Raw genomic sequence first — 57,671 nt, forward strand, 5'->3', positions numbered from 1 at the left:
GCGTTCGGCTTGGGTCAGTTTGATTCGGTGGATTTTGGCAGGCACCTCGCCGAGTGTACAAAACCCGGGAAAAGTACAATTTCAAAAACGCCGGTGTGTGTCATATTAAATTTTATGGACTACTAGGTCCTGATTTTGTTGATGATCGTTCTCATCAGAAGCGAGCGCGGTTCAGCCCGTGACCTTCAGAAGACCCCCCAAAACATGGCTCCGGTTCGTTCGTTTCCCCCCACGACGGAAGAACCGGAGCCTGGAGGGAGAAACTCGTAGCACGTGCCTCGACCTCTGGGTACCTGTTCTCCGCTCGGAGAAGGTTCCGTCCCTCGCGAATGCGTGCCCCCGAAAGGCGTGTGCTGCATGGCGTAATTGCACTCCGGCCGAGTTTGTTGAGGATCGGTTTCGCCACTGAACGCTGGGTGTGTGGGCAACAGTGGCCCGGAGATCCCCGTCCGGATCTCGGTTCCCTTCCATTCGCCCTCAAGGGTGGGTGGGGACCGGGAAACCTCCACTGGTACGCCAGAAGGGGTGCCCTACTTCCCCCAGAAGCTTGGGCACCCCTCGCGGATTCTAAGAACGGCGCCGCTTACGGCACCCTAAGCAATGGGATCACCCCCCCAGGTAATTCCCACAGCAGGCTCCTCGAATCCACGACCTTGGAACGGCGAGCGAACCCGCCGTTTCCTCGATAATTTACCAATCGGAGATTTCAACTGGAGTTTCACGACTTCGCCCTGCGGATTCTACGCAGCAAGAGATTACACCCTCCAATTGCAGGGGTTGCGGAGTTGCAGAACAGCGACAATCACACGCCGAGCACGAGAAGCTCACGCCTGAAACCGTCGTCCCGCGCCGGTGAAAGTGTAGGCTGGGTCTCTGTGAGCTTGATGTTCCCCCGATACGGCCTCGGTCCTCTTTCCTCAATTGAGAGCGCCGAGGCCCTCTTTCGTTTCAGCGAAGACCCAGCCGTCTCTCGTTGTAGAGGAAGGCAACCCTCGATTTGTAGCCGAGAGACTCCGCCGCAGTGGTCAGCTCCTTGAGGAGCGGCTTGAGAGCGCCGCCGATTTCTGGAGTCCATTCCTCTGTGGCGTGGAGGGAGCAGAACTGCCGCAGCGCGAGGCTGGCTTCGACTGCCCGATCAAGTGCGGCCTGCTGTTCAGCAAAGGCCTCATCAATGGTCTTCACGATGGCGGATGCTGGCTGGTTCAAATCCACAAGGCAAACAGAACTGAAGGGAGAGCGGCTCGTTGTCTCGCAATCGGACGACATCGGAGGGGCTTTGCTGCTGGTAAGGGGAAGGTTCTGTGCGGCAATTCGAGGAGGTTGGGAAAGGTTTACTTGCCGTCAGGACGGGTCTCTGAGTGAAGCCGAAGGATGGCCGATAGGCCAAGTGAGGCCAGCCAACTGGAAACGGCGAATCCGCTACAGATCACGAGGGCGGCGCAGATCCAGTCATGAGCTTCCCCCTGAGTGCCCTCGCGCCAAATGGTGACGGCGGAAACGATCGTTCCGCCCGTTGCTCCCACCGCGAGGCAGTCGAAGAACTTCACGATCCGACTTCGGATCGGTATCGTTAGGGTTCGCATTCGGCGGTTCCGATCAGCGCTGTCGTCGGATTGGCGGATCATGACAATCGGCTTCAATCGCGACCGTCGAATGGGCAATTTCGAGAAGTTGAGAAAGCTCGGGAAAAGCCGTATGAGGGTGCCGCGATGGTGCCCGTCGTCTCGGTTTGAGAAATTCGCCAGAAATGGGTAAGGACCGGGCCATCTACAGGAACTGTCGGGTGCCCCGTGATTGGGCCTCTGTTTTGGGTGACGCCATCAGCGGCCGTGACCCAAGTATTTCACCACGGCTTCAGTACGGGTTCTGACGTGAAGTTTCTGATAAATGTTGTGCAGGTGGGTCCGGACCGTCTCGATGGTGATCGATAGTTCCCAAGCGATCTCCTTGTAGAGGAATCCTTTGACCAGGAGATTGAGAATCTCCGTTTCGCGGGGAGTCAGTGTGATTGGCTCCTGATTCTCGGCGGGCTCTTTCTGAAAGTGCTGGACCACCTTGCGGGCGATGGCCCCGGACATCGGGGACCCTCCAGCTGCGAGATCATCGAGAGCAGGGAGCAACTTGGTGGGGATGTCGCGTTTCAACAGGTATCCCGATGCGCCGGCAGCGAGCGCCTCGAAAATGCGGTCGTTGTTGTCGTAGACCGTCACCATCATGACCTGGACCTGAGGATGCAGTGCGATTAGTTTCCCGACGCACTCAATGCCGGACATCCCAGGCAGCTGAATATCCATGAGCACGACCGAAGGTGGCGAGGTTCCCAGAACTTCCAAGGCCGTCGTGGCATCGGAAAAGGCGGCGACCAAATTCCAGCGCTGGGAGCACTCGATGATATCGACGAGGCTTTCCCTGAGGGTTTCATCGTCCTCCACGATGGCTACGGTTTGCGGATTTGGCGGGATCTCGGTCATGGGGCGACGGTGATTCAAGGAAGCGGGCAGCGAATATGGATGGTGGTTCCGCCGGCAGGGTAGGATTCGATCTCGGTGACGCCGCCGAGCTCCCGCAGGCGCGACTCGATGTTGTGAAGTCCGTTGCCGCGGCTTGTGGAGGGATGCTCAAAGCCCCGACCGTCGTCGCGGATTTCGATGAGGAGCTGGTTGTTCTCGGTCGAAACCCTCATCGTCGCCTGGCAGCGGCCCGCGTGTTTGAGGATGTTGTGGAATGCCTCCCTCACGGCCATGGAGATGTGGTGACGAAGGTCGGAGTTGAGGGTTCGACGGGGAAGGGACGAGGGGATGTCCAAGCGGTAGCGGACCTCACTTTCGTGGAAGACGTCCTGGGCATGCCGGGTGAGCTGGAGGGCGAGGCCGTCCAGGTCGTCGTGAGCTGGATCGACGGCCCACACCAGCTCGTCCATGGCAACGACGAGTTCACGGGCGGCGGTGGCCATCTTTTCGAGCTGGTGGCGGGCTTTGGTGGCGTCCTTGTCGAGATACTGGTTGGCCAGCGAGGCGGTGACGTTGAGGACCGAGATGCGCGTGCCGAGGTCGTCGTGCATGTCCCGTGCGATCCGGGTCCGATCACGCTCGACGGCGGTTTGAAGGGCGAACTCGCGGAGTCGCCGGCGGTTTCTACGAGCCCGATGACGGATGATGGCGATGGCGACCAGCGAGACCCCGAGGGCGGTGGCCACTGGGACGAACCAAGCTCGTTGCCAGAAGTGGGGCTCGACGAAGAGGGGCATCGAGAGGCTGGCTGATGCGGGGATGTCATCGTCGGTGATGCCGACGGCGCGGAATTGATAGCTTCCGGCGGGGACATTGAGAAACGTGGCCCTCTGCTGATTGCCGGGGATGATGTTGTAGGCCTCCCGCCAGGAGACGACCAAGGCTCGTCCTCCGACGAAATCCGGGTCGAGGCTCTGGATCGCGGTCCATTTTCCGGAACGGGACTGGTCCCCGTCGAGGAGGCAAAGAAGCATTGACGGGTTGCCTTTCGCGACGAGCGCGATGGCAGGTTCCTCGCCGCCCCGCTGCCACCCGGTGGGTGCTCGCATCGGGGCGAGGACGTTGACCCCTTCTTCGAAGCCGCCGTTTGTCCACAAGGGCTTGTCGGGTTGATCCGGGCGTACCAGATGGAGGTCGTCTAGCGCGAGGCTGCCGCTGGTGTCCGGTGCACCGGAGCTGAGTGTGACCTTCAGAAAGCGGGTCTTTTCCGGTGCAAAAAGAGGCGCCTGGCGGTCGGTGAGGTTGGAGTCGCTAATACCGGTTCCCCAGCCGAGGCTGTTTCCGGTCATGTTGAACTGTGCCTGGGAAATCGCCTTGCGCTGCTCGTCGAGAAACTCAAAGCCCAGGCTCATCCCCAGGGTGCTTTCCTGCCAGTGCTCGTCAAATCCCTCAAGTTGGCAGCGAAGCTGAGCCTGGCGGTGTCGGGCCCCTGAAATCACACCAATGTCGAAGTCGAGGCGGTGGAGGCCGGGCTTCAATCTGAGAAGGGCTCCGTCCCGTCCATCCCGATCGATGGCTTCTCCGTCGACATTGACCCCTGTGAGCTGAAGCTTGAATCGATCCGGCTCGGTCGAGTTCCCCCCTTCCGCAAAGGACGCTTCGGGGGGCCTGCGGTCCCGTTCGGGCACGAAAAGGAAATCGGTCGGATGACGGGCAACGGAACTGAGACGAACCTCATCAATCAGCCCCGGGAAGGGTTCGGCCTCGGCATTGCAGGGGGTGGAGTTGCGGGCTTCATTGCCGATGGCGAAGTCGGCGAGCGTGGGCGGAAGGTTGCGGGTCAGCATCCCCGAGCCGATCTGCTGAGCGGAATTGGCGCCGCTGCCGATGCGCGTCCAGAACAACTGGAGGGCCCCCGGTATGCCGGGTCTTCCGGTGTAGCGGACAGCCACATGGAACCAGTCGCGGGTATTGATTGCGTGAGGCCCCTGAGTGGGAATCGAGGCCAGGGCTCCTCCCGCGGAGCCGCTCTCTGGGAGAGGAACGAACGAGAGGAAACCCTCGCGCTCGACCCGGAAGCTGAAGACCCGGTCATCGGACTCACCGTCCATGGTGAGGATGTCGAGGGCGATCGCCGGCGACTCGGCGGGAAGCAGATCGAACTTGAGCAGCGCCTCATAGGTGAAGGCACCGGTGTCACCCTGAAAGCGGAAGCCGGCCGGCGCGTTGTCGGACTTATCACCCGCGAGGGTAGGGGCAGCAGTGAGGACGGCTCCGGCGAGTGAAGACTGTCCGGGTGTTCCTGAGACATGATGATGAAAGGAAACGGAGTGCCCAAGTCCCAGGCAGGCCGCCTGGCTTGGCCTGGCACCATTGTGAAGTCCCAATAGCGGAGTTCCGCCCGCCGCCACATCCCGAAACGGGGGCTTGGCTTCATCGAGGTGCCATAGGTGGAGCGTGTGGGCGTCCGGCTGATACGGAGTGAGTAGGCTTTCCGCCATCGCGATCCCTTGGATCAGGAAAAGCAAGAAGCAGAGGGGGAGTGACATCGGGGAGAGGGAAGCAGGTTTTCAGGCCGGCGACGACCCCAAGACTTTCGGACCGACAGAGGAACGGGACACCCGGCAATCCAGGTGTCCCGCCCTCACTGAAAGGCGTGAAGAATCTCTCGTCAGTGGCGAGAGCGGCGGAAGATAGCGAGCAGGCCGAAGCTACCGAGCAGGATCATCGAGGGTTCCGGAACGACGCTGATGGTGAGGTTGTCGACAAGGTTCGGGTTGCCGCCCCTGCCCTCGAATTCGAGGTGGACTTGCGAGCCGTCGTCGAAGTCCCAAGCGAAGGTGGAAACCGGGCTCGAGAGGGTCTCCGCACCTCCAACCATGACGGACTGCAGTGTCAGGGTCCCTCCATTGTCGAGACTGGCGTAGGCGACGGAGATGGAAATGGGGATGCTCCCGGTGGCACTGTGGGCGGCCGTCAGCGTGGTGGCGACGCCGTTGTCAAAATACTCCACGTCTCCATTGAGCTTCACCAACACGCCCAGATCGGTGGTGGAGTGATTGACCCGCACGTCGGGTTCGAGGCTGGTGTCATCGTCGGTTCCGAAGCTGAAGCTGGTCCAATCGCCAGGATCGGCGGCGGACGCGTTCCAATCCCAGGTGACCGTCATCAAGCCGGAGCTGCCGAAGGCTGCGAGAGCGGAGCTGAAATCGTAGCGGCTGCCTGCGTTGGCTTCGTCGTGGAAGCGGGCGCGTGAGTTCGACGGGAGGCCAAGCTGTCCGCTGATGATATCAAGGGTCTGCTTGGACGAGCGAAGTTCGATGTTAGTGGCGAGCAGGCCGCCTTGCGTGCTGTTCTGGGATCCAGCGTCATCAATGTTGGTGGTGTCGCTCCGGTCGAAGGTATCGGAGAAGAGCACCACGGCGCCTGCCGTCTGGGAGAGGGCCGACAGGGCGACGAGGGAACTCAGGAATAGGTGGTTTTTTTTCATGGTAGCGGATTTTCGGGAGGAAGGCAGGGCCCGGTCTTCGGGACTGCCATGATCGGGAATCATCCTGCCATGCGTGCCCGCCGGTCAAGGTCGCGTGGTCCATCTCACACCTAAAGGGGATGCACCCGGGGCCCGCAGTTCATGGGAGTTCCACGCTGGCACGGTAGAAGGCGCGGGGTGAGGCCGGCGAACTGTCGATGAGAATCAAGCCACCGTTCCTCGCCGGAACCGGTGGCGAATCCACCGGGAACCAGGACAAGTCGAGGAGGTCGGTGGATCGCTCCAGCGTGTATCGGCGGCCCTCCTTGGCGGCAATGCGCACCACAAATGAACCGTGGGGACCGAACCATTCGAAGCTGCCCATTGCGAAGCGATCGCTTCCGTCGAGCGGGTCGGTGTTGGCGATGAATTCCTCTTCATTGGAGGCTCCATCGTGGTCGGGATCGAGGAGGGCATCGGAGACTGAAGGAGTTTGTGCCGCATTGCCAAACATCGCGTCCTTCCAATTTTCCCGTAGCAGGCTTTCCTCAGGGCTCGCCGTTTCGCTCAACCAAATGGCGTGCCTTCCCGGTGCCACATTCTCGAGGACGAGCCAGCCGTCCTTGATGGGTGCCTGGGTGACAATGCCATCGACCAGCAGGATGGGTTCGGCGAGGCCTTTCGTGGGAATCATCACGGTGGCCGTCATGTTTCCCGGAAGGGTCGTCATGAGGCGGAACTCGTGTGACGCGTTCTCCACGGAGATCTCCACCGATCCGCGGATCGTGGGGACCGTCCCCGAGACGCGGGTGAGTCCGAGGGTTCCATCGCCCGTGCCCAGCTGTGGCTTGATCAAGGCAGTGCCGAATCCGGGGGAAAGGGGGGTCAGGCCGAGGATGTAGCGGGGAATGATGTTCGCCGGCGCAGCACCCCAGGCGTGGTTCCAGTCCTGGTTCGACTTGTAGTTGTTGCCCCATGCTTCCATGGCGATCGTCGACCCCTTCTCCAGCATGTTCCACCAATGCCGGTCGTAGGTGGAGGAATGGTCCTTCAGGAGGCCGATGGCGTGGTCCGAGGCCCCTGATTGAAAAAGAGCTTCGAGGAGATACTGACTGGCGTAGACGCTGCATGGCATCCGCTTCGACTTGAGGAAATCCACTACAGCCTGGCGGTCGGGCGGCTCTATCCCTAGCGCGAGGGGGAAAAAATTCGCGTGAGCGGAGGTATGCGAGGTTGCGATGCCGTCCTTGAAAATCGGACCACTTTGAAACGCCCCGAAACTGCTCTCGAGCTGGTCTGCCCGGGCACTGAAGGTGGCTTGGTCGGCCGCCTTGCCGAGCGCCGCGGCGATATCAGCGAGGATTCTCCAGGATTTGTAGTAGAACGCGTTGACGACCGTGTTTTCCGGAGTGAAGACGTAACCGTCGCGTTCCGTGTTCGGCCAGTCGACGATGTTGTCCCTTGAGTGGGACAGAATACCGTCGGCGCGGGTTTGCGGGAGGTACTGCGAGACCTGATCGACGAGCGCGTCGTAGTTGGCGGCGAGCGCTTCGAGATTTCCGGTGTATTGGTAGTCCGCCCATGCCATCAGTGGGAAATGCAACTTCCACTCGGTCGGCCAGGTCGAATGGTCGAGGAGCCACTCGTAGGAATAGCGTGCGGTGGCGAACTCACGGTCCACGGCGTAGTGCCCGAGTTGGTTGATGTAGGCATCCGCCTCGTAAGGAAGGCGCTCGCGGTCTCCATCGACGTAGATTCCCGCGAAGCTGGTCGCCTTCATCGAGTAGCGGCACATTTCCCAGACCGCATCCAGGGTGGCATCGGACGACGAGAAGCTCGCCGCATCCTCGTCGAAGGGGACATGCATCAGATGCTGCCGGACATCTTCCGCCGTGATGCCGGTGGGGCAGCCGGACAGCTCGACATATCGAAACGGAACCACGACCCCGCCGGCCCAAACGTCGACCCGGATTCCGTCGCCGCTGACGTCCGGGCTTCGGATGTCATAGGTCACGTCTCCGTTCTGCAGCGTCAGAGTTTCTCGGGCCTCGTCGGGATTCGTGGTGCTGCCGCCGGCGCTGACGACTGTGTTGCCGACCGCATGTTCGCTGAACCTTGCGGTGACCGGAACTCCGGCGAAGTTACCGTTGAAGCGAACGCTTAGATAGCCGAACCCGGCACGACCGAAGTCGATGAAGAACCGGCCTCCTCCATGGTCGATCACCAACTTCGGAACCACTGTGGTCTCGAAGGCAGGCTGGTATCGTCCGGCCCAGTTGTAGCCGGTGGAGTCGTTCGCCGACGCCCTGTAGAGGGTTCGGGAACCGGTTTGGGGAGGCGACGATTCGATCGTGAAGTTCTGGATCGGTGACCAGGCACCCGCGACGTCATCAGTGCCCCACGTCCGGACGCGCCACGAATAACGGGCTCCACGGGACAGGGCGAGCCCGTCGTAGGCGACGTTCACGGATTCCTCCCCGAGAACCTTGCCGCTGTCCCAAACGTCTCCGTTCCGCAAGCCCGCCATCACCGGGGTCGAGGAAACGAGGATCTGATAGGCGGTCTGGAACTCACCGCGATGAGCTGGATGGAAGATCCACGTGAACTCCGGCCGGAGGTCGGGAATCGTCGTCCGGTGGGGAAGGGCAAGGAGATCGACCATCTGACCGCTCGGCCGGAGGGGATCCACGGCCCCGCCCGGAGCGTCGGCAGGGTCGTTGGGATCGGAGCCCGCCGCCTGTTCGGTAGCATTGTCGAAGCCGTCGCCATCCGGATCGGCGTCCGCCATCGAGCCGGCTTCGCCGAAGTGACGTCGCTCCCAGTCGTCGGACAGGCCGTCGGAATCCATGTCTAGCGGCACCGAACTCGCGCTGTCCGGATAGCTGCCGGCAGAGTACTCGGCGGCGTTGCTGAATCCGTCCTCATCGAAGTCGCCCGTGCCGTCCTGCTCCAGGTCGCCGAAATGCCGGGCTTCCCAGGCATCCGCCAAGCCGTCCGCGTCGGCATCGAGCGGATCGTTGTAAGTGGTCGGGTCGGTGCCGAGTTCGTACTCGTGGAGGTTGCTGAAGCCGTCGTGATCGGGATCGCCGTCGGGCCCCTCCTGGAAGATGCTTTCAAAATAGGTGGTTTCCCAGGCATCGGGGAGCCGGTCCTCGTCGAGATCGGAAGGGTCGTTGGCCGAGGTGGGGTCGGTGCCGATCCGGAACTCCTGAAGATTGCTCAGGGTGTCACCGTCGAAGTCGTCGTCGGGCATCACATCGAGGATCGTCACCAACGCGTCATCGGGATCGGCGTCGATGATCTGCTGCTCCAGATCGTCGGGGAGGCCGTCATGGTCGTCGTCGTTGGGTAGCCCGAAATGGAAATCGGTCGCCGATTTAGGCCCTTCGCTGATGATGACCTCATCGATCCTGCCGGAGAGACCTTCCGACGATCCGCCGGTGGCGCGCAGTTCGTTTCCGATCGCGAAGTCACCGCCTCCGTTCGTGAGATCGGCCGTCATCGAGAAGCTGCCGATCAGGTTGGCTTCGATCGCCTCGACGTCGAGGCGCGTCCAGTAGATGCGCAGGTTGTCCGTCTTATTCTCATCGCCTGAGTAGCTGACGGCCACGTGATACCAGGCGCCCGCCACGAAGGAGTGGGAACCACTCACCGGGAGGTCGGCATTGTGTTCGCCCCCTCCGCCGCTGATCGCATGGAAGCGGAGTCTCGTGCCGTTTTCGGAGAGGACGAACTGGAAGGGTCGGTCGTTGTCCTCGTCGTCCATGCTGACGATCTCCCGCTGGGCTCCGGTGACCGAGTCGAAGTTTACCAAGGCCTCGATGGTCCAGCCCTGCGTTCCGTGGTTCGGGCCGAGCAGGTTTGCCACGGGCATGTCTTCCGGTCCTCCGGAGAGCCCGTCATTCGACCCGGGAAGAGAGACGCAGGTGCCGAAGCCCGGAGGGCCGGTGGTTCCGCCAGAAGGGCTTCCGATGGGCGAGAGGGGAAGCGGGGAGCCGGTTCCCGAGTCGGCGTAGGGCGGTGTAATCTCGTCGAAATGCCACTGGTGCAGTGTGCTGCCGGCAGCGTAGGAGGCCACCGCCGCTATCAGCGGGAGCGCGAGGATGGTGTGGACGAGATGAGTGGGTTGATGCATGGACGGACTCGAAAGATTGTCGGTGCCTATGCACGCGGGGGCCGGGAATCGCGATGGGTTTCGATGATCTGGCACGAAAAGGGGGGCATGGAAAACCCCGACGGTGCTCCCGTCGGGGTGGAGTCACGGTGGGTTTGAGGGTTTCAGCGAGTGACCTTGAGACGCCAGAATGCCTTTCCGGAGTCTTCGATGGCGGGTGTGATCAGGTAAGTGCGCACTTCAGTGGTCCCGTGGTTGACCGGCGTGCCGACGGGCGTCGCGGAGGCATCGCCAGCGAATCCCAGGTCAAGCGTGGCTTCCAGTTCGACGGTCAGCCCCTTCAGGTCGGCGGGAATCTCGACCTCGACGACTCGGTAGGATTTCGCGGAGTCGAGCGATAGCTCGTAGCTCGCATTGAGGGAAGCTCCGGACTGGACGCTGCCGTGGGAAACAGGGGTGGGCGTCACGCCGCCGCTGCCGGGAGAGGTATCGAAGAGGAATTCCACCAGGTTCGGATAGCCATCGTGGTCAGGATCGTCGGCTTCTCCCCGCTGGTCGGCGGGTAGAGACGCGACGAAGTCGGCGAAGGGGTCGCCCGAACCGACAAAGAAGAAGCCATCCGCACCGCGATCGATGCCGCTGATCCGGACTTCATCGATGATGCCGGCAAAGCCGTCGCTGGTGCCGCCCAGATCACGGCCTTCGTTCCCGATCACGAAATCCGGTGTGAGGGCGGGATCGATGTCTTCCCCGAGCTGTCCGGTGCCGAGAACGCTGGCTTCGGTGCGGGAGGGATCGAGGAGGGTCCAGTAAAGCGTGACATTGTCGGCGGCGCCCTCGGCACCATTGTAGGCGACGGCCACATGATACCAGCTTCCCTGGACCGCCGCATCCGGGGCACCTGCACCGGGAAGCGGTGATTTGACTCGATAGACATCGGTGCCCACGCCATTGAGGCTGAGGGAGATGAACTCGAGCTCGGCCATGTCTCCACCGCCGTGCTCGCCGTTTCCAACGGGGAGAATGCGGAACTGGAAGGTTCGATCGGTGGCGTTGGTTTCGCCGTCGCCGGAGATGATCTGCATGGGAGCCACGCTATCCGGAGTGGCGGCCGGATCGAAATCGAGCCGGACGATTGCTTCGAAGGTGAAGGCTCCTTCCGCCCCGGTAAGGATCATGGGGGTGTTGTCGGCGGCCCCATTGGCGAGGGGTAGCGCGGAGAGGCGACCAGCGTTGCCGTTTTCGAAGGTGCGATTCGCATGGAAACCGGTGCCAAAACCGGCTAGAGAGGGTGCCCAGAGGTAGCCGCCTCCATCAAGGGAAGTCATGGCGACCGGATCGCTGCCGACATCGGCGGCCGGTGGGGTAAGCTCGTCGAGGTGCCAGAGGTGGAGGGTGTCGGCGTCGACAGTGTAGGGTTGGATGGGCTCGTTCTGGTCCGGTGTCCCGTTGCCGTCGATATCTCCTGGAACCGAATTGCCATCGGTTGGGTCGGAGCCGGCGTTCTGCTCTGCCAGATGGTCGAAGGCATCGCCATCGGTGTTGCCGCCGGCGTCTTCATCGAGGTCGCCGAAATAAAAGTTCTCGAAAGTATCGAAGAGGCCGTCGTTGTCGGTGTCGAAATGATTCAACGTGGGATCCGAGCCAGCGGTCTCTTCCTGCTCGTTGGTCAGGCCGTCGTTGTCGGGATCTCCCGTGCCGTCTTGAAGCGCCAACTCGGCGGGGGTCGCCCTCCCGTCACCGTCTCCGAAATAGAGGTCTTCCCAGATGTCGGAAAGGGCGTCCAGGTCGTCGTCTTTTTCGAGAGTCAGAACGAGCTGCTGCACGGTGGTCTCGCTGTCCTTGGTGGCTTCAACCCTGACGTAGTAGGGAGTGCCGTCAAAAGGGTCGAGACCGGCAGCCGTGAAGTCGGCGTTCACCAGCAGTTCGTTGCCGGAGATGGCGAACAGTTCGTTGTCGAAATCGCCTTCGCCCGCCACGAGCGAATAGGCCGCGTTGGTCGGCGTGCCGGAAAGCTCCGAGGAAAAAGTCCCGATCGGGGATCCTGACGGTGTCCCCGATTGAAAGGTGGTCGTATCGAGGGAGAAGAACAGTTGGGGAATGTCGGTGACTCGAAAGGCATCGATGGAGCCCAGATATCCGACGTCCCGCACGTCGGCGAAAATGCCAACATAGGTGGCAGCATTGGGAGCTGCGGGCGTGCGCGTTGCGAGCACCGTCCTTGCACCGTCCACGTAGTAGCCGCACTCGAAGGTGTTCGAATCGGTGCGGGCGACGAAGAGCGTCTCATACGAGGTGCCGGTCCCGGTCGCGGCCACCGGATACTCGGTCGTCCCGTCGAATCCGCGGCTCGAGATGACGCCGGTGTTCCGGGCATAGACCGTGACGTAGTCACGTCGGATACCGGTACTGGGAGCCGTGCCGCCGACGTAGACGCCCAGATCTTGTGAGGCCCCCGAATGCGAGAGATCGATTTGGGCTTCCTGTCCGATGGCGAGCCCCAGGCCGTCACGAATGAAGGCCCACTGCTCGATGCCGTCGTAGGAACTCGTGTTCAGTTCGAGGGCTTCGCCGAAGATCTCCCAATTGCTGGTATTACTGCTGCCACCGTTGGCATCAAGTATGACCGTGCCGGTGTAGGGAGCCAGGTCACCGGAGAAGTCGTCGAGAAGGGTTGTTTCCGCCCGCAGGCTCCCGATGACAGAGAGTACGGTGAGCGAAGCTATGGTGCTCGATTTCATGGGTTTCAAGATTTGAGCCTTCATCTCAAACGTCATCACCAAGCCGAGGCAACCCTCCTTGCAGTCCCTCCCCCAAAAAGGGGAAGCTGTCACACCTGTGCCGTAGCCGGGCAATCCGGAAACGACGGAGGGAGGTCGTCGTTATTGGGTCGCCTCGCTCTAGGACAGGCGCGGATTTCCTTCGCCCGACCGCGAAGGCCCGGCACGGTCGGCCCGCCATGGAAAAGAATGGTGACTTCATCCGGATCCTCAAGTCAGCAGGGGAAAGTGGCGGCCTGCCGTCCGTCCGAGGACCTGCTGACCTTGGTCTATGACGAGCTTCGCCGCCTCGCTACGGCGAGGTTGAGGGGCGAGGCGGGTGGGGCCACGTGCAGGTCACTGCGCTCCAAAAGACTGGGCTCCGAATCTCGGGCAAGGGGGCGACCGGACGTGGAAAGATCCGGCGCGCTTTTTCGGGTCGCCGAGCTGGAGATGAGGCGGGTATGGGTCGAGAACTCGCCCAGGAATTTCCGGGTTGAAGTGCGGGGCCAATCCGAAGCGGGTCGACCTGAAGAATCAATGAACTGGCTGAAGCAGAGTCCGACGACCGGATCATGCTTCTGAAAACTACCAGTCCAGAATCAGAAAACATACATCGCCTCAATCTGGGCGGAGCAGTAAAAACTATCCCCAAACCTCTTTCATGAGGAGCAGGGCACAAGTCGGGCTTCCCAAAGCATTGAAACATCACAGTCGATTTCTCCCAGCGGATGCACAGGCGCCGGTAGTTCTGGAGCCAGCCGATGGTGCGCTCCACCGTCCAGCGGCGCTTGTAGAGTCGCAGCTTGCGGCCGTCCTGGGTCTTGTTCTCGGGTTGGCGGAAGGAGCGGTGCGGGGAGATCATGTCGATGCCGAGTTCGTCCATCCGGGGCCGGAGCCGAACGAAGCGTGGGGAAGTGGTGAAGCCGACGTGCCGCCCAGTTTAAATGAGTAGAAGCCATTATTCGTGGAATTGCCGTTCGTCGCTGGCGGTAAGTGGACGGTAGGCGCCGTTGCGGTCGATCCACAGGGAGCGGATCAGCATCGAGAGGAAACTCTCGACCTGCTTCTCCTTGCCCTCGGCCATGGGAAGCAGCTCGGCGGAGCGTCCGTTAAGCGCCACGGTCACGCATTCGAGACCCTAGACGGAGGCTTCCCGCCGGCGGAAGGCGCTCGGGCAGCATCCGGTTGCTTTCTTGAAGGCCTTCGAAAAATGAAAGGGATCGAAGTAGCCGAGCGAGGTTGCGATGGCTTCGAGCGAAAGGTCGGTGCGCAGGAGGAGCATCTTCGCCTGCGAGACACGCATGCGGCTGCGGTAACGGACGGGAGATTCCCCGGTCGCGGATTTGAAGGCCTTCCTGAAGGTCTCATATCCCAATCCGGACATGCGTGCGGTTTCCTCGAGAGAAGGTGCCGCCGCGCCTGCAGCAAGCGCCTGGCAGGCCGATTCCAACCACGGAGGAGCATCGGAGCGGAGAGACTTCGCCGCGAGCGCGTCGGCAATGAGATGATGGATCTTCGCAGCGATGCCGCAGGCATCCGCCTTGCTGGTCGCTGGCGTGAGAAGCTCAAAGAAGCGTGGGGACCATTCGGACAAGGGTTCGAGCGCCCAGACGGGCTGGGCGGGGCTAAGCCCATGCGCCGCCCAGCCCTCGAAGGCCGCTCCTTCAAAGGCGATGAACACCTCATTCCAGTCGTCTCCCGCCTCCGGACCGTATTGATGAGGAACGTCCGGAAAGACCGCGATCAGATCGCCGGCCTGGACCCGCCGGTCAGTTCCCAGTTTGTCCCTGAACCGTCCCCGTGAAGATCCCAGGAGAAGGACCAAAGCGTACATTCCATAGACCCGGAAGCGGGTGAACCCCGTGCCGCCGATACCATGGAGATGCCCCCCGTAGATTCGCGAGCCAATGGGCGACTTGGCATCACAGAAGGAAAGGATGCCGGGGATGCCGAGGTGAATATCCATGAACCATTTCATACATGAGAAATACCGGGGCGTCCATTCCCAAGCCGTCCCGCTTCCGGCATCGTCGCCGAGTCTATGGAGGCCATCCGAGGATTAGATTTTCATGGCAGGGATCGTGTGTCGGGGCCCGGATTATTCCACCGGCCGCGGTCGCTGGCTTTTCCGATTGCAGGTGTCTTGGCATTGGCATGCGGAGCCGCTTTGGCGGAGGTGGCCCTCATCGATCTGCGTTGCGAAAACCGGATCGATCCACTGGGAGTGGATGTCGCGATTCCCCGCTTCTCCTGGAAGATGACTTCGGAAGCCCGCAATGAGGGGCAGACCGCCTATCAGATCGTAGTCGATGGAGTTTGGGATTCCGGAAAAGTCGATTCGAGCCGGTCGGTTCTGGTGGAATACGGCGGTCCGGCCTTGATCCCCACGACGGACTACCGCTGGAAAGTAAGGGTGTGGGACGCGGCGGGAAATCCCTCCGAATACAGCGAAACCGCCGGATTCTCCACCGGCATCGAGTCGTGGAGTGCAGACTGGATCGGCCTCGATGAGCCCGCCGCCACCGAGTACTTCGGAGCCGCGCGCTGGATCTGGTATTCGGAAGGAAACCCCTCCTCCAGCGCGCCGGTCGGGACGCGTTTCTTCGAAAGGGCATTCGAGCTCGATGGAGCGCCCGAAGGGGCGACCTTGCTGGTCGCCGCCGACGATGCTTACGAGGTGTTTATCAATGGCGAGCTCGCGGGTTCGGGAGACAAGTTCAGCGATCCCGGCCGGTTCGATGTCGCTTCCCTGCTTCATCCGGGAACCAACCTCATTCGGGTGAACGCTGCTAATGTGGGGGCGGCGCCAAATCCAGCGGGCTTGATCGTCCGGCTCTCCGCCGTGGTGTCGGGATCTGCCGTGGAGCTCGTCACGGATGCCTCCTGGAAGGCGAGTCAAAACGGGACCGAATGGGCGGCGGCCCACGTGATGGGTGCCTATGGATCCGCTCCATGGGGCACCATGGACACGCGCGAGGTTCCCGCCCGCTACCTGCGGAAAGAGTTCGGGACGGAGCCGGAGAAGGAGGTCGTCCGCGCCACGGCGTATGTCTGCGGACTGGGTTTCTTCGATTTCTTCCTGAACGGGGAGAAAGTCTCCAATCATGTCATGGATCCCGCCCTGTCGGACTATCGGAAGGCCGCTTACTACGTGACCTTTGACGTGACGGAGAAGATCCACTCCGGCGCGAACGCCATCGGTGTGATCCTCGGCAACGGGCGTTTCATGGCGCCCCGCACCAGAACGCCCGCGGCCACCCAGACCTTCGGTTTTCCCAAATTGCTGGCTCAAGTCGAGATCGAGTACTCCGATGGATCGAAGCAGACCGTCGTCAGCGACGCCAGTTGGAAGATCACCGACAACGGCCCGATCCGCTCGAACAACGAGTACGATGGCGAGCACTACGACGCCCGCATGGAAATGCCGGGCTGGAACGAGACGGGCTTCGACGCATCCGGATGGAAGGACGTCGAAATGGTCGCCGCACCGGGAGGAGAGCTTGTCTCGCAGCTTATCGAGCCGATGAGGGTCACCCGGGTTGTCGAGCCGGTTTCGATTTCGAGCCCGTCTCCCGGAACTTACATTGTCGATATGGGCGAGGCGTTCTACGGGACAGTCAGGTTGAAGGCGAGTGCGCCGGCGGGAACAACGGTGAAGATGACGAGCGCTTACAGTCTGCTTCCGGACGGGAACCTGAAGACGGCCGACAACCGGGACGCGAAGTGCACCGACCAGTACATCTTCAAGGGCAGCGGCCTGGAAGTCTGGAATCCACGTTTCAAGGGGCAGGGTTTCCGCCGCGTGGAAGTCACCGGCTTTCCGGGAGAACCTGCGTTGGAGAACTTCGAGGCCCTGGTCATTCACACCGATGTCGAGATGGTGGGCTCTTTCGAGTGTTCGAATCCACTCATCAACGACATTCACGCATCCCTCCTCCGCGGCGCGAAAATGTTCCTGCGCAGCGCTCCGCTGGACCCCGACCGCGACGAACGGCAGGCATGGATGGGCGATTCGTCGAAGAACGCCGAGTTCGAGGCATACAATTTCAACGTGGCTCCCTTTTACTCGAAGTGGATGGACGACGTGCAACGATCCCAGCGGGCCGATGGCAGTATCCCGGACGTGTCCATGTATTGGGACTGGGGAGAGGGAGTCGAGTGGCCGGCGGTCTTCACCATCATCCCGGACTGGTTTATCGATTTTTACGGCGACAGCCGGGTGGCCGGCAGCCACTACGAGGCGATGAAGACGTGGGTGCTGGCGATGCGCCGGCATGAGGAGCCGGATGGAACCCTCAGGTCGAGCAGCTATGGCGATTGGTGCGACGTTTCGACGATGTTCAAGACCAGCAACGCCAACGGGGCGACTCCGGGGGATCTGATTTCATCGGCCTATCAATACCGCAACTACCGGATTATGGAGCGGCTGGCGGAAAGAAGCGGTCTGGCCGGGGATGAGGCGCTGTTCGCCGGACTGGCATCCCATTTGAAAGGAGCCTTCAACGCGAGATTCTTCGATTCCGCAACCCATGTGTATCATGGCGACACCCAATGCGCCTATGTCCTTGCCCTGCAATTCGGGCTGGTTCCCGACGAACATCGGCAGGCGGTGATCGACAAGCTGGTGGACCATGTGATGCTCCGCAACAAGGGGCATCTGTCCGTTGGCTTGATCGGGATGCAATGGCTGATGCAGACGCTGACCGATGTCGGGCGCCCGGATGTTGCCTGGAGCATCGTCACGCGGACCGAGCGGCCGGGCTGGGGCTACATGCTCTCTAAGGGAGCCACCACGATCTGGGAGCGGTGGGACGGCGATACCAAGGACGGCGTGATGAACAGTGAGTCGCTGCTGATCCTCGCCGGGAACCTGGACGGATGGTTCTATCAGACTCTGGCCGGCATCCGCCCCACTTCGGAGGGATTCAAAACCTTCGAGATCCGGCCCGAGCTGCTCGGGAACCTGGAATGGGCCAAGGCCGAGTTCGATTCGCCGCATGGCTTGATTGCCAGCCATTGGACGATCGATTCTCCGCAATCGGTCACACTCGATGCCAAAGTGCCTGTGAATACCAGTGCCATCATTCATTTCCCCGTGACGAAACTGAGAAACGCGGTCATCCGGGAAGGCGATCTGACCTTGTGGAAAAACGGCGAGTTTGTCGGAGGAGATTCCGCCATCAGGTTCGATGGAGCGAATGAGCACGAAGTTCGTTTTTCAGTGGGGTCGGGCGGCTACCGGTTCAGAGCATCGGGATGGCCGGTCCCTTCATCCGGATTCTCCGTGATTGTGGACGACGACGATCCGGGCGCGGCTTTCACCGGAGATTGGACTCGAGCCACCGGTACCGAGGCCGACCAGCGTTATGGTTTCAGCTTTCGCTATGCCCCTTCCGGGGACGGCTCGATGACGGCGAAGTTCCGGCCTGTCCTTCCCGAGTCGGGGAATTACCGGGTTTATGCGCTTTGGACGACCCACGCGAACCGCGCGACGAACACCCCTGTCACCATCCGTCACGCGGGCGGCGAAACCGTGATCACGGTGAACCAGGAATTGAACGGAGGAGTATGGAATGAACTGGGAACGTTCGAGTTCAACGCGGATAATCCTGGTTTCGTGGAAATTACGAACGCCGCGAATCAGTATGTGATCGCCGACGCCGTGAAATTCGAGCGCGTGGTGGACGAGGGTGAGGTCTCCGCTTACGATGGCTGGATTCGGGGGTTTTTTCCGGCGGAAAGCGATCCGGAGGTCATCGGTAGGCATGCGGATCCGGATGAGGACGGGGTTTCGAACCTGCTCGAATTTGCATTGAATGGAGACCCCGGGGATGGCGGCGACAGGGGGCTTGTCCGGCTCATTCCCGGAAGCTCGGGGACTGAACTGGGGGTGGCCGTCTTGCGGGAAGGGCAGTTAACAGAACTTCCGGAGGGTCCCATACGGATCGAGGCGACGGATGCCGGGATCACCTACTTTGTGGAAGGATCGATCGATCTTGTGGACTGGACGCTTCCGGTAACCCGCCTGAGGACGGCGGATCATGCGTTCGGGGAGCTGCCGGATCTTGGCACCACGCCGTGGACCTATCATTCCCTAAGTCTGGATCATCCGGGAAGTGGGGAAACGCCCGAAAAGGGATTCCTCCGGGTCCGGGTCCCGAATCACCCGTGAAGTCCTCCCGTATTTGAAATGCGAGAGGCGATAATTACATGTTATTTACCAGAACATCCATTTACCGGTTCGTGATTCTGATTTATGGATTCCATGATTCCAGAATAACGGATTACGTGCTCACTTTTTATATACCAAAGAATAATCCGGAAACCGGCAAACCAACAATATAAGATGAAAAATGCACTCCTTGCTCTAGGCCTCTCATTGGCGGTCACTCCGCCCGGCGGAGCCGCCGTCATCATCCCCCTGACGAATCCCGGATTCGAGGATGATGACGTCCCGGTGGATACTTATACATCAAGTTCGACACGTCCTGTTGGCTGGCCCGATGGAGCGGGCAGTTCTTACATTGCCGATGGCACGGTATTCAGTTTGAACGGTATCCCTGGCGCGCACGGCGGCGATCAGTATATGGTGCTGGCCGGTGGGGGAAGCAATATCAGGCAGGACACCAGCTTGGCATGGTCCAGCGCCCAGGTTGGCGATGTGTTCACAATCTCGACCTGGGCCACCAGCCGCAGCGACATTGAGCCTGGAACCATTACATTCTGGATCAACGATACGGATCAATCGAACTTCCTTCATAGTCAAAATTTCGGTGTGATCGAGGGTTCCTTATCGGAAACGCCCGGAACATGGTCCTTGATCTCCTGGAGCTATACGGTGACGGAGGAAGCTCTTAACGCAGCCGCTTCGGGAAGCTGGGATGCGGTTGAAATTGGTTTCGGACATACGGGTGGAGGGCAGACGGCATTCGACGACATCACCTTCACTTATACCCCGATTCCCGAGCCATCCACCTTGCTCGGAAGCGTTATCCTGGCGGGAGGCATGCTTTTGCGCCGCCGCAGGCAACCAATTTCAGAACTTCAACAAGTTTGAAAATGAACCCGGAAGCAACAAACCGCACTCCCTTCGCGGAGTGCGGTTCGCTTGCCTAGCCGGCATCCTTTCGCAAGGTAGTGCCTCGGGGAACGATTACCCGGTGGAGGGAGCAGTCTGGATGCTCACGGCCCTTGGCCGCAAAATAGGTTTTTAGCGCGGTTCATGATAGAACATATCGTAAAACATACACGGCCTTAAACAAAGGATGCAACGCGCTTTTCAGCGTAAAATATTTATTCAGAATGTTCCAATTTCACCGCTCCCGTCTCGTTTTCCTCCTCGTCAGTCTTGTCGAAGTCGCCACGGCATCCGCCGCCGAACTTCTCTTCAAGGACGACTTCAGCGCCCATGGAACTTCAAGCACCGATCTGAACCTGAACCTGCCGCCGGAGAACGGCGACCCGCATCCTTCGGACCGGGTGAGACAGGGCGGCCCGCTGGGGACCTGGCGCTGGACGAAAACCGGCGGCGGAAACGACAGCCAGATCGGCAATGGCAGTACCGATGCCGGACAGGAGGGGGCGCCCTCCTACCCCGATTACCTTCTGCTCGCCTATTCCGGCGCGGCGACCCTGCAGCTTCCCCTCAATGAATCCCTTGCGGCCGGGAAACCCCTCACCATCCGCATGCGCCTGGGGACGGCGCTTCCGCCGGGCTACACGGATGACTCCTGGTGGCTCGCCGTCCGGCTGGGCGATGCCGGCAGCTACTATCCGGTGGTCGGTGGGGCGGCGGACTTCGCTTTTCTGTACCGGATCAACAAGGCCATCCAGATGTTTGCCACCGGCAGCGCGGGAGTCGAGTATCCTGCGATGGGTTCGGCGGACTTCGCGCTGGTGCTTTCCGACGAATCGGGCGTGGGTTCGGCCTTCAGCGGTTATGGATCAAGGATTTCCATCTACAACGGCGGGCGTCTGGTCGATACGTTCCAGACCGAACAACTGACAGAGGAATACCTCAACCTGTCGGTGCAAAATGCCTTCGCCTCGGTCGATGAGCTTGCGATCGAGCGGGGTGTTCCCGAGGATCTTTCGCCCGCGCTGCGGCTTGTCGATGCGGAGATCGAGCCGGGGGACGGCACAGCGCGGCTCACGTGGAAGTCGAGGCCCGGGGCTTCTTATCGCATTTACACTTCCGACACGCTCGGGGCATGGGCTCCGATCGGGCAGGAAGTGGAGGCGGCGGATGAAACGGCTTCCGCCACGGTGGAGTTTCCGGGCGACCCAAAGCGGTTCTTCATCGTCGCGGATGCGGAGATGGTCTTCCCGCTGGTCTTCAATGGGGAGGCAGTCGTGCATGATCCCGAGGAGAAGACCGTGGTGATGTCCGATGCAAATGGGGCGCTGATGATACGCCTGAACTATGCGGAGGGCTGTGCGCTGGACCGGGTCCAGGTCAACGGCCGGGAAACCCTGGCGGACGGTGGCGTCCGCACGGGCATCCGTGCGGGAGGGGATCTCGTGACTTCGCGGGATCTCGACGCTCTTCCGACTGTGGCGGTGACCGGCGATGAAGTGACGGTCAGCGGGATCCGGCTGGATGCGGGTGGCGTCGCGGCGGAGGAAACTTGGAGCTTCAGGCCGGAGGCGGATCGCATCGTATGGGAGGTCCAGCGGAACTACGAGTCCGGTGGAACGATCGAGGACACGCTCTTTCCGGCGTGGGACTTCAAGAATCGTTATGTCTGGACCGCGGGCCTACTGGATACCGGCGGCGTCGCCTGGTCGAGATATATCGGAGCCGGGACGACCTATGGCGCCCATGCCTCCGCGGTATCGTTCTGGAGGGATGACGATGCGTTCCTCATCGAAAGCGAGCCCGGATCCGGCGCCCATGCGGCCGCACGGTTCTCCCACCTTCCGAGTGGGTCCTACTCGCTCGTTCAATCCGCCACCCCCGTACCACTGGCTCCGAAACATTTTCTCCGCCGCTACATCCAAGGGACCGACCTGTGGGCGCCCTTCGATCAGGAGGCCGGACGCATATCGACCCGACTCGAACTGAGGGCGGTTCCGGAGAGGGAACTCCGCGACCGGGGGGATTTTCAGGGAGTCGATGGCAAGGTTGTGGGGGATGTGCTGGATACGATGGGGCGATACGGTGTGATCGACCGCGAACTCACCGGAGGAAACGGGTGGCTCACCGGCTATATTTGCCTTCACGAGCCCTTCTTCGGAATGATCGCGCTGGCCATGGGGAGCGAGGACTACACGGCCAACGTTGCCGCCTCGCTCGATTCGTGGAGGCGGCTTGCGGTGCAGCCCGACGGCCGCGTTCTGCCACGGTGGAAGGTCGATCAGGGCGACAACATCGTGCCCGGCACGTACACGGCTGACGGCTTCTACGAGGTGGGCTGGGGTTATCTGCTCGATTCGCAGCCCGACTTCGTCGCGAACGTCAGTGAGGTTTTCGACCTGACCGGCGACCTGGCCTGGCTCGCCCAGCAGAAGGTGGCGTGCGAGGGGGCCCTCGATTGGTTGCTGGCGCGCGATGCCGATGATGACGGGCTGGTGGAAATGATCAACGGCACCCATTTGGACGGAAAATCCAGCGACTGGATCGATATTGTCTGGGCCGCCGGCGAGAACGCGTTCGTCAATGCCATGCTTTACCATGCCCTCGTGCTATGGAGCGAGCGCGAGGAGATCCTCGGCGACCCGGACAGGGCGGCGTTTTACCGGGAGAAGGCGGCGCGGTTGCGGGCATCCTTCATCAAGGAGATCGATGACGGCGGATTCTGGGATCCGGCGAAAGGTTGGTTCGCTTACTGGCGGAACACCACCGACGGACAGGTTCACGGCGACAATCTCGTCACGCCCGTGAATTTCGCCGCCGTCGCCTACGGGCTGGCGACTCCGGAGCAGGCGGAACATGCGTTGACGGCGATCGAGGACCGCACGTCCGCCGAGGATCTTTTCCACTGGCCCCTGTGCGTCGAACCCTTCGCCGCGGACGAGGGCGGCGGAGGGGCTTTCCCGACTTACGAAAACGGCGACATTTTCCTCTCGTGGGGGGAACTCGGAATCCGCTCCTTCGCGCGGACCCGGCCGGAGATCGCACTCAAATACGTCCGCCGCTTACTCGATCAGTACCGGAACGACGGGCTCTCGCACCAGCGTTACGCCCGCGTCAGCCAAGCGGGCCTCGGCGACGACATCCTCGCCGGCAACTGCCTCACGATCGTCGGCCTCTACCGCGATCTCCTCGGCGTGCGGCCGCAGTGGAACCGGCTGATGCTCGATCCACATCTCCCCCCCGGACTGGAGGGCTCCGTCCTCCGCTACCGCCTGCGCGGAATCGATTACCGGCTCAGCCTCGGGACGGTGGAATCAACCGTTGAGGGCGATGGCTTTTCCGCAACGGCGGCGACTCCTTTCGCGGTGTCGCCCGGTGCGGGAGATGTAAAATGGTATGCCGGTACCGGCGGCGCGGTCTCGCTCGCCATCGGGCGCACGAGCGGGGAAACGGTGGGCCTCCGGGTGACTGAATGGCCCCGGGAGGGGGACGGCGAGCGCCGTTGGGAGGTGGATCATTCGCGGCCGGGCGGCGCTGTGGAACAAACGCTGCATGGTCTGGTGCCTGGGAGAGCCTACCAACTAGAGATCGATGGAGCGGCGGGAGCAGACCACTTGGCGGACGATCAGGGGGAAATCCATGTGGTGGTACCGACCGGGAAGCATGAGTTGAGGCTCGTCCCCGCGGGTTCCTGAGGCGGGCAGCGGGGACGATGCCCGCCCGCGATCCTCTCCGCCGGGACGGAACTCCTCACCCTATGTCCCGTAGCACGAGGTCGCCGGCCGCACTTTGGCGACGAGCTCCCGAGCGATGGTCTGTCCTGGGCGGTGGCGCTCTCCGGGGCGTGGGAGACAACGTTTCCGAACCCCAGATCGTAGGTGGGGTCGATCTTCGCCCCGGCGGTGGCACCATGATGGTTTCCATGGGCGGGAAAGGAGGTGGCGTTCGCCTTGGACATGACTTGGGAAGAGGGGCCCTCAATGAGGATCCTGCGGACAGCGCCGCCTCCGATCGCATCGCCAGTCTCAGCCGGGTGGGAGTTCTCAGGCAGGAGCGTCCAGAAAACAGCAGAGTTCCGGCAGGTGACATGGCGCGGGGGCGTTTGAGCCATTGACGCTCAGTAGCCCAAAAGCACGAACGAAGCCCAGTCGATGGGGGATTCGTAAAGTCGAAGGTCCGCGTGATCTGGAGGCAAGGATGGGAGGGCCACAGAAACAGGCTCTCTGGAGGGTCCGGAAACGCGAGAATTTCTCAGCAAATTCGTCCGGTGGCACCGTCCTATCTGAGATCCCGCTCTCACAGCACGTCAGGAAAACCAATCGCGCATTGAGCCTCCACGAGGGAGATGCTCTTAGGCGACTCATTTCTAGCTTGGCAGGGGAGGGCAGGTGAATGCCGGAGTCGGCAGGAAACACCCAGTCGTAGCTACCGTGGCAGGCGACGTGGTTGCCTCCACAAGCAGGGGCTTCAGATGATCAAGGGCCTCCCTCAATTCGTTCGTTCGCTGGGTTTGCTCACCGAGCCGAACCAAGGCGGTCGCCAAGTTTGCTTGAATTTCTCGCCGGTACGACGAAAACCGGGGTTCGCTCATCAGAGCCCACGACTGTCTGAGGTCGTCCACGCCGTCCTCCAGGCTCTCCAATGAGGCGTTGAGCTCAAAGCGGGAAGCCCGGCATCTTCCCAGGATCTCCAGTAAGTTTGCTTCTGTTTGTATCAACCCCAGCCGCTGGCTCTCAGGCTTTCGCCGGAGAGCGAGAAGAAATGAGGTGAGGCCAGCTTCGCAGTCGTCCAACAGCTGGATGTTTCCGGCAGCCATTCCGCTTTGTAGCATCTGCTCAAGAATCGTGAGCTGATTTTCACCGGCAGGCATCATTCGTTCGTTGTGTAGCGTAGAAATGGTCAGCTCGCCCGGTGCCAATGACCACAGGGAAAGCGGTCTTCTTGGCCGATGCGTGAAGTTTTTTTCCAGGGCCACCGGCAGGGTAAACGCGCCAGAGCTCGTCAGACGAATCTGCCCATCTTCTGCCCATCTAAGCCCGATGGGGCCAAACAAAAAGGGGTTACGGACTGCCGTAACCCCTTGAAAAGAGAGTGGTGCTCGAGGGGGGATTGCCTGCGGCCATGCCAGCGTGCGGCCTGCGGCCGAAGGAACGACGCTCTCTGCGTTCGCTCGGGATCATTCGAACCCGGAGGCTCCGGGACCGCTGCGCGGCCCACTCCGCCTGGGTTCTCGTCCCCCCTCTGTCTTTTAAGGAAAAGGAAACCCCCAAGGCCGGTAGGGCTCCTGAGGGCGAGAGAGAGTTGAAAGATGGTGCTCGAGGGGGGACTCGAACCCCCACGGATTGCTCCACTAGATCCTTAGTCTAGCGCGTCTACCAATTCCGCCACCCGAGCACTTACTGATTGGTGGGCCGCGGATTTATGGGGGCGGACCCGTGATGGCAAGAGAATCTTTCCGATAAAGTGACGTTTTTCCGAAAGTTGGCTCGGGGCTTGCCAGTTCCTGCTTCGGGGCAAGCATGTCGCGGGGCCATGGAGTCGATTCGAGCCGAGAGCATCATCAAGAAATTCGGAGCGGTCACCGCGTTGGACGGGGTGTCGCTCGAGGTCCGGGCCGGAGAGCTGTTTTTCCTCCTCGGTTCGTCCGGATGCGGAAAAACCACGCTGCTGCGCTCGATCGCGGGGCTGGAAACGCCGACTTCCGGCAGCATCCATTTCGGCGACAAGGACGTGACCCAGCTGCCGCCGCACAAACGCGAGGCGGCCATGGTTTTCCAGAGCTATGCGCTGTGGCCGCACCTCACGGTCGGCAAAAACGTCGCTTTCGGCCTGGAGGAGCGGAAGGTGCCCAAGGCCGAGATCGAGGAGCGCGTGAAGCAAGCGCTGCAACTCGTCCACCTCGGCGCGATGATCGACCGCGGCGTCGACCAGCTGTCCGGCGGCCAACAGCAGCGCGTGGCACTTGCCCGCGCGCTGGTGGTGCGACCGCGCTGCCTGCTGCTCGATGAACCGCTGTCCAACCTCGATGCCAAGCTCCGCATCGAGATGCGCCGGGAGATCCGCCGCATCGTCAAGGAAGGCGGCCTGACGGCCATCTACGTGACCCATGACCAAGAGGAAGCGCTCGAGATGGCCGACCGGATGGCGGTGCTGAACGCCGGCCGGATCGAGCAACTCGGCACGCCGGAGGAGGTCTATCGCTCGCCGCTCACGCCCTTCGTGGCGGGATTCATCGGCGAAACGAACCTGATCAAGGGGCGCATCCAGGAGGTTCGGGATGCCTTCGCCATGGTGGAAACGGCGGCCGGGCCGGTGGTCGGGCGTCTGGTCACCCACGATGACGATCCTGCCAAGGCGAACGACGAAGTGGTGCTCTCCGTGCGTCCGGAAGCCTGGTATATCGACGGCGATGGCGGCAACTCGGTCGAAGGAGTGGTCCGCGACCGCAGCTATCTCGGCAAGACGATCCGCTACACGGTGGAAACCGCGGTGGGCGCGCAGCAGGTCATCCAGCTCAATCCGGAAATGCTGCTCACGCCCGGCGAGGGGCGGGTGAAACTCACGGCCCGCCACGGTGACGTGGTGGTGATGAAGGCATGATCAAGCGCCTGTTGCCCATCCTGATCCTGTTGGCGGTCATCGTGGCGGCACCCCTGGTGCTGCGCCGCGACACGGAGGTGGCGCAGACCGCGGCCAACGCCGACCGGTTGGTGATCCTGACTCCGCACAACGAGTCGATCCGACGGGAGTTTGGCGAGGCCTTCGCCCGCTACTGGAAGGAAAAAACGGGCGACGCCCTGTTCATCGACTGGCGCTCGCCCGCGGGCGGCGGCGAAATCCAGAGAGTGCTCGACTCCGCTTTCGCCGCGGCCGAGGACCTCGGCAAGGAGGGAACCGAATATGATATCTTTTTCGGCGGCGGCGAGCATGACTTCCGCAAACAGGACTCGCTCGGGCGGCTGGCGAAGCTCGACGTCTTCGACACCCATCCGGAGTGGTTCAACGACGCGGTCGTGCCGGCCTCATTCACCGGCCAGACCTTCTACGATCCGCAACACCGTTGGGTCGGCGTGTGCGTCTCGCAGTTCGGCATTCTCTACAACAAGGACGCGCTCGAATGGATCCACCAGCAGCCGCCGACGCGCTGGGAGGATCTCACCCACGCCGCCTACTTCGGACGGCTCGCGCTGGCTGATCCGACAATGAGCAGTTCGGTGATGCAGTCATTTGAAATGATGATCCAGGCGCAGATGCAGGAGGTGCTGCACAAGAAAGGCGACAGCCCGGCGTCCCGCGCCGAAGGCTGGGATCGAGGCATGCGCCTGATCCTCAACCTCGGGGCCAACGCGCGCTACTTTTCGGACTCGTCGAGCAAGATCCCGCACGACGTCGCCCTCGGTGATGCCGCCGCCGGCACGGCCATCGATTTCTACGGCCGCACCATGGAGGAGACGGTCGCCCACGCCGGCACCAGCCGGCTGAAATGGATCGCGCCGATCGGGGGAACGCCGGTGAGCGTCGATCCCGTCGCCGTCTTCCGGGGAGCGCCGAACGCGGCGATTGCGCAGGAGTTCGTCAGCTTCTGCCTCAGCGAGGAGGGCCAACTGCTGTGGAACCGCAAGCCCGGCACCCAGGGCGGGCCGGAGTCGAAGCCGCTGCGCCGGCTGCCCGTGCGGCGCGACCTTTACACGCCGGATCGCCTGGTCGACTTCACCGATCCCGATGCCATGCCCTTCGAGCGAGCCGGCCGCTTCGTGTATCGCCCGGAGCTCACCGGGGCCGCCTTCAACGCCTTGCGGTTCGTCATCAAAGCCATGTGCATCGCCTCCCATGACGAGTTGACCGCGGCTTGGAAAAGAAGGGTCGTCGATGGCGGCGAGGATCCCGCCCGGCTCTTCGACCTGAGCGAGGTTTCCTACGACAAGGTGATGAACGAGTGGGTGCCGCTGGTAAAGAACGGCAGCAAGATCGAGATCAGTCGCCGCAGCACCGATCTGGGCAAGCATTTCAAGGCGCAGTATGAGGCGATCCTGGACGGGAAGGAGGCCCGGCCATGATGAAACGCAAGCATGCGTTGACGGTGGTCACCCTCGTCAGCCTGATCTTCCTGGTATTCTTCATCTACCCGACGCTGTCGGTCCTTTCCGAGGCCTTCCGTGATCCGGATGGCGGCTTCACCGTCAGCTTCGTGGCCGAGGTGTTCCGCGATCCGGTCTACATGGAGGGCTTGTGGAATGCCTTGTTGCTCGGGGTGGTGAGCACCCTGGCCACCTTCGTCATCGCCTTCCCGCTGGCGCTCATTTCCCACCGCTACGATTTCTTCGGGCGGAAGATCCTCGGCGTGCTGATCCTGATCCCGCTGGTGCTGCCGCCCTTCGTTGGCGCCATCGGCCTGACCCGCGTGCTGAGCGTCACGGGCTCGCTCAACTCGCTGCTCATCGACCTCGGTCTGATGGAGGGCGATGCCCGCTTCGACTGGCTGGCCCACGGGCGCTTCTGGGGGATCGTGGTGATGAACGCGTTGCACCTTTACCCGATCCTCTACATGAACATCGCCGCGGCGCTGGCCAATCTGGACCCGGCCATGGAGCAGGCGGCGCAAAACCTCGGCTGCCCGCCGTGGCGGAGGTTGTGGCGGATCACCCTGCCGCTGGCCATGCCCGGCATCTTCGCGGGCGGCTCCATTGTGTTCATCTGGGCCTTCACGGAGCTCGGCGTGCCGCTGGTGTTCAACTACACCCGCGTGGCCCCGGTACAGGTGTTCCAAGGCATCAAGGACCTCAGCGGAAACCCCGCGCCGTATGCGCTGGTGGCCATCATGCTGCTGGTTTCCGCGACCGTGTTCGGAGTGACGAAGTGGTTCTTCGGGCGCTCGACCAGTGGCGCGCAGCCGCGGCCGAAGGGGCGGGGGAGCGAGGAGAAACTGCCGCCGATCAAGTCCTTCGCGGCCGCCGCCCTTTTCCTCGGCGTGTTTCTCGTGGCCTCGGTGCCGCACGCCGGCGTGCTGGCGCTGGCGCTGTCCGAGGACTGGTATGATTCGATCTTCCCGGCCGGCTGGACGCTGGCCCACTTCTCCGAAGCGCTCGGCGATCCGCTGGTGGTGCCGTCGATCGAGAACAGCCTGCTCTACGCCTCGGTCGCCACGCTGGTCGCCGCGGTTCTCGGGCTGGCGATCGCCTGGGTGGTGGTGCGCAGCGACATCCGCGGCCGGATGATCCTCGACGCGCTGGTCATGTTGCCGCTGGCCGTTCCGGGGCTGGTGCTCGCGTTCGGCTACCTGGCGCTCTCCCAGGAAGGAAAGCCGCTCCATTTCATGGTCAAGCTGGCCGACGGCCCCGCGCTGTTGCTGATCGCTGCCTACGCGGTACGACGCCTGCCGTACGTCGTGCGCGCGGCGGTGGCCGGCCTGCAGCAGAGCAATCCGGCCATGGAAGAGGCGGCGCGATCGCTCGGGGCCGGGCCGTGGCGGACCTTGCGCCGGGTTTCCATCCCGCTGATCGGGGCCAACGTCGCCGCCGGTGCCATCCTTGCTTTCGCCTTCGCCATGCTCGAGGTCAGCGACAGCCTGATCCTCGCCGAGCAGGCCCAGCATTACCCGATCACCAAGGCGATCTACACGCTGCTCGGCAACCTCGGCAACGGCCAGGAGCTGGCCGCCGCGCTGGGCACCTGGGCGATGGTGTTCCTGGCCACCGCCATCATCGGGGCGACCCGGCTGGCCGGAAAGAGCGGGGGCCTGTTCAAGATGTGAGGCCGCCCTTGCGGGCCCGGTGCTCGGAGGGCCGCCAGCCGAACCATTGCTTGAAGGTGTTCGAGAAGGTGAACGGGTTCTCGAAACCCACCTCGTGCGCGATGACCTCGATCTTGTCGTCGGTATCGGAAAGCAGTCGCATCGCCCGCTGGAAACGAAGATAGGTGAGATGCTTCATCGGGCTGCGGCCGAGCTCCTTTTTGCTCAGCCGCCGCAGGTGCTCCTCGCTGACGCAGGCGATCGATGCCAGCTCGGTCAGGCTCCACGGATGCTTCAGGTCGGCCTCCACCGCCTGCCACACCCGCCACAGCCGCGAGTCGCTCATGTGCGGCTGGGCGAAGCTGACCACGTAGTGGTGGATCAGCTCGACCCAGTGATGCATCGCCGACGGCGCCGCCGTGCCGGAGGCCTCGGCGTGCAGCCCGATGATCGCCGAGCGCAGCGGCTCGCATCCGAAACGACCGCTCACCGGCGAGTTCGAGGACAGGATGGGCACCCGCTCGCGGTCCTCGTGGTAGCGCACCCAGGCGAACTTCCAGGTTTCACCGCCATCGACCTTCAGGGCATTGGTCACAAAGGGCGGCTGCAGGCAGGCCTCGCCCTGGCGCACGCGGATCCAGCGGCCTTCGGAGAGCACCCGGCCTTCGCCCGAAAAACAGGCCAGCATGAAGGTGCCGCCCTGGTTGTTGCGGATGATCTCGAAGGGCGGCGTGGCCTCCATGATGCCGACGTGCGCGATGTCGTGCTGGCCCAACAGCGGACACAGCGCGCTTTCCTGCAGCCACTCGCGGCGGTCCGACTCATCCGCCCTGACCACGTGGAAACGCGGCGCCGCGCCGAAGATCTCGATGTCGGTCGTGGGCAGCGGCTCGGGCATGGCGGAAAAAATCAGACTTCGGCGGCGCGGGCGATGCGCAGCAAGGCCGCTTCGCCCAGATGCGGGCCGAGAATTTGCAGCCCGACCGGCAGCTCGGCAGCATCCGTCCCGACCGTTCCCGCAGGCACCGAGATGCCGCAGATGCCGGCCAGGTTGGCGGCGATGGTGAAGATGTCGGAAAGATACTCCTGCAGCGGGTCGTCGGCGTTCACCCCGATGCGCCGAGCCGGGGCGGGGGCCACCGGGGAAAGGATGGCGTCGACCTTTTCGAAGGCCTCGGTGAAATCGCGCCGGATCAGCGTGCGGACCTTCTGCGCGCGGTTGTAGTAGGCGTCATAGTAGCCGGAAGACAGCACGTAGGTGCCGAGCAGAATCCGCCGCTTCACCTCCGCGCCGAAGCCGTGCTCGCGCGAGTCGCGATAGACCTCCAGCAGGTCGCCCTCGCCTTTGCGGACGCCGTAGCGGATGCCATCGAAGCGCGACAGGTTCGACGACGCCTCGGCCGGGGCGATGATGTAGTAGGTGGCCACCGCGTGCTCGGTGTGCGGCAGGGAGATCTCGACGATTTCCGCGCCTGCCTTTTCCAGCTTGGAAACGGCGGCCATGACGGTGTCGCGGACTCCTGGGTCGATGCCCTCGCCGAAGTATTCCTTCGGCAGGCCGAGCTTCAGGCCGGCCACGCCTTGGTCGAGTGCGGCCAGGTAATCGGGCACCGGCGCGTCGAGCGAGGTCGAATCGCGCGGGTCGTACCCGGCGATCGCCTGCAGCACCATTGCCGCATCCTCGACGCTACGCGTCAGCGGGCCGATCTGGTCGAGCGACGACGCGAACGCCACCAGGCCGTAGCGCGAAACGCGACCGTAGGAAGGTTTCAGGCCGACCACCCCGCAGTGCGAGGCCGGCTGGCGGATCGAGCCTCCGGTGTCCGAGCCGAGCGCCGCGATCGCGAGGCCGGACGCCACCGCGGCTGCCGAGCCGCCCGATGAACCACCTGGGATGTGGTCGGCGGAGTGCGGGTTCACGGTTTTCCCCAGCGCCGAATTCTCGGTCGAGGACCCCATCGCGAACTCGTCCATGTTCATCCGCCCGAACGGCACCGCGCCGGCCGCCCGCAGGCGCTGGATCACGGTCGCATCGTAGGGCGAGGTGTAGCCGCCCTGCAGGAACTTCGAGCCGCAGGTGCAGGGCTGGCCGAGGACGTTGATGTTGTCCTTGATGCCGACCGGGATCCCGCCCAGCGGCAGGCTCAGGTCGGCGGCGGCGGCTGCCTTGCGAGCGTCCTCGAGGTCGTGGGAAAGGTAGGCCCCGAGGGCGCCGTGGCGGGTCTCGATCGACCCGGCGAGCTCGTCGATGATCTCGACGGCGGTGATTTCCCCGGCGCTCAGGCGCCGGCGGAGGGAGGTGATGGATGCTTGGGCGAGCGACATGGGTCGGAAAATCGGGGATCTCAGGCGTCGGCGATCACCTTCGGCACGCGGATCTGCTGCTGGGCCTGCTCGGGGGCGTTCTGGAGCACGGCCGCCACCGGCAGCGACTCGCCCGCCACGTCCTCGCGCATCACGTCATAGACCGGCACCGCGTGGGCGGTCGGGTCGATGCCTTCCACATCGATTTCGAGCAGGCTCTTCGCATGCTCCAGCACCGCATCCAGCTGCGGCTGGAAAACGGAGCATTCCTCATCGGTGAGGTGCAGCCGGGCAAGCCCGGCGACGTAGCGGACGTCGATATGATCGGTGGCCATCGGGCGGCGAGTAAACGCCCCTGCGACCGACCCCGCAAGGCTTTGGCGCACCCTCCCGGCCGGCCTGCTTCACCCGCAGCTTCCGGCTGCATGAGTGGGGCGGGCTTTTTTCGACGCGGAGACACAGAGAAAACCCAGGACACAAAGGATTTCGGAGAATCCCATCCGTCCGAATTCCTGGCTCTGTGACCTCCGTCTTCCTCCGTCCCTCCGTGGAGAACGAAGCCCGAAGCCTCCCCTCGAGCGCGCCCACCCCATAAAATTTTACACCCCGACCATCGCTCGCCTCCAGATTGAGATAACTGACTGATTGCCAATTCCAAGCCACGCCATGGATGTGTGCAAAACTCGCCAGATTACCAATTTGCCGCGCAAATCAGCGATTTGCCCGCCAAATTTGAAACTCGACCTAACGAATTAGTAATTTGGCCGCCGAATTTGAAATTCGGCTCATCGAATTTCAAATTTCCCGCGCAAATTAGTAATCTGGCGGAAAAATCAGTAATCTGGCGCGCAAATCGGTGATTTGCCGGATGGATTCGGCGTCTGCCGCGTCGATCGGAATTGCGCCGGGCAGGGGAGGGATCCGCGTCGCGGATTCGGAATTCGCGGGCGGTGCCGGAGGGCCGCCATGCTTCATCCATCCTGAAAAAGGCTTTCACCCGCCAACTCGTCGCGGATGAGCCGGCCGGCGAGTTGCTCAAACGCGACCAGGGGAGCGTTCCGAATCGACGCCGCCATGGACCGGCTTGATACCGAGATCGTGGCCACGGTTCACGCGGCCTGGAACAACCTGCTCCTTCTCGGACAAAAGCCGGATGAGGAAGCGATCGTCACCGAAGCCCGAGAAAACTGGCACCCGGACAAGCTGGAGATCGAGCGCGAGCGGTTTTTCGAAGCGATCGCCTGGATCGAGCAGAACGACGTACGTCCCTCGGGCAGCGGGTTTCCGGTTTGGTGTCGGAAACCCTGAACCCAAGCCTCGACGCCTATTCAGATGAACAAAAATGCTTGAGGAGGACGAGTTTGGGGAGGATGGTTCCGCGTCGGCTGCTGGAGACCTTGCTTTCCGAAACCCACCGTTCCAGTCCTCCCGCTAGGGACTTTTTCCTGAGCTCCCTTTCGTATGAACCTTACCTTTGCCCACCGCAAGGCGACCCAGGCGCTCAATTTCTTCGCCCGCAAGGAGGGTGGGAGGATGAACAAGCTGAAGGCGCTCAAGCTGGTCTATTTCGCGGACCGCTGCCACCTGCGTCGCTACGGCCGCCCGATCACCAACGACCGTTATCTGGCGATGGAATACGGGCCGGTGGCGTCGTCGTGCAAGGATCTGGCCGAGATGTCGGAGTTTCTCGGCAAGGAGGAGACCGCGTATGCGCAGCGTTTCCTTTCTCCGGCCGGCCACGACTACACTTCCGCGGCCGAAGTGGATGTGGACGAATTTTCCCAGACCGACCTGGAGGCACTCGAGTTCGCATGGATCCACTACGGGCGGCGGTCTCCATTCGACCTCGCGGACGAGACCCACAAGTTTCCGGAATGGAAACGGCACGAGGCGCGGTTTCAATCCCCCTACGAGTCCTGGGTTCCGATGGCCTACGGGGACTTTTTCGAAAATCCGCCGGAAGGGGTGGACCAGCTGCCGCCGTTGTCGCCGGACGAGCAGGCCGACCTGAGGGAGCAGCTGGAAGAGTTGCATTCGGTGGAGTCCCTGTGGCGCTAGGTGATGCAGGTTCCGTGGGAGCTCAGGATTTCGCTGAGGCAGGGACGGTCTACTACATGAGGGATCGCAGCCTGACGTCACTGGAGCCTCACTATTTCGTGGTGGTCAATGCCGACCCGCTCGGTGACCAGCTACTACTGCTGACGGTGGCGTCATCGCAGGTCGAGAAGGTCAAGCGACGGAGAAGTCGCGAGCCTGCGTCTACGGTCGTCGAGATCGGCGAGGCCGAGTATGCGGATTTCACCAAGGATTCGGTGATCGACTGCAACCAGGTGTTCACCAAGTCGCTGGCGGACCTTTGCTCGCAATGGGGCAGGAAGGAGATCGTGGCGAAGCTGGATCTTCCCGCCAGCCTGCTCGACAAGTTGCGGCTAGGAATCCGTGACAGCCGGTTGGTCTCCGAGGCCGACAAGCGGAAGATCTGCGGCGGAGAAACGACCGACACCAAGCCATGACGACCGACACCATCGTCTCCAAAGTCTGGAGCTTCTGCACCACCCTCCGTGACGACGGCGTGGGCTAAAGCGATTATCTGGAGCAGCTGACCTACCTGATCTTCCTCAAGATGGCCGACGAATACGGCCGCCCGCCCTACAACCGGGATGTCGGCGTGCCGGCCGCTTACAACTGGGACGCGCTCAAGAAGCTCAAGGGCGCGGAGAAGGTCACTACATCGAGACCCTACGCGAGCCGGGCAGCGAGAAGGGCATGCTCGGGCAGATTTTCACCAAGGCGCAGAACAAGATTCAGGATCCCGCCAAGCTCGCACGGCTCATCGCCATGGTCGATGATCCATCCGGATTTCCACTCTGTGACGTCCTGGCTCCTCGTCGCCGGTGTCGTTCCGGCTGTCCTTTCCGGTTGCTTCAGGGCGGGTCCGGAGGCATGAAGCCTTCAGCCCACGATGTCCGAAGCCAGCAGCACCAAATCCGATTTCATCCGCGAGATCATCGCCGCCGACCTGGCGAGCGGGAAGCACGAGACCACCGTCACCCGTTTCCCCCCCGAACCGAACGGCTACCTGCACATCGGCCACGCCAAGGCGATCTGCCTGAACTTCGGGATCGCCCGCGAGAACGCCGCCAGCGGCGCGCGCTGCCATCTGCGCTTCGACGACACCAATCCGTCGAAGGAAGAGGTCGAATACGTCCAGAGCATCAAGGAGGACGTGGCCTGGCTCGGCTTCGACTGGGGGGAGAACCTTTTTTTCGCCTCGGACTACTTCGAGTTTTTCCACGACTGCGCCGTGGCGCTGATCGAGAAGGGGCTGGCCTACGTCGACCAGCAGTCGGCCGAGGAAATCAAGAACACCCGCGGCACGCTGACCGAGCCGGGGAAAGCGTCGCCCTTCCGCGATCGCGGCGTGACCGAGAACCTCGAGCTCTTCGCCCGCATGCGGGCAGGGGAGTTCAAGGAGGGTGAGGCGGTGCTGCGGGCGAAGATCGACATGGCCGCGCCGAACGTGGTGATGCGCGACCCGGTGATCTATCGCGTGATGCACGCCCACCACCACAACACCGGCGACGCCTGGTGCATCTACCCGATGTATGACTTCGCCCACCCGCTGGAGGACGCCAAGGAGCACATCACGCACTCGCTGTGCACGCTGGAGTTCGAGATCCACCGGCCGTTCTACGACTGGGTGATCGAGCACTGCCCGGTGCCCGCCAAGCCGCGGCAGATCGAGTTCGCCCGCCTCAACCTGAACTACACGGTGATGAGCAAGCGCAAGCTGCTGACGCTGGTGAAGGAAGGCCACGTGAGCGGTTGGGACGATCCGCGCATGCCCACGCTCAGCGGCCTGCGCCGGCGCGGGGTGCCGGCGGCGGCGATCCGGAATTTCTGCGAAAGGATCGGCATCACCAAGTTCAACGGTGTCACGGACGTCGCGCTGCTCGAGTTCGAGATCCGCGACTACCTCAACAAGGAGGCTCCGCGCCGGATGGCGGTGCTGGATCCGGTGAAGCTGGTGCTCACGAACTACGACGAAGGTCGTAGCGAGGAGGTCGCCGTGCCGAACAATCCGGAAAAGCCGGAGGAGGGGAGTCGCCAGGTGAAGCTGACCCGCGAGCTGTGGATCGAGCGCGAGGATTTCATGGAGGACCCGCCGAAGAAGTTTTTCCGGCTGTTTCCCGGGGGCTACGTGCGCCTGCGCGGCGGTTACATCATCCACTGCACGGGCTTTCAGAAGGACGAGCACGGGAACATCACCGAGATCGAGTGCGAGTATCTGCCGGACACGATCGGCAAGGACGCGCCCGAGGGCGTGAAGTGCAAGGCGGCGATCCATTGGGTGTCGGCCGAGGCCGGGGTGCATGCCCGGGTGAGGCTCTACGACCGCTTGTTCACGGTGGAAAATCCCGACGCGGCGGAGGGCGGCTTTGTTTCCGTGCTGAATCCGGATTCGCTGCAAACGGTCCACGCATGGGTCGAACCGGCTTTGCTGGAGACCGCGCCGGAGGAGATCGTGCAGTTCGAGCGGCTCGGCTATTTCGTGGCCGACCGGCACGAGCACGTGCGCGGGGCCAAGCCGGTCTTCAACCGCACCGTCGCGCTGCGCGACTCGTGGAGCCGGAAATGAGGCCGCGCCGGCGGCTCATTCCAGCACGTCGGGATACGAGCCGAGGATCTTGACCAGCGAGCAGTGCTTTTCCAGCTCGCCCAGGGCTTCTTTCACGGCGTTGTCCTCGCAGTGGCCGGCGAGATCGACGTAGAAGACGTATTCCCAGTCCTTGCGCTTGGAGGGGCGTGACTCGATCTTCGACATGTTGATGTCGAAATGCTCGAAGGCCTGCAGGGCGCGGACCAGCGATCCGGGCCGGTCGTGGATGGCGAACAGCAGCGAGGTGCGGTCGTTGCCGGTGGGCGGGCAGGTCTTTTCGCCGATCACCAGGAAACGGGTGGTGTTGGTGGCGCGGTCCTGGATGCATTCCTCCAGCATCTGCAGGCCGTTCATTTCCGCCGCCAAAGCGCCACCGAGCGCCGCAGCGCCCTCGCCGGCCTTGTCGCGGGCGATCGCGGCCGCCTTGGTGGTGGAGGAAACCTCGACCAGATCGGCCTCGGGAAAATGGCGCAGGATCCAGGTGCGGCACTGCCCGAACACCTGCGGGTGGGAGTAGAGCGTCTTGATCTCTTCGCGCGGAATCGCGGCCATCAGGCCGTTCTCGATGCGCAGCAGAATCTGGGCGCAGATCTGGAGATGGGAGTCGACGAACAGGTCGAGCGTGTGGGAGACGGCGCCCTCGGTGGAGTTCTCGATCGGGACCACACCGTAGTCGGCACGACGTCGGCTCACTTGGTCGAAGACCTCGGCGAAATTCGCCTGGGCGGCGTATTCGACCGAGTGACCGAACTTCTTGATCGCGGCCTGGTGGGTCCAGGTGCCTTCGGGACCGAGGTAGGCAATCTTGAGGTCATCTTCCAGGGCCAGCGCGGCGGACATGATCTCGCGGTAGATCGCGCGGATCGATTTCTCGGGCAGGCGGCCGGAATTCATTTCCACCAGCTTGCGCAGGAGGGCCTCCTCGCGCTCCGGGGCGTAGATCTGGAGGTTGTCGCGTTTTTTCACCACGCCGACCTCGTGCACCAGGTCGGCGCGATCGGAGAGGAGCTGGAGGAGCTGGCGGTCGATGCGATCGATGTCGCGGCGGATGTCGTCGAGATTCACGGCGTGTCCTGGGAAGCTTCGGGGGTCTCGGCAGGGGCCTCGGGTGCGGCGTCCTTGCCGGCGGCCTTGAGGGCGAGCTGCTCCTCGGCGCTGGGGGCGGGTTTCGGTTCGTCTTCAGGCTCGGGCAGCTTGATCTTGCGCAGCTCGCCGGAGTTCGGGAGGTCATCGATCGAGCGGATCCCGAAGTGCTCGAAAAACAGCTCCGTCGTTTCGTAAAGCAGCGGTCGCCCGGGCAGCTCGGCGCGGCCGCCGATTCGGACTAGTTCGCGGTCGAGGAGTTTCTGCAGCATGCCATCGCACGACACGCCGCGGACGGCCTCGATGGCGGCCTTGGTGATGGGCTGGCGGTAGGCGATGATGGCCAGCGTTTCCATGGCGGGGGCGCTGAGGCGCTCGGGTCGGCGGCCGGGATAAAGATGGCGCACGAATTCGCCGTACTCGCCGCGGGTGAAGATCCGCCAGCCCTTGGCCCGCTCCGACAAGGTGAAGGCCCGGCCGTGCTCCAGATACTGGCGATTGAGTTCGCCGATGGCGGCCACCACGTCATCGGCCGAGACGGCGGCCAGCTTGACGAGCCACTCGGGCAGCTCGGGAGGCTGGTTGCCTTCCTCGATTTCACGGGCCCGCACGTCCTCGGCCTCGGCCACGCGGGCGCGCACGAGGCGGGCGATTTCCTCGGCGGGCAGCGCCTCGTCGGAGGCGGTCAGGAGGGCTTCTATGATGGACGGCAGTTCCATGGCGGGCGCGCAGCTTAGGGGGTGAACGCGGCAGTTCAAGCGCGCCGAGCCGGGGAGAGGAATCAGACGATGAAACTTTCCGCTTGCAGTGAAGGGATGCGGGCGCTAATCGACCGCGCCCCATTGGTAAGGGATGGCCCTTACGACTCATGCGCGGTGCGCATTTTCCGAATCGATTCACACCCATGCCTGCTAAGAAAGCTGCAAAGAAGGCGACGGCCAAGAAGGTCGCGAAAAAGGCAACGGCCAAGAGCTCCGGCGAAAACCCCAAGGCCAGCGGCGCGAAGCCGGCGGGAGCCACCAAGCTCAGCTCATTCATCACCAAGCAACGCCAGCGCCTCCTCGACCTGCGCGACGAACTGGTGGACGCCATGTCCGGCGTGACCGGTGAGATCCGCAACGGCCCGGAAGGCAGCGAGGCCTCCGGCAGCGGCATGCACCAGGGCGACGCCGGCAGCGATGCCTACGACCGCGACTTCGCGCTCAGCGTGTTGGCCAAGGAGCAGGACGCCCTCTACGAAATCGAGCAAGCCCTGCGTCGCATCGAGCGTGGCGTCTACGGCGTGTGCGAGATGTCCGGCGAGAAGATCCCGCAGGCCCGCCTCGAGGCGATTCCCTTCGCCCGCCTGACCGTCCAGTGCCAGGCCGACTGGGAAAAGGAATACGGCAACCAGCGCTTCCGCCCGAAGGGTGAGGTCGGCTTCAGCAATGGCCGGATCTCCGATGAGGACGATGATTCCGACTCGGTTTCGCTTGACGGCGACAATGATTGAACTAGTCTCCGCGCCCCTGCGACCCGCGAAATCTTTACGAACCTTTCCGATTCATGCCACGCGATATCATCATCCTTGAATGCACCGAGGCCCGTGCCGAGGGCAAATCCCCGTCGCGCTACGTGACGACCCGGAACAAGAAGAGCCTCCGGACGCCCGGCCGTCTCGAGAAGGTGAAGTTCAATCCGGCCCTGCAACGCCGCACCGTCCACCGCGAACTGCGCTAAAAAAAAGATCATGTCCGAACCGAAGACCGTCGAACGCCGGATCGCCTTCCGCAAGGCGAACCGCACCATGCCCCGCCGCCGTCTGGATATCCCGACGGATCAGGTGAACTACACCAATCCCGAGCTGCTTTCCAAGTTCACCTCGGATACCGGCAAGATCCTGCCCCGCCGCGTGACGGGCGTTTCCGCCAAGCTGCACCGCAAGATCACCCGGGAGATCAAGCGCTCACGCGCCGTCAACCTGATGCGCTGATCGGCGATTTCCGGAAACGGCCAACCGCTTTCCAAAGGCCCGTCCGCGTTCGCGCGAACGGGCTTTTTTTCTCCCTGATGAAGGAACTCAAGGATACCCAGAACGAGCGCGACGACCGCAACCTCGCCATCGACCGCGTGGGGGTGAAGGGACTGCGATTTCCGGTCGAGGTCCGCGACAAGGACGGCTCGACCCAGCGCTCCGTGGCCACCGTGGCGCTCGCCGTCGACCTGCCCGAGCACTACAAGGGCACCCACATGAGCCGCTTCGTTGAGGCGCTCAACGCCCACGGCGGCTGCCTGGACGTCCGCACCATGGCCTCGCTGCCCGCCGAGCTGCTCAAGCGCCTGGACGCCCGCAAGGCGCACGTCGAGTTTGAGTTCCCGTTCTTTCTCTCGAAACCCGCGCCGGTCACCCGCAAGCCCGGCCTCATGGACTACATCGTCCGCTTCGAGGTCGAGGCGGAAAAGGACGGCCCGGTGGACTTCATCGTGACCGTCATGGTCCCGGTCGCCACGCTTTGCCCGTGCTCGAAGCAGATCAGCGACCGCGGCGCCCACAACCAACGCGGCATCGTGACCTACTCGGTCCGCTTCCGCGAGCCGGTGTGGATCGAGGACCTGATCGCCCTCGTCGAGCGCTCGGCCAGCTGCGAACTCTACAGCCTGCTCAAGCGGCCGGACGAGAAGGCGGTGACCGAACGGGCCTACGACAACCCTGTTTTCGTCGAGGACCTGGTGCGCAACGTCGCCTCCCGCTCGAACGCGCACGAGGACATCCTCTGGTATCGGGTCGAGGCGGAGAACTTCGAGTCGATCCACAATCACCAGGCTTACGCGGTGATCGAGAAGCGGTGACCGGGGAAACGCGCAACGCTTGGCTCAGCGGAGAGCTCCTCCCCACATGCCGGCATTTGGCCGCTGAGGTGGGACCACGAGGTTGGCCTTTTTTTCAGGGCCTGGAGGACGGAGTGCCGTGGGGCTTGGTTGCCAACTCCCGCCGCCCATCCGATAGCGGCTTCGGTCCGTGGAACGAAGAGCCCGCGATCAGAAATCCGAGTTCGCGTTGACGCCGGCGCTGATGCGCGTCTCGGACTCGGGGTCGATGACCCGCAGACCGGGGCCCGAGTAGCGGTCGAGGCGTTCGTCCTGGATCCGATTTTGTTCGACGCTGTCGCGGGAGGTCGAGATGTCCGAGGCCTCGCGGGCGAGTTCTCCGCTGTCGAGGGGATCGGTGCCGTTGAGCGGTTGGCAGGAGGCGAGCGCCAGGGCGGCAAAAGGAAGGATGATGAGGATTTTCATGGTGGTGAGAGTCATGGGATGCGTTTCCAGGTGGCGGTGCGACCGAGAGCGGAGACGCCGAGGTAGCCGCGCATCTTGAGGGTATCGGCACCCTCGAGCCAGATATTGCCTTGGTAGGTCTTGCCCCTGCTGGAGTCGTAGACGGTGCCGCCGGTCCACTTGTCGCCGTCCTTCCAGAAGCCTTGGACGATGGTGAGCCCGATCAGCTTGCGGCTGCGCTTGGAGGCATCGGGGTTGTGGGTGTCGGTGGTGCGGGATTTGTCGGCGACACTTGTGAGGCGGCCGGTGAGTTTCCCATTTTCAATGGTGAGGCGGATCGTCGCTTGGCCATCGTCCTTTTTCCACAAGCCTTCAATGGGATCGGCGTGGAGCGGCAGGATGACGGCGGCGAGCAGGCCGAGGAGCAGGGTTTTCATGGGAATCCGCGGGTTCAGGGTTTGCGGAAGACCAGCAGGTAGTTTTGGGAAAGGCCTTCGACCTCGGGCTTGGACACGAAATCGAAGCCGGCGGCCTCGATTTCCTTACGGACGGTGCCCTCGCCGGCGCGGACATGCTCCATGACCCAGTCGCTGGATCGTCCCTCTTCCCGGATGAAATCGACCACCACCAGCCGGCCGCCGGATTTCAGGGTGCCGAGGATCGAGGCCAGCACCGGCTGCGGATATTCGAAATGGTGATAGGTATCGCAGATAAACGCCACATCGACCGATCGCGGGGGCAGGCTCACCGAATCCTCCGGGCAGAGGACGGTGGTGATGTTATGTTGTCCTTCCTCTTTGGCGCGGGCCTGGATGTGCTTGAGAAACGGCGGGTTGATCTCGACAGCGACCACCCAGCCTCCCGGGTTGACCTTTTCCGAGAAAATCCGGGTGTAGAGGCCGGTGCCGGCACCGATGTCGGCCACCACCATGCCGGGCCGCACGCCGCAGGCATCGGCGATCGCGTCGCGGGCCTCGAAGACCTCGCGGCTTTCGACCTCGAACCGCTTGAGCCACTCGCTGACGTCGAGGTTGGAGTCCAGGAATGCCTCATTGATGCCGGGCTTCACGCTCTGTAAAGGCCCCGCCTCCTCCGCGTGGAGGAGGCCCGCCAGGATTCCCAGCACCAGTATCCGGACCGCCTTCATTCCTTCTTTTTGGCGTCGAGGATCTTGTTCCACTCGTCGAGCTTGTCCTTCTCCGCGGCGAAGAGGGCGTCGGTGGAGTCGAGGATTTCGATGCTCTTGATCTTGTCGCCCTTGCCGTCGAATTTCACCTTCGGTTCGCCGGTGTCGAGCTTGCCGACGATGGACTTGACCACGTCGAGGCCCTTGGTGACCTCGCCAAAAGCCGAGTAGCCGCCATTGAGAAAGGGCGCGGGACCCATGGTGATGAAGAACTGCGAGCCGTTGGTGTCGGGTCCGGAATTGGCCATGGAAAAGATCCCGGCCTTGTTGTGGTTGAGAGCCGGGCTGATTTCGTTGTCGAACTGGTAGCCGGGGCCTCCGCGGCCGGTCTCGGTCGGGTCGCCGCCCTGGATCATGAAGCCATCGATGACCCGGTGAAAGGCGATGCCGTCGAAATAACCGCGCTTGGCGAGGTTGAGGAAGTTGGCAACGGTCATCGGAGCTTTGGAGGCGAACATGGTGGCCTCGATGGTGCCCTTGGTGGTCTCCATTTTGATGCGGATGTCTTGGAGTTCGTCTTTCCTGGCGTCCGGTTCGGCGTGGGCGAGGCCGGTGAAGCTGGCGAGGAGGGCGAGGGTGATCAGGGTTCTGCGTTTCATGGGGATCGATGGAGTTTCGGAAAAGGAGTGGGTTCAGGCGCTCTTGCCGGTGTCGCTTTCGGCATCGGGCCTGTGGGGAGGATCGGGCCGCTCGTCCACGACCACCGCCTCCATCTGGTCGGAAGGCACCCAGCCGCGGGTGTCGTTGGTGAAGGCGACGTAGGTCCAGTCACCCGCCGTCTGGAGCATGCGGCACAGCGAGCCGGCCGGCGCCTCGATGACCAAGGGTGCATTGCGGGCGGCATCGGTGCGGATGTCGGCGCGATCGACGATGATCACCCCCTGGGAGCGGACGTCGGCGAAGCGGGCGTCATCGGGGTAGTAGTGAAGGCCGAGCCAGCCGATGGCGGCGACCAGCGGAGCACCGGCCAGGGCGGCGATGCCGGCAACGCGAAGCCGCGCGCCGGGACGGGTCGCGGGAAATACCAGAAGGCCGAGCACGCCGAGCCAGGCCCCGACCCACAGCGAGTTCTCCCAGGTGCTCTTCGACACCTTGGCCAGCGCGTACTGGTAGTCGGGCCGGCGGATGCTGATCGAGCCGAATTTGCGTTCGAGGAAGCGCAGGTTCTGCTGGGACTCGGGATGGCTGCCGGCCTTCAGATTGGCGCGGCGCCAGTAAAGGGCGGCCTGACCGGGCGCGCCGAGCCGGTAGGCGGCGTTGCCGATGTTGTAGAGCGTGCCGGCCGGGAGCCGGTCCCACGGGGCCGATTGGAGCCACAGGTCGGCGGCCTCGGCGTATCGGGAATCATGATAGGCCTCTTCGGCGGAGTCGGGCTCTTCCGTTTCCGCGGCGCGGACCGGATGGACGAGGCCGAGGGCGGCGATGGCGAGCAGCACGGGCAGGGCGAGCTTGCGCAGGCCGCGCAGGATGCGCTGGCGTTCGCCGGAGGGCAGGGCGGAGGATGGCACATCCTTGGTGAAGCAAATTTCGTCCCGCCTGACGAGCACTTCGCGGGTGAGGGGGGAGTCGCTGTCACCCAGCCACTTTTCGATGAAGGCGCCAGCCCGCCGGTAGAAGGATTTCGGATCCTTGCCGGCGGCGGAGACTTCGCGCAGGGCCTGCCGGCGGGCCTGCTTGTCGGGATCGGTCCGCATTTTCGGTGCCAGCCGGATCTGCACGATGCGGATCAGTAGCAGGATGGCGAGCGCGAGCGGCACCAGCTGCCACCATGGGCGCGAGGCAAGACCCCAAAGCGAGCCGTGACCGCCGGCATTCGGAATGATGCCGAGGATGTCCGTCATTTCCTCCAGCGGCACCGGCTGGGCCGGCGGCACCATGGAGCCCTGGGTCGGCGAGCTGGTGGAGGGCACCACCTGCAGCGGGATCGCCACGCTGAGGAGCTGGCGGTATTCCTCCGCCTCGGGATCGAAATAGACGAAGCGGAAAGGAGGCACCTCCTCGGCCAGTCGTTCGGGCCGGAGGAACTGGCGAAAAACGGTGATGCCCGACATTTCCCGCCGCTCGGGGCTCTCGATGCGGCTCGGCGGATAGCTCTTCCAGCCCTCGTCATCGATCAACTCCGGTGGCTCGAGCGTGTCGAGATTGCCGCTGCCGGAGACGGTCAGCGACAGCGTGACCGGATCGCCCTCGCGGACTTCCGTTTCCTGCGCGGTCACCGACAGGTCGAACTGACCGACGGCGTTGGCGAAGCCTTCCGGAGCATCCTTGGGCAGCGGACGGGCCTGGAGGGCGATGCCATCCACTTCCAGGTTCACCGGCTGGTAGTAGCTGGACGAAAAGCGATTGGGCGCGGTCTGGACGGTGATCAGCCGCAGCTTCGCGGGCCCCAGCGTGACTCGCCCGTCGCGCAGCGGCGACAGCGTGCTGGGGTAGCTGACCGCGAAATAACGACCGCCGGCCAACTCCACGCGGCCGACCTGCGGCCTGGGCTCGAAGCGCCAGGCGGCCACGCCGTCGCGCTCGAACTCGGGCACGCCCCAGTCCTCGATGTTCTGGCTGGCCGGCACGTAGAGCTTCAGCTCCACGGGGATGACCTCGTTCACATAGGGCGCGTCATCGAGGGTGCGAAAGGCCGCCGAGTAGCGGAATTGACCGACGCCGGCCGTGACGGTTTTCCACTCCAGCTCGGTTTCGTGGGCCACGCGCAGCGTCACCGGCTCGGTGTTGATGATGCCGTTGCCGGTATCGATGGTGGTCGAAGGAATCGTGTAGTCGCCCGGCGTGTAACTCGCCAGGCGGAAGCGGAACGCATACTCATCCCGCCGTCCGAAGGAACCGCGGACCGGCAGCGCCGAGTAGCCGATCTGCTGGAGCACCAGGCCATCCACCACCGGGGCCTCGATCGAGGAGCGCGGGCTGACGCCGCTCGGCAGCCGGTACTCCAGCTCGGCCTCCTCGCCGCGGACCAGGAAATGACTGCTCAGCCGGGAGGTGACCGGCTCGGCGAGGGAAGTCGCGGATTGCAGCGTCCACAGCAGCAGGAGGAGGGTGAAATGTCTGATCATGGAGTTTTACCAATCTTTATCCGGTGGGGCGGGGCGGAAGCGGCCGGGGGACAGGGCGCCTTTCTGGAGGTCGGCGTTTTCCCGCAAAAGGCGCTCGGCGGCCTCCTTGGGAGTCTCGCCGGGGCGAGGTTCAGTCTCGCCCTTGTCATCCTTTCCGCCAGTGGATTCCTCCTCCGGTTCCTGATCACCGGGGCCTTTCTCGTCGCCCTTGTCTTCGAAGTCGCCGGGGTCGTGCTTTTCGTTGTTGCCCTTTCCCTGACCGCCGCCGCCGCCTTGGCCATTGCCTTTCCCATCGCCGCTACCCTCGCCCTCACCCTCTTCGCCCTCGCCCTGGCCGGGCATCGGCAGGGCCTGGATCTGCTGGGCGTTCTCCTCCACCTGCTGCATGATCTCCTGCAGCTTGCGGAGATAGGTCAGGGTCAGCTCGCGATTGTGACCGGCCTCCTCCAAGCCCGAGCTGCCGTGGTGTTTCACGGAGTCGATCCAATCGGTCAGCAGGTCGTTGAACATCCGCGAGCCGTCGGAGGTCTGGTCGGGTTCGTTGTCCTCGGTCATCCACTCGGACAGCCGCTGTTTGGCCATTTTTTCAAAACCGATCAATTCACCCACCGCATCGTCCTCCGGCGGATCGATGATCGCATCGGACAGCTTCTCGAACCCGCTCGGCGGCTTGGCGTCTTCCTCGTCCTCCTCCTTTTCCTCGGGTAATCCCGGATAGCGCGGCCCGCCGGACAGCCGCGCCCAGCCGATCTCGAACAACGTGTTGCCGAGCCCGTGATGAGCGGCATCGCGCACCGCCACCTGCTTCGAACGCAGCGCCTCGCTGAAGGCGTGGCGGGCGGTCGGCCAGTCGCCCGCGCGGTAGGCGGCCGTGCCCTCGGCCAGCCGGTAGGAGAGCGACCTCTCGTGGTCCGGGGCTTCGCCGGCCAGTTCGCCGAAGGCCTTGGCCGCTTCGCTGAAACGTCCGTTTTCAAGGGCATTTCGAGCTTCGTTGAAGTTTGCGGCCCGGACCTTGCCGCTCAGGGAAAAGAAGGCCACGGCGGCGGTGAGCAGCGCCGTGACGTGATGCAGGCTGCGCCAGCGGGTGCCGGCGAAGACCGAAGCCATCAGCACCAGGATGGCCGGCAGCAGCGCCCACTGGAAGTAGTCCGCCATCACCGTCGTGCGACGTTCCTTCAGCTGGACCTGGTCGAGATCGCTGACCGCGGCTTGCACCATGGCCGGAATATCGGAGCCGGAGGTGGCGATGGCAAATCTTCCGCCCGTGACGCTGGCCACGCGCTTGAGCGGACCGGGCTCCAGCTTGCTGAGCACGCGGTTGCCGCCACGGTCGCGGAAATAGCCGTCCGACTGGGCGGGATCCGGCACGTAATCGCCGGCCGAGGTGCCGAAGCCGATCGTGATGACCTGGATGCCGGCCGCCTTGGCGTCCGCGGCGAGGTCGCCGATGCGGCCTTCGTGCTCTTCACCATCGGTCATCAGGATCAGCGCGTTCTGCCGGGTGCCGGTCTTCTTGAGGGTCTCGATGGCCATCTCCAGCCCGCTGGCCAGATTCGAGCCGCCGGTCGGGATCCAGTCGGTGTCCAGCTCGCTCACGGTGTCGCGCACGGCGGCATGATCGACCGTGAGAGGGGCGAACAGGTAGGGCGTGCCGGCAAAGCCCACCAGGCCGATGCGGTCGTTGGGCAGCGCATCCAGCAGCTCGTAGCACATCGCCTTGGCCTGGGTCAGCCGGTCGGGCTTGAGGTCGGCCGTCTTCATGCTGCGGGAGAGATCGAGCGCGAACAGGATATTGCGGCCGAGCACCGATTCGGTCTGCGTGCCGGCATCGCTCTGCGGCCGGGCCAGGGCCACCGCCAGCAGCGCCAACGCCAACTGGGCCAGGCCGAAGGAAACCCAGCGCGGCACCGGATTTCCCCGCAGCAGCAGCCGCTGGCGCAACCGCGCCGCCACGAAGGGCGCCCACTGTTTCCCGCGCAGGCGCGAAATGATCGCCGCCAGGGTGACCAGCACGGGCACCAGCAGGATCAGCAGCAGCCAGAAGGGTTGGGCGAAATGAATCATGGCGCGGGAGGTGGCGACAGGGCCATGCCGAGGGCCCCGAACAGCACCAGCAGGAACGAGACCGCGGCGAACCCGGGGTAAAGCTCGGTATCCTCGACGATGATGTGGGACTTGGCCTCGGATTTTTCAAGGCGGTCGATGGTCTGAAAAGTATCCGCCAGCTCCGCCAGGTTCTGAGCCCAGTAGTGCTCGCCCCCGGTCAGGGCGGCGATTTCCTTGAGCGTCGGCAGGTCGAATTCCTGGCGGGGAAATTTTTGAATGCCCCGTGACACGCGGCCTTCCTTGGTGCCGATGGCCACGGTGTAGATCTTGATGCCGAGCGTCTTCGCGTGCCCGGCAGCCTCCAGCGGCGAGAGCTTGCCGGAATTCGAGGCGCCATCGGTGATCAGGACGATGATCTTCGATTTCGAGTCGCGGGCATCGAGCTTCGAGGCCGAGGCCGCGATGGCCGACCCGATCGCCGTGCCCTGTTCTTCCAGGATCTCCAGCCGCACCTCGGCCAGCTTTTCGAGCAGCCATTCGTGATCGAGCGTGATCGGCCCGGAAATGTAGGGCTGGCCGGAGTAGATCACGAGGCCGATGCGGTCGTCCGGACGGCCCTCGATGAAGTCCTTCACCACGCCCTTGGCCGCATCGAGCCGCTTCAACGGCATGCCTTGGTAGAAGAAGTCGTCGATGCTCATCGAAAGCGAAACATCGAGCGCCACCACGATGTCGATGCCGCTGGCGGACTTTGACTGCAGCGTATTCCGCCACACCGGCCGGGCCATGGCCAGGATGGCCGGCACCAGAGCCACCAGGAACCACGGCAAGCCGATGGAAAGGGCGGTTTTCCGAACCTTGGCCCCAAGGCTGGCGAGGATGCCGAGGTAGGAGAAACGCACGGCCGATTCCGATCCGCGGCCCCGCCGGAGGAGGAGCAGGATCAGGCAGGGCAGGAACAGGAACAGCCACTGCGGCTGCGCGAATCGGAAGTGGGTCAGGAAATCGTTCATGCCGTCGTTCATGCCGGGCGCGCGCGGTGGATTTCCTCAAGCATCGCCATCGCGGAGGTGGCGATCTCGGGCGACGAGCCGTCGCGGGGCTGATCGTATTTCAGGGTGGAAAGCTCGGTCAAATAGGAGGCCACCTTCGGCCGTAGCTCGGTGGGCAGCTCGCGCAAGGCTTCCTCGCGGGCGATGAATTCCTCCTGCGTCTCGAACAAGGACGGATCGCCCGAGGCCTCGGCCAGGTAGGCTCGCAGGGCCGAGGAAGCCTCGAGCACTGCGTCGTGAAAATCGTCGGGCAGGGCTTTCAGCCGGGCGACCGCACGCCGATACGCCATGGCCTCCGCGGACTCGCCGGCGGGGGCCTTTTTCGGCCGGCGGACGATGGCGATGACCAGCCCGGCCAAGCCCGCCAGAACCAGCGCGATCGCCAGCCACATCCACCACGGCAGCACCCAGTCCGGCAGGAAAGGGTCGACCGGAGCGAGGTCGCGGAGTTGGAGGGCATCGTCGTCCATCGGGCAATCAGCGCGTGCGTTTGCGGGCGCGTTTCTTCAAAAGGTGGTGCAGGTCGCGCAGGCGGTCGCGGTCGGTGGTCAGCACGGCCTGATCGATGCCGTGCTTGCGGCACAGGCGGGCGATGCCTTCGCGATGCCGGCGCATGAGCTTCTCGTAGCCCATGCGGAGGTTGGCGTTGTTGGTGTTCACGCGCACTTCGCCGCCGGTTTCGGGGTCGATCAAAACCACCTTGCCGGCGCGCGGCAGCTTTTCCTCCAGCGGGTCGAGGATCTGCAGCGCCAGCGTCTCGTGCTTGCGGGCCAGCTTGCCGAGCGGCTTGTCGAGGCCGTCGGAAAAGAAATCGGACATCAGGAACACCACCGCCCGGCGGCGCAGCGTGCGGATCAGGAAATCGCAGGCGGCGGTCACGGAAGTGCCGGGATTTTCCGGCCGGGCGACCAGGATTTCCCTCACCATCCGCAGCAAGTGGCGGTTGCCCTTGGCTGGTGGCACAAAGACCAGCGGCTTGTCGGCGAAAACCAGGCAGCCGACCTTGTCGCCATTGCCCAGCGCGCTGAAACCCAGAATGGCCGCAGCCTCCGCCGCGGCCTCGCGCTTGCTGAAGTGCACGCTGCCGTAGTCCGAAGAACCGGAGACATCGACCGCCAGGATCACCGACAGCTCGCGCTCCTCGCGGAACTTGCGGATGAAGGGCTGGTTCATCCGCGCCGTCACGTTCCAGTCGATGAAACGGATCTCGTCCCCGTGCTGGTATTCCCGGAAATCGTCGAAATCGAGGCCCTGGCCGCGGAACGAGGACTGATACTCGCCGGCGAACGACTCGCGCACGAGCCGCTTGGCCTTGAGCTCCAGCTTGCGCACGCGCTCGAGGACTTCCTCGATCTCTTTTTCAGTCGGGTTCATTCGGGAAAGATGCGAGACGGCGAGACCCAAGACTCAAGATGGAAGAGCCGACCGGGAGAGACCACTCGGGAGGTCTCAAGTCTTGCGTCTTGAGTCTTGGTGTCTTGAGTCTTCACGGCACCGGCACCTTGCTGAGGATGCGGTCGAGGATGTGGTCGGTGGTGATTTCCTCGGCCTCGGCCTCGTAGCTGAGAAGGATCCGGTGGCGCAGGACGTCGTGGGCCATGTCCTTCACGTCCTGCGGGCTCACGAAGGCGCGGCCGGTGCTGAAGGCGCGGGCGCGGGCGGTCAGGGCCAGGTTGATGGTTCCCCGCGGCGAGGCACCGGCGCGGATGAGGTGCTTGAGGCCCGGATCGACCTTGGCCGGCTGGCGGGTGGCGCGGATGAGGTCCACGATGTATTCGCGCACGGCGGGATCGATGTAGATCTCGTTCACCAGTTTCCGCGAAGCGGCGACCTGCTCGGGCGTGGCCACGGTCTGGGTCTGGTAAACCGGTGCCGAGGTGGCCATGCGGTCGAGCACGGCGAGCTCCTCGTCCTTGGTCGGGTAGCCGACGGAAACTTTGAGAAGGAAGCGGTCGAGCTGGGCCTCGGGCAGCTGGTAGGTGCCCTCCTGATCGATCGGGTTCTGCGTGGCCAGCACCAGGAAAGGCTCGGGCAGGCGGTGGGTCTTGTCGCCGAGCGTGACCTGGCGCTCCTGCATCGCCTCCAGCAGCGCCGACTGCACCTTGGCCGGCGCGCGGTTGATTTCGTCGGCGAGGATCAGGTTGTTGAAGATCGGGCCGAGCTTGGCGGAAAACGAAACCGACTGGGGGTTGTAGACCATGGTGCCGATCAGGTCGGCCGGCAGCAGGTCGGGCGTGAACTGAAAGCGCGCGAAGGTGGCGTGGAGCGAGCCGGACAAAGCCTTGACCGCCAGCGTTTTCGCCAAGCCGGGCACGCCCTCGAGCAGGATGTGGCCGTTGCACAGCAGACCCACGATGAGCCGATCCACCAGCGCTTCCTGGCCGACCAGCACCTTGGCCATCTCGCTTTTGACGTCGTGGATCCAGCCACTGCTGGCGGCGATCTGTTCCTGGAGTTCTTCGGTCGTCATGATCGTTTGTTAAGGCGCAGCATGGCACCGCATTCTGTTAGCGCCAGTGGGAATCCGTGCTTGTGCCCGGCTAAGCGCACCGGCTGCAGCCTCATGTTTCTAAAACGGGAGGAAACGGCGAAACGACCGGTCATTTTTCGGCCGATTCCCGTCGCAGTGCCTCAACCGGGCCGCCTGACCCGCCATGGCAGGGCTTCGCCGGAAACGGGCGGCAACCCCGAGCGCGCGGACTGGCGCTGTTCGGCGATGGCCCGAGGCCCACCACGTTTCGGGCAATAGCAGGACAAACCCGAATCACCCTTGGATCCAGGCGGCGATCTTGGCGTCGTCGTCGCCCGCCTTCCACACCTCCCTCAGGAAGTCGGCGGGATGGATGCCGCCGTTTTCCCGCAGGAACTTCCGATCGCCGCCGCAGCCGAACATGAGGTCGGGATCGAGCTCGCCGCGAAGCTTGGCGCGAGCCTTGGCCAGGATCCGGGGCAGGTAGTGGATGCCCTCCAAGTGGTCGCCGAAGGTGGGGATGTTGTCCGCGCTGACCGTCGGCTGGGCGAACTCGCCGCCCATGACGACATGGAAGTACTCGCGCCGGATGGATGCCACCAGAAGGGCGGTGGTGGGCGACGGTTGGTCCTCGTCACAGAAATCTTCAACGAAGTCGAAGAACTCCCGCTTGCGGTGTCCGATCGTGCGGAGGAACTCCAGATCCTCGTCGTCGTAGTAGGTCTCGAAATCGCGCTCACCGCGGCGGTAGCGGTTCACACAGCGGGAAAAAAGGTCGAGGAAGTAGTCGTTCCAATGCATGCAGGCGGTCTACGTAAATCAACGATGCTGGGCGAGCAACCATTTCCAGAAGTCATGATCCTCGTATGCCCGGGTCCACGAGTCGTGGCCGACGCCGGGGTAGGTGGTGATCTTGACCGGAGCGTTCAGGCGTTTGAGACCCTCGTAGGCCTGGCGGCTGAATTCGACGGATACCACCGGGTCGTCCTCACCATGGAAAATCCAGCACGGGGTTTTGGAAAGCTTGTCGAGGAGCAGGAACCGGATGCCGGTGCCCCCGCAGACCGGGGCGATCGCCGCCCAGAGATCCGGATATTCCATGGCGGTGTCCCAGGTTCCGAAGCCGCCCATGCTGAGGCCGGTGAGGTAGGTGCGGTCGGGATCGGTCTTTTCCTCCGCCATGATCTTGCCGGTGAGCGCCTTCACGGCGTGGGGATCCCAGACCTGGTTCGGCGGACACTGCGGGGCGACGACCACGGCGGGAATGTCCCGCCCGGCGGCAAGCAGCTTCGGCGGACCATGTCGCTTGACGTCATTCAGGTTGGTTCCGCGCTCGCCGGCCCCGTGCAGGAAAATGATCAGCGGCCAGCCTTTTTCCGGGGCGTCTCGATCAGGTCGGGAGATGAGGTAGGAGTAGCCCAGCTTGCGCGGCGAGTCGGTCTCGAACTTGGCGGGGACCAGCTCCGCGGCATGCGAGGCGAGCGTCATGGCGAGGGCGAGGGAGAGCAGTTTCACGGGCAGCAGGTGGATCGTTCCTTGAGGAGTTCGAGCGCCTCGGCCGGGGCCGGGGTCGGCTCGGGGTATTCGAAGGTTTCGCCCTCGTAATTGCGCAGCAGGGTCCGGCCTTCGTGGCTCTCGAGGACGTAATCGGGGTTGAGCGGGATTTTCCCACCGCCGCCGGGTCCGTCGATCACGAACTGCGGCACGGCGTAGCCGGTGGTGTGGCCGCGCAGGCCCTCGATGATCTCCAGTCCCTTCGAGACATTGGTCCGCAGGTGCGACGAGCCGGTGATCAGGTCGCACTGGTAGAGGTAGTAGGGCCGCACGCGGCAGCGCAGCAGCTTGTGGACGAGCGTGCGCTGGACGTCGACGGAGTCGTTGATGCCGTTGAGGAGCACGCTCTGGTTTCCCATCGGGATGCCGGCGTCGGCGAGCCGCCCGAGGGCGTCGCGAACCTCGGTGGTGAGCTCCTTCGGGTGGTTGCTGTGGATGGAAATGAAGAGCGGGTGGAACTTGCGCAGCATGGCACACAGCTCGGGCGTGATCCGCTGCGGCAGGAAGATCGGAATGCGCGAGCCGATGCGCACGAACTCGATGTGCGGGATCGCGCGCAGGCGGGTGAGGATCTTTTCCAGCTTCGAGTCGGAGAAGAGCAGGGGATCGCCTCCCGAGAGCAGGACGTCGCGCACCTGCGGGGTTTTCTCCAGATACTGGAAAGCCTGCTCCCACTGGGTCTCGAGGTGCTGCTCGCCGACGCCGGAAACGACCCGCGAGCGGGTGCAGTAGCGGCAGTAGGAGGCGCAGCGGTCGGTCACGAGAAACAGCACGCGGTCCGGATAGCGGTGCACGAGCCCGGGGACGGGCATGTGCGAGTCTTCCCCGCAAGGGTCGGACATCTCCTCCGGCGCGGTCCAGCCTTCCTCCAGCCGCGGAATGACCTGGCGGCGGACCGGACAGTCGGGGTCGTTCGGGTCGATGAGGCTGAAAAAATGCGGCGTGATCGACATCGCCAGCTTCGAGCCGGCGAGCAGCACGCCGGCGCGTTCGCTATCGGTCAGCTCGATACGGGCCTCCAGGTCGGCCAGCGTGTTGATGCGGTTTTTCAGCTGCCATTTGTAGTCCCCCCAGTCTTCCGGGGAGACATCCGGCCAATGACCGGGGGCGTGGGAAACGAAGTCGGAAAAAGGGGACGCGGACATGTGCTGCGTGGAAGTTAGAGGGCGGGGGGGATGTGTCAAATGGGGGGGTCACCACCGACTTGCGGGCATTTCCGAGTAGAGCATGGCAGCATGGCCTTCGCGCAGTCCCGCCTCCGCCGCGAGGTCCGGCCAGTGGCGGACGGCCTCGAGGACTTGATCGATTTTTTCCGCCGCCCGGCGGATGGCTTGGTCCTCGCCAAGTTGCAGCAGATGGTCGGCGGTCAGCCCGGAAAAGCGACCCCTGATGCCCGCGGCGCGAAAACCCGAGCCGAGCGGGTAGGAGGTGCGGGTCAGGTCATAGGCCGGGGAGAGCTTCCAGCCGATCTCCGGGTCGAAGAGGTAGGCGTGGTTGCGGGAATGGTCGTCATCGTTGGCGATGGCCACGTTGAAAACAGCCCTGCGGAATGCTTCCTCCACCTCGGCTTCGTGGAGGGTGAGATCTCGCGTGAGGCCGAGCAGATCGTGGTAATCGAGGGTGTCCCGCACCGGAGTGTGGGTTAGCCCCGCGAAGGTGTGGACATGCTTCGGCAAGGTTCCGGGTTGGCGGTCGAAGCGTTTCGTCAAGAAGTGGGTGAGGCCGTCCGCAGTCTCGAAAAGCCGTGTCTCCGGAGTGCGGATCCCCGCGGCGGCGGCCATCCGGGTCACGGCGAATTCCTCGCGGCCGACCGGGTCATCGGGATCGAGCTGAAACTTCACCAGCCAGGAAGCGAACCCCTCCGGCGCGGGCCCGCCGCCTGCGACGGCCTGGGACAGGTCGTCATTGAAAGCCACGAGCGCCTTGGGCTGGGCGCCGCCCGGGGAAAGCCCGCCTCGAACGAGGGCCGGCAGGACGCTCTGCGGGTCGCCCTCGAGAAGTTGGCGGGCCGCCGCGACCAGCTCACCGACCTCGGTGGCCAGCGTTTCGCGGAAGGATTTCGGAGAGAGATCCGGCTCGTAGGCCAGGGCACCGATGCTGAAAGCACCTTGGCAGGCGAGCTTTTCCAGCGGCCGCACTTCGTTCCACGGCAAATTCATGGACGCGAAATGATGACGCATGATCCGCTGGCCCCACCAGTCGGGCATCGAGTCATCGAACAGGCCGAACAAGGGGCCGAAATCGGCCGTCGGTGAGGTGACCGGTCCGGAAATCGAGAGGGGCAGATGGATGGGAGACAATTCGATGCCCCGTGCCCGCCAGCCCGGATCGTATTCGAAATAGATTTTTCCCCGGGCGTCGTCCGCCAATCCGCCAATCCGCGGCTGCTCGGGAATGCCGAGAAATCGGACATCGAGTTTCATCGGGATCGATGGGTGGCCTCGACGTCATCCAGCGTGGCGTAGGCCGGCGTGGCGGCGAACAGCTCGCGCAGCTCACCATCGAGGTTCAGGATCACCGCCACCTTGGCCAGCCGCTGCAGCGAGCCCTTGCCTTCCCTCTCCATCAGTTTGAGCGTGGAAAGCGAGATCCCGGAGCGCTCGGCCAGCTCGGCCTGGGTCCAGCCGCGGCCTTTGCGATGGGCGCGGATCCGTTGCCCGATCTGCTTGACCAGCTGGTTGGGATTGCGGAGGCGAAAGGGTGGTATTTTGTCCACAAGGGCGAATATGGGGCATCATAGACAAAATACCAGCTATTATTGGATGGGATCCAGGATTCAAACCAGAGGGTCGAGGGTGCTTGCTGGATCGCCAGACCTGAGGAGAAGTGCCAACGGAGATCCCCCTGATTGCAAAGGGGAAGGAACTCGAACGGTCTTCCGTGGGCGGCCGGGCCCAGGTTCTCCTGCCCGGCAGCCACAGGCAGCCGCTCCTTTCCCCTCTCAGGCTTCGAACTTCGAGCGCAGGTAGTCGAGGCGTTCCTTGATCCGCTTCTCCAGGCCGTTCTCACTAGGAGTATAGTATTTCCGGCCCTCCGGCAGGTAGGCCTGCGGGACGTAGCCTCCTTCGTAGTCGTGGGCGTAGAGATAGTTGAGCTTTTCATCCTCGGTCCCGCTGGCGGAGGCGAGCTTCTTGCGGGTCTGGGTCCGAAGGTGCTCGGGCACCGCGAGGGTGCGGCCCTTCTCAATGTCCTGGACGGCGGCGCCGAGGGCGGCGTAGGCGCTGTTGGATTTCGGGGCGGTGGCCAGGTAGACGGTGGCGTGGGCGAGGGGGATGCGGCCCTCCGGCATGCCCACGAACTCAAAGGCCTGCTGGGCGGCGATGGCCACCCGCAAGGCGTTGGAGTCGGCCAGGCCGATGTCCTCGCTGGCGGAGATGACCAGCCGGCGGGCAATGAAACGCGGGTCCTCGCCGGCGTGGAGCATCTTGGCCAACCAGTAGAGCGCGGCGTCCGGGTCGGAACCGCGGATCGACTTGATGAAAGCGGAAGCCGTGTCGTAGTGGGCGTCACCATCAGCATCGTAGGCGATGGCCTTGCGCTGGATGCTCTCTTCGGCGACTTCAAGGGTCAGGCGCACCGCACCGTCTTCCGACGGGGTGGTAAGGACCGCCAGCTCCAGCGCGGTGAGGGCTTTCCGGACATCGCCGTCCGACATTTCCGCCAGGTGCCGGAGTGCGGCGGGTTCCGCCTCCACGGGTTGCCCGCCGAGGCCGCGATCGGCATCGGTGAGCGCCCGCTCGAGCACCGGGATCAGGTCCTCGGTGGCAACCGGCTCGAGCTGGAAGATCTGGGAGCGGGAGACCAGCGGGGAGTTGACGTAGAAGTAGGGGTTGTGGGTCGTCGCGCCAATGAAGCGCACCGTGCCGCGCTCGATGTGCGGCAGCAGGACGTCCTGCTGGGCTTTGTTGAAACGGTGGATTTCGTCGATGAAAAGGATCGTCGTCTGGCCGCGCAGGTCGCGGTAGGTGCGGGCCTGCTCGATCTTCGCGCGGATCTCGCCGACGTTCGACTCGACGCCGTTGAGCGACTCGAAGCGCGACCCCGTCGAGCGGGCGATCACATTGGCGAGCGTGGTTTTTCCGGTGCCCGGCGGACCGTAGAAGATGAGCGAGGTGAAACGGTCCGACTCGATCGCCCGTCGCAGCAGTTTTCCCCCGGCGAGAATGTGCTGCTGGCCGGCGATCTCGTCGAGCGTCCGCGGTCGCATGCGGGCGGCGAGAGGTCCCTCGGCCGGGGTTTCCGGTCGGGAATCGGGATCGGGAGCACTCGCGAAAAGGTCGGCCACGACGGGATTGAAGATTGGGGGTTGCCGGGTGGCCAATTCGGATTTCAGATTTCGCGCATGGAGAGCCTCAAGGTGCTGTTGGACAACAACCAGAAGTGGGCCGCCGAGCAGGTGGCCGCGGACCCCGAGTTTTTCGCCCGCCTGGCGAAGCAACAGGCTCCGGAATATTTGTGGATCGGCTGTTCCGACAGCCGCGTCCCCGCCAACCAGATCACCGGCCTGGCTCCGGGCGAGGTTTTCGTCCACCGGAACATCGCCAACGTGGTGGTGCAGACCGACATGAACATGCTGTCGGTGGTCCAGTTCGCGGTCGATGTGCTGAAGGTGAAGCACATCATCGTCTGCGGACACTATGGCTGTGGCGGTGTGAAGGCGGCGTTGGATAATCAGCGGCACGGACTGATCGACAACTGGCTGCGCCACATCAAGACCACCGCCCGGGTCAACGAGGAGGAACTCTCCCAACTCGAGGGTACCGCGAAGATCGACCGCCTGTGCGAGCTCAATGTCCTCGCCAACGCCTGCAACGTCTCGCGAACGACCATCGTCGAGGACGCCTGGTCGCGGGGCCAGCAGGTGGACATCCACAGCTGGATCTACCGTCTCGACACCGGCCTGATCTCGGCCGCAGGCAAGGCGATCCGGGGTCCCGGTGCCTGATCGCCCCGCCCGACGCGGCGCGGAATTTTCGCGATTGAATAAATCTCCTGCCGGAACATCTTACCGCCGTTCAGCAAACGGGGGCGTTCTGGTTTCGACGGGATGTTCGACGCGCTGGCTGCACGTGGAGGTTGGTCGGTTGGCCTCCTAAAAAGCCGTCCAAAACAAATAATTGCAGACTCTAACGAGCTCGCACTTGCTGCTTAATTGACAGCAACGCCTGAACCCCGACGCCTGTTAAGGGGGATGGCGACTACCTAACAGGCTGGCCAGCGGACCGGGCGACCGGGTGCGTGGGCGAGATTCAACAGGCCGCTAGGAGAGGGGACGCGGCGGGTGAGCCGATCCTCTCCGAAACCTCGGATCATCCGCTAAACGTGTAGATGCCTGTGCTGAAGGCGTTCCGGACAGGGGTTCGACTCCCCTCGCCTCCACCAATTTCAAAATGCCCGCA

Annotated in this window: 45 protein-coding genes, 1 tRNA gene, 1 other RNA gene and 2 pseudogenes; 17 read left to right on the forward strand and 32 right to left on the reverse strand. The window is 63.4% G+C overall.

The annotated features are described in order from the left end of the window. Window positions 1–948 precede the first annotated feature (948 nt). The 9 genes and pseudogenes from ABXH26_RS18960 to ABXH26_RS19000 form a co-directional block, all read right to left on the reverse strand. Entirely contained in the window at window positions 949–1,182 is a 234-nt protein-coding gene (locus ABXH26_RS18960; protein ID WP_353568680.1) for a hypothetical protein, read from the reverse strand. 638 nt (window positions 1,183–1,820) lie between these two features. Next, window positions 1,821–2,471, reverse strand: coding sequence for a response regulator transcription factor (locus ABXH26_RS18965; RefSeq protein ID WP_353568681.1), 651 nt, complete (start codon window positions 2,469–2,471; stop codon window positions 1,821–1,823). 14 nt (window positions 2,472–2,485) lie between these two features. After that, a complete protein-coding gene (locus ABXH26_RS18970; protein WP_353568682.1) occupies window positions 2,486–4,999 on the reverse strand; it encodes a histidine kinase in 2,514 nt (837 codons plus the stop codon). A gap of 122 nt (window positions 5,000–5,121) precedes the next feature. After that, complete coding sequence (locus tag ABXH26_RS18975) at window positions 5,122–5,940, reverse strand: PEP-CTERM sorting domain-containing protein (RefSeq protein ID WP_353568683.1); 819 nt, start codon at window positions 5,938–5,940, stop codon at window positions 5,122–5,124. Window positions 5,941–6,079: 139 nt separating this feature from the next. Beyond that, the gene (locus ABXH26_RS18980; protein ID WP_353568684.1) at window positions 6,080–10,054 is read right to left on the reverse strand and encodes an alpha-L-rhamnosidase-related protein; all 3,975 of its coding nucleotides are present in this window, start codon (window positions 10,052–10,054) and stop codon (window positions 6,080–6,082) included. Window positions 10,055–10,197: 143 nt separating this feature from the next. Further along, window positions 10,198–12,774: a hypothetical protein gene (locus ABXH26_RS18985; protein WP_353568685.1), complete on the reverse strand. Its 2,577-nt coding sequence runs from the start codon at window positions 12,772–12,774 to the stop codon at window positions 10,198–10,200. 739 nt (window positions 12,775–13,513) lie between these two features. After that, window positions 13,514–13,678 (reverse strand): annotated as a pseudogene (locus tag ABXH26_RS18990) (transposase); the annotation flags it as partial. A gap of 75 nt (window positions 13,679–13,753) precedes the next feature. Continuing rightward, window positions 13,754–13,921 carry a hypothetical protein gene (locus ABXH26_RS18995; RefSeq protein ID WP_353568686.1) on the reverse strand — a complete coding sequence of 56 codons (168 nt, stop codon included), beginning with the start codon at window positions 13,919–13,921 and terminating at the stop codon, window positions 13,754–13,756. 12 nt (window positions 13,922–13,933) lie between these two features. Beyond that, entirely contained in the window at window positions 13,934–14,773 is an 840-nt protein-coding gene (locus tag ABXH26_RS19000; RefSeq protein WP_353568687.1) for a helix-turn-helix domain-containing protein, read from the reverse strand. A gap of 63 nt (window positions 14,774–14,836) precedes the next feature. Here ABXH26_RS19000 and ABXH26_RS19005 point away from each other — a divergent pair, with 63 nt between their 5' ends. The 3 genes from ABXH26_RS19005 to ABXH26_RS19015 all read left to right on the forward strand — a co-directional run bounded on the left by ABXH26_RS19005 (window position 14,837) and on the right by ABXH26_RS19015 (window position 23,565). After that, window positions 14,837–18,967 carry a family 78 glycoside hydrolase catalytic domain gene (locus tag ABXH26_RS19005; RefSeq protein ID WP_491850102.1) on the forward strand — a complete coding sequence of 1,377 codons (4,131 nt, stop codon included), beginning with the start codon at window positions 14,837–14,839 and terminating at the stop codon, window positions 18,965–18,967. Between the two features lie 174 nt (window positions 18,968–19,141). Beyond that, a complete protein-coding gene (locus ABXH26_RS19010; protein WP_353568688.1) occupies window positions 19,142–19,852 on the forward strand; it encodes a PEP-CTERM sorting domain-containing protein in 711 nt (236 codons plus the stop codon). 245 nt (window positions 19,853–20,097) lie between these two features. Next, window positions 20,098–23,565 (forward strand): hypothetical protein, encoded by a 3,468-nt coding sequence (locus ABXH26_RS19015; protein WP_353568689.1) that lies wholly within the window; start codon window positions 20,098–20,100, stop codon window positions 23,563–23,565. Between the two features lie 671 nt (window positions 23,566–24,236). Here the strand turns inward: ABXH26_RS19015 and ABXH26_RS19020 are convergent. Together ABXH26_RS19020 and ABXH26_RS19025 are read right to left on the reverse strand one after the other, a co-directional pair. Further along, window positions 24,237–24,845, reverse strand: a complete 609-nt coding sequence (locus tag ABXH26_RS19020; RefSeq protein ID WP_353568690.1) for a hypothetical protein — start codon at window positions 24,843–24,845, stop codon at window positions 24,237–24,239. A 334-nt stretch (window positions 24,846–25,179) separates the two neighbouring features. Next, window positions 25,180–25,264, reverse strand: a tRNA-Leu gene (locus tag ABXH26_RS19025). A 138-nt stretch (window positions 25,265–25,402) separates the two neighbouring features. Here ABXH26_RS19025 and ABXH26_RS19030 point away from each other — a divergent pair. From ABXH26_RS19030 to ABXH26_RS19040, 3 genes are read left to right on the forward strand one after another with little or no spacing between them, the layout of a single operon-like run. Continuing rightward, window positions 25,403–26,470 (forward strand): ABC transporter ATP-binding protein, encoded by a 1,068-nt coding sequence (locus ABXH26_RS19030; protein ID WP_353568691.1) that lies wholly within the window; start codon window positions 25,403–25,405, stop codon window positions 26,468–26,470. Further along, window positions 26,467–27,927, forward strand: coding sequence for an ABC transporter substrate-binding protein (locus tag ABXH26_RS19035; RefSeq protein WP_353568692.1), 1,461 nt, complete (start codon window positions 26,467–26,469; stop codon window positions 27,925–27,927). The genes ABXH26_RS19030 and ABXH26_RS19035 overlap by 4 nt, the downstream gene beginning before the upstream one ends. After that, window positions 27,924–29,621 (forward strand): ABC transporter permease, encoded by a 1,698-nt coding sequence (locus ABXH26_RS19040; protein ID WP_353568693.1) that lies wholly within the window; start codon window positions 27,924–27,926, stop codon window positions 29,619–29,621. Before ABXH26_RS19035 ends, ABXH26_RS19040 begins: the two co-directional genes overlap by 4 nt. Here the strand turns inward: ABXH26_RS19040 and ABXH26_RS19045 are convergent. The 3 genes from ABXH26_RS19045 to gatC are packed head-to-tail and all read right to left on the reverse strand — an operon-like array spanning window position 29,611 to window position 32,239. Beyond that, window positions 29,611–30,498: a helix-turn-helix transcriptional regulator gene (locus tag ABXH26_RS19045; RefSeq protein WP_353568694.1), complete on the reverse strand. Its 888-nt coding sequence runs from the start codon at window positions 30,496–30,498 to the stop codon at window positions 29,611–29,613. The genes ABXH26_RS19040 and ABXH26_RS19045 overlap by 11 nt on opposite strands. Before the next feature lie 11 nt (window positions 30,499–30,509). Then, window positions 30,510–31,925 carry an Asp-tRNA(Asn)/Glu-tRNA(Gln) amidotransferase subunit GatA gene (gatA, locus tag ABXH26_RS19050; RefSeq protein WP_353568695.1) on the reverse strand — a complete coding sequence of 472 codons (1,416 nt, stop codon included), beginning with the start codon at window positions 31,923–31,925 and terminating at the stop codon, window positions 30,510–30,512. Window positions 31,926–31,945: 20 nt separating this feature from the next. Beyond that, window positions 31,946–32,239, reverse strand: coding sequence for an Asp-tRNA(Asn)/Glu-tRNA(Gln) amidotransferase subunit GatC (gene gatC / locus ABXH26_RS19055; protein WP_353568696.1), 294 nt, complete (start codon window positions 32,237–32,239; stop codon window positions 31,946–31,948). Between the two features lie 739 nt (window positions 32,240–32,978). Here gatC and ABXH26_RS19060 point away from each other — a divergent pair. From ABXH26_RS19060 to ABXH26_RS19080, 5 genes and pseudogenes are all read left to right on the forward strand, one after another. Beyond that, window positions 32,979–33,212, forward strand: a complete 234-nt coding sequence (locus ABXH26_RS19060; protein WP_353568697.1) for a hypothetical protein — start codon at window positions 32,979–32,981, stop codon at window positions 33,210–33,212. Between the two features lie 153 nt (window positions 33,213–33,365). Continuing rightward, window positions 33,366–33,962 carry a Panacea domain-containing protein gene (locus ABXH26_RS19065; RefSeq protein ID WP_353568698.1) on the forward strand — a complete coding sequence of 199 codons (597 nt, stop codon included), beginning with the start codon at window positions 33,366–33,368 and terminating at the stop codon, window positions 33,960–33,962. Window positions 33,963–34,018: 56 nt separating this feature from the next. Further along, window positions 34,019–34,417 carry a hypothetical protein gene (locus tag ABXH26_RS19070; RefSeq protein ID WP_353568699.1) on the forward strand — a complete coding sequence of 133 codons (399 nt, stop codon included), beginning with the start codon at window positions 34,019–34,021 and terminating at the stop codon, window positions 34,415–34,417. Then, window positions 34,414–34,754, forward strand: a pseudogene (locus ABXH26_RS19075) (type I restriction-modification system subunit M N-terminal domain-containing protein); the annotation flags it as partial. The gene ABXH26_RS19070 and the pseudogene ABXH26_RS19075, both read left to right, overlap by 4 nt. Window positions 34,755–34,866: 112 nt before the next feature. Then, window positions 34,867–36,543: a glutamine--tRNA ligase/YqeY domain fusion protein gene (locus ABXH26_RS19080; RefSeq protein WP_353568700.1), complete on the forward strand. Its 1,677-nt coding sequence runs from the start codon at window positions 34,867–34,869 to the stop codon at window positions 36,541–36,543. A gap of 15 nt (window positions 36,544–36,558) precedes the next feature. Here the strand turns inward: ABXH26_RS19080 and pheA are convergent, their stop codons facing one another. Together pheA and scpB are read right to left on the reverse strand one after the other, a co-directional pair. Continuing rightward, window positions 36,559–37,629 (reverse strand): prephenate dehydratase, encoded by a 1,071-nt coding sequence (gene pheA / locus ABXH26_RS19085; protein WP_353568701.1) that lies wholly within the window; start codon window positions 37,627–37,629, stop codon window positions 36,559–36,561. Further along, a complete protein-coding gene (gene scpB, locus ABXH26_RS19090) occupies window positions 37,626–38,366 on the reverse strand; it encodes an SMC-Scp complex subunit ScpB (RefSeq protein ID WP_353568702.1) in 741 nt (246 codons plus the stop codon). Before scpB ends, pheA begins: the two co-directional genes overlap by 4 nt. A 185-nt stretch (window positions 38,367–38,551) precedes the next feature. Here scpB and ABXH26_RS19095 point away from each other — a divergent pair, with 185 nt between their 5' ends. From ABXH26_RS19095 to folE2, 4 genes are all read left to right on the forward strand, one after another. Beyond that, the gene (locus ABXH26_RS19095) at window positions 38,552–39,139 is read left to right on the forward strand and encodes a TraR/DksA family transcriptional regulator (RefSeq protein ID WP_353568703.1); all 588 of its coding nucleotides are present in this window, start codon (window positions 38,552–38,554) and stop codon (window positions 39,137–39,139) included. Window positions 39,140–39,192: 53 nt separating this feature from the next. Then, on the forward strand, window positions 39,193–39,366 hold the full coding sequence (gene rpmG / locus ABXH26_RS19100; protein ID WP_353568704.1) for a 50S ribosomal protein L33: 174 nt from the start codon (window positions 39,193–39,195) through the stop codon (window positions 39,364–39,366). Window positions 39,367–39,376: 10 nt separating this feature from the next. Next, complete coding sequence (gene rpsR / locus ABXH26_RS19105) at window positions 39,377–39,619, forward strand: 30S ribosomal protein S18 (RefSeq protein WP_353568705.1); 243 nt, start codon at window positions 39,377–39,379, stop codon at window positions 39,617–39,619. A 77-nt stretch (window positions 39,620–39,696) separates the two neighbouring features. After that, window positions 39,697–40,476 (forward strand): GTP cyclohydrolase FolE2, encoded by a 780-nt coding sequence (gene folE2, locus ABXH26_RS19110; protein WP_353568706.1) that lies wholly within the window; start codon window positions 39,697–39,699, stop codon window positions 40,474–40,476. A gap of 189 nt (window positions 40,477–40,665) precedes the next feature. On the opposite strand, the gene ABXH26_RS19115 is transcribed toward folE2, so the two are convergent. The 16 genes from ABXH26_RS19115 to ABXH26_RS19190 form a co-directional block, all read right to left on the reverse strand. Beyond that, window positions 40,666–40,920, reverse strand: a complete 255-nt coding sequence (locus tag ABXH26_RS19115; RefSeq protein WP_353568707.1) for a hypothetical protein — start codon at window positions 40,918–40,920, stop codon at window positions 40,666–40,668. Between the two features lie 11 nt (window positions 40,921–40,931). Beyond that, the gene (locus tag ABXH26_RS19120) at window positions 40,932–41,336 is read right to left on the reverse strand and encodes a DUF2147 domain-containing protein (protein ID WP_353568708.1); all 405 of its coding nucleotides are present in this window, start codon (window positions 41,334–41,336) and stop codon (window positions 40,932–40,934) included. A gap of 14 nt (window positions 41,337–41,350) precedes the next feature. Next, window positions 41,351–42,046 (reverse strand): class I SAM-dependent methyltransferase, encoded by a 696-nt coding sequence (locus ABXH26_RS19125; RefSeq protein ID WP_353568709.1) that lies wholly within the window; start codon window positions 42,044–42,046, stop codon window positions 41,351–41,353. Then, complete coding sequence (locus tag ABXH26_RS19130) at window positions 42,043–42,684, reverse strand: peptidylprolyl isomerase (RefSeq protein WP_353568710.1); 642 nt, start codon at window positions 42,682–42,684, stop codon at window positions 42,043–42,045. The genes ABXH26_RS19125 and ABXH26_RS19130 overlap by 4 nt, the downstream gene beginning before the upstream one ends. A gap of 33 nt (window positions 42,685–42,717) precedes the next feature. After that, entirely contained in the window at window positions 42,718–45,150 is a 2,433-nt protein-coding gene (locus tag ABXH26_RS19135; protein ID WP_353568711.1) for a BatD family protein, read from the reverse strand. A gap of 6 nt (window positions 45,151–45,156) precedes the next feature. Continuing rightward, window positions 45,157–47,214 carry a vWA domain-containing protein gene (locus ABXH26_RS19140; RefSeq protein WP_353568712.1) on the reverse strand — a complete coding sequence of 686 codons (2,058 nt, stop codon included), beginning with the start codon at window positions 47,212–47,214 and terminating at the stop codon, window positions 45,157–45,159. Further along, window positions 47,211–48,209: a VWA domain-containing protein gene (locus ABXH26_RS19145; RefSeq protein ID WP_353568713.1), complete on the reverse strand. Its 999-nt coding sequence runs from the start codon at window positions 48,207–48,209 to the stop codon at window positions 47,211–47,213. The genes ABXH26_RS19140 and ABXH26_RS19145 overlap by 4 nt, the downstream gene beginning before the upstream one ends. A gap of 8 nt (window positions 48,210–48,217) precedes the next feature. Next, window positions 48,218–48,718 carry a hypothetical protein gene (locus ABXH26_RS19150; protein ID WP_353568714.1) on the reverse strand — a complete coding sequence of 167 codons (501 nt, stop codon included), beginning with the start codon at window positions 48,716–48,718 and terminating at the stop codon, window positions 48,218–48,220. A gap of 7 nt (window positions 48,719–48,725) precedes the next feature. Next, window positions 48,726–49,622: a DUF58 domain-containing protein gene (locus tag ABXH26_RS19155; RefSeq protein WP_353568715.1), complete on the reverse strand. Its 897-nt coding sequence runs from the start codon at window positions 49,620–49,622 to the stop codon at window positions 48,726–48,728. A gap of 112 nt (window positions 49,623–49,734) precedes the next feature. Next, on the reverse strand, window positions 49,735–50,718 hold the full coding sequence (locus tag ABXH26_RS19160; protein WP_353568716.1) for an AAA family ATPase: 984 nt from the start codon (window positions 50,716–50,718) through the stop codon (window positions 49,735–49,737). A gap of 294 nt (window positions 50,719–51,012) precedes the next feature. Continuing rightward, a complete protein-coding gene (locus tag ABXH26_RS19165) occupies window positions 51,013–51,519 on the reverse strand; it encodes a DUF5069 domain-containing protein (protein ID WP_353568717.1) in 507 nt (168 codons plus the stop codon). An 18-nt stretch (window positions 51,520–51,537) separates the two neighbouring features. Then, window positions 51,538–52,233 (reverse strand): carboxylesterase family protein, encoded by a 696-nt coding sequence (locus ABXH26_RS19170; RefSeq protein ID WP_353568718.1) that lies wholly within the window; start codon window positions 52,231–52,233, stop codon window positions 51,538–51,540. Continuing rightward, complete coding sequence (locus ABXH26_RS19175) at window positions 52,230–53,417, reverse strand: KamA family radical SAM protein (RefSeq protein WP_353568719.1); 1,188 nt, start codon at window positions 53,415–53,417, stop codon at window positions 52,230–52,232. Before ABXH26_RS19175 ends, ABXH26_RS19170 begins: the two co-directional genes overlap by 4 nt. Before the next feature lie 48 nt (window positions 53,418–53,465). Continuing rightward, a complete protein-coding gene (locus tag ABXH26_RS19180; RefSeq protein ID WP_353568720.1) occupies window positions 53,466–54,695 on the reverse strand; it encodes a type II toxin-antitoxin system HipA family toxin in 1,230 nt (409 codons plus the stop codon). Continuing rightward, on the reverse strand, window positions 54,692–54,988 hold the full coding sequence (locus ABXH26_RS19185) for a helix-turn-helix domain-containing protein (RefSeq protein WP_353568721.1): 297 nt from the start codon (window positions 54,986–54,988) through the stop codon (window positions 54,692–54,694). The genes ABXH26_RS19180 and ABXH26_RS19185 overlap by 4 nt, the downstream gene beginning before the upstream one ends. 225 nt (window positions 54,989–55,213) lie before the next feature. Further along, on the reverse strand, window positions 55,214–56,557 hold the full coding sequence (locus ABXH26_RS19190; protein ID WP_434783438.1) for a replication-associated recombination protein A: 1,344 nt from the start codon (window positions 56,555–56,557) through the stop codon (window positions 55,214–55,216). A gap of 57 nt (window positions 56,558–56,614) precedes the next feature. Between ABXH26_RS19190 and can the strand changes: the two genes are divergently transcribed. Continuing rightward, window positions 56,615–57,217, forward strand: coding sequence for a carbonate dehydratase (gene can / locus ABXH26_RS19195; RefSeq protein ID WP_353568722.1), 603 nt, complete (start codon window positions 56,615–56,617; stop codon window positions 57,215–57,217). A 79-nt stretch (window positions 57,218–57,296) separates the two neighbouring features. Continuing rightward, window positions 57,297–57,654: a transfer-messenger RNA gene (ssrA, locus tag ABXH26_RS19200) on the forward strand. Window positions 57,655–57,671: the final 17 nt, after the last annotated feature.

Source organism: Haloferula sargassicola, assembly GCF_040362925.1.
Classification (GTDB): Bacteria; Verrucomicrobiota; Verrucomicrobiia; order Verrucomicrobiales; family Akkermansiaceae; genus Haloferula; species Haloferula sargassicola.

Bases quoted from the DNA above. Each gene is read 5' to 3' on its own strand.
- ABXH26_RS18965 (WP_353568681.1), bottom strand. From the start codon at position 2,471: ATGACCGAGATCCCGCCAAATCCGCAAACCGTAGCCATCGTGGAGGAC.
- ABXH26_RS18970 (WP_353568682.1), bottom strand. From the start codon at position 4,999: ATGTCACTCCCCCTCTGCTTCTTGCTTTTCCTGATCCAAGGGATCGCG.
- ABXH26_RS18975 (WP_353568683.1), bottom strand. From the start codon at position 5,940: ATGAAAAAAAACCACCTATTCCTGAGTTCCCTCGTCGCCCTGTCGGCC.
- ABXH26_RS18980 (WP_353568684.1), bottom strand. From the start codon at position 10,054: ATGCATCAACCCACTCATCTCGTCCACACCATCCTCGCGCTCCCGCTG.
- ABXH26_RS18985 (WP_353568685.1), bottom strand. From the start codon at position 12,774: ATGAAATCGAGCACCATAGCTTCGCTCACCGTACTCTCTGTCATCGGG.
- ABXH26_RS19000 (WP_353568687.1), bottom strand. From the start codon at position 14,773: ATGAAATGGTTCATGGATATTCACCTCGGCATCCCCGGCATCCTTTCC.
- ABXH26_RS19005 (WP_491850102.1), top strand. From the start codon at position 14,837: ATGGAGGCCATCCGAGGATTAGATTTTCATGGCAGGGATCGTGTGTCG.
- ABXH26_RS19010 (WP_353568688.1), top strand. From the start codon at position 19,142: ATGAAAAATGCACTCCTTGCTCTAGGCCTCTCATTGGCGGTCACTCCG.
- ABXH26_RS19015 (WP_353568689.1), top strand. From the start codon at position 20,098: ATGTTCCAATTTCACCGCTCCCGTCTCGTTTTCCTCCTCGTCAGTCTT.
- ABXH26_RS19030 (WP_353568691.1), top strand. From the start codon at position 25,403: ATGGAGTCGATTCGAGCCGAGAGCATCATCAAGAAATTCGGAGCGGTC.
- ABXH26_RS19035 (WP_353568692.1), top strand. From the start codon at position 26,467: ATGATCAAGCGCCTGTTGCCCATCCTGATCCTGTTGGCGGTCATCGTG.
- ABXH26_RS19040 (WP_353568693.1), top strand. From the start codon at position 27,924: ATGATGAAACGCAAGCATGCGTTGACGGTGGTCACCCTCGTCAGCCTG.
- ABXH26_RS19045 (WP_353568694.1), bottom strand. From the start codon at position 30,498: ATGCCCGAGCCGCTGCCCACGACCGACATCGAGATCTTCGGCGCGGCG.
- gatA (WP_353568695.1), bottom strand. From the start codon at position 31,925: ATGTCGCTCGCCCAAGCATCCATCACCTCCCTCCGCCGGCGCCTGAGC.
- gatC (WP_353568696.1), bottom strand. From the start codon at position 32,239: ATGGCCACCGATCATATCGACGTCCGCTACGTCGCCGGGCTTGCCCGG.
- ABXH26_RS19060 (WP_353568697.1), top strand. From the start codon at position 32,979: ATGGACCGGCTTGATACCGAGATCGTGGCCACGGTTCACGCGGCCTGG.
- ABXH26_RS19065 (WP_353568698.1), top strand. From the start codon at position 33,366: ATGAACCTTACCTTTGCCCACCGCAAGGCGACCCAGGCGCTCAATTTC.
- ABXH26_RS19070 (WP_353568699.1), top strand. From the start codon at position 34,019: ATGAGGGATCGCAGCCTGACGTCACTGGAGCCTCACTATTTCGTGGTG.
- ABXH26_RS19080 (WP_353568700.1), top strand. From the start codon at position 34,867: ATGTCCGAAGCCAGCAGCACCAAATCCGATTTCATCCGCGAGATCATC.
- scpB (WP_353568702.1), bottom strand. From the start codon at position 38,366: ATGGAACTGCCGTCCATCATAGAAGCCCTCCTGACCGCCTCCGACGAG.
- ABXH26_RS19095 (WP_353568703.1), top strand. From the start codon at position 38,552: ATGCCTGCTAAGAAAGCTGCAAAGAAGGCGACGGCCAAGAAGGTCGCG.
- rpmG (WP_353568704.1), top strand. From the start codon at position 39,193: ATGCCACGCGATATCATCATCCTTGAATGCACCGAGGCCCGTGCCGAG.
- rpsR (WP_353568705.1), top strand. From the start codon at position 39,377: ATGTCCGAACCGAAGACCGTCGAACGCCGGATCGCCTTCCGCAAGGCG.
- folE2 (WP_353568706.1), top strand. From the start codon at position 39,697: ATGAAGGAACTCAAGGATACCCAGAACGAGCGCGACGACCGCAACCTC.
- ABXH26_RS19115 (WP_353568707.1), bottom strand. From the start codon at position 40,920: ATGAAAATCCTCATCATCCTTCCTTTTGCCGCCCTGGCGCTCGCCTCC.
- ABXH26_RS19120 (WP_353568708.1), bottom strand. From the start codon at position 41,336: ATGAAAACCCTGCTCCTCGGCCTGCTCGCCGCCGTCATCCTGCCGCTC.
- ABXH26_RS19125 (WP_353568709.1), bottom strand. From the start codon at position 42,046: ATGAAGGCGGTCCGGATACTGGTGCTGGGAATCCTGGCGGGCCTCCTC.
- ABXH26_RS19130 (WP_353568710.1), bottom strand. From the start codon at position 42,684: ATGAAACGCAGAACCCTGATCACCCTCGCCCTCCTCGCCAGCTTCACC.
- ABXH26_RS19135 (WP_353568711.1), bottom strand. From the start codon at position 45,150: ATGATCAGACATTTCACCCTCCTCCTGCTGCTGTGGACGCTGCAATCC.
- ABXH26_RS19140 (WP_353568712.1), bottom strand. From the start codon at position 47,214: ATGATTCATTTCGCCCAACCCTTCTGGCTGCTGCTGATCCTGCTGGTG.
- ABXH26_RS19145 (WP_353568713.1), bottom strand. From the start codon at position 48,209: ATGAACGATTTCCTGACCCACTTCCGATTCGCGCAGCCGCAGTGGCTG.
- ABXH26_RS19150 (WP_353568714.1), bottom strand. From the start codon at position 48,718: ATGGACGACGATGCCCTCCAACTCCGCGACCTCGCTCCGGTCGACCCT.
- ABXH26_RS19155 (WP_353568715.1), bottom strand. From the start codon at position 49,622: ATGAACCCGACTGAAAAAGAGATCGAGGAAGTCCTCGAGCGCGTGCGC.
- ABXH26_RS19160 (WP_353568716.1), bottom strand. From the start codon at position 50,718: ATGACGACCGAAGAACTCCAGGAACAGATCGCCGCCAGCAGTGGCTGG.
- ABXH26_RS19165 (WP_353568717.1), bottom strand. From the start codon at position 51,519: ATGCATTGGAACGACTACTTCCTCGACCTTTTTTCCCGCTGTGTGAAC.
- ABXH26_RS19175 (WP_353568719.1), bottom strand. From the start codon at position 53,417: ATGTCCGCGTCCCCTTTTTCCGACTTCGTTTCCCACGCCCCCGGTCAT.
- ABXH26_RS19180 (WP_353568720.1), bottom strand. From the start codon at position 54,695: ATGAAACTCGATGTCCGATTTCTCGGCATTCCCGAGCAGCCGCGGATT.
- can (WP_353568722.1), top strand. From the start codon at position 56,615: ATGGAGAGCCTCAAGGTGCTGTTGGACAACAACCAGAAGTGGGCCGCC.